Consider the following 56,533-nt stretch of genomic DNA (forward strand, 5'->3'; position numbering starts at 1 on the left):
GCCCTCACGCACCCCGTCCGCCCGGCAGGATTCGAGGTACGCAGCGTGTCGCTTCAGATTCTGATACTTGCCGTGAGCGCTGCATGCTGCCTGGGCTTCGGCTTCGTACTGCAGCAGAACGCGGCCCAGAAGGCGCCACTGAGCGACTTTCTCTCGCCCCGGATCCTCCTCGACCTGATGAAGGTGCCGCGCTGGCTGGGCGGCATCGGGCTCATGGTGGTCGGCATGGCGCTGGGCGCGATGGCACTGGGCCAGGGCGAGATCTCCCTGGTGGAGCCGCTGCTGGCGACGAACCTGCTGTTCGCGCTCATGCTCTCCCGCCGCCAGACCAAGCGGCCACTGGGCCGCCAGGGCTGGTCGGGCCTCGCCCTGCTCGCGGGCGGAGTGACGGCGTTCATCGTCGCCGGACAGCCACAGGGCGGAACGGCGACCAGCGACCCGCTCCGGCACTGGCTGATCATCGGCGTCATGATCGGGCTGGCCCTGCTGCTCACGGCCTACGCCAAGCGCTCGCGGCTCAGCTCGGGTCCGGCGCTGCTGGCGACGGCCGCCGGTCTGCTGTACGGCGTGCAGGACGCGCTGACGCGGGTGACCGGTCAGCGTTTCGCCGAGGGCGGCATGGCGGAGGTCCTGACCGGCTGGCAGCCGTACGCCGTGGTGGCGCTCGGCCTCACCGGCCTGATCCTGGTCCAGAGCGCGTTCGAGACGGCATCCCTGCGCATGTCCCTGCCCGCCCTGACCGCGGCCCAGCCCCTCGCCGGCATCGCCTGCGGCGTCGGCTTCCTCGGCGACCGGCTCCGCACCGACGCGGGGGCACTGGCCTGGGAGGCAGCCGGACTCGCCGGCATCGTGGTGGGCATCATCCTGCTCGGCATGCACCCGGCGATGCCCTGCGGAACGAAGCAGCCGGAACGCACACCGGCACTGCAGACGGCGGGCTGACGGGGCCGGTCGGGCGGAAGCGCCGGACGGGGACGCGACAGGCACGGGCCGGTAAGACGGAGACGCCGGACGGGGACGCGACAGGCACGGGCCGGTAAGACGGAGACGCCGGACGGGGAGTAAGACGGAGACGCCGGACGGGGACGCGACAGGCACGGGCCGGTAAGACGGAAGCGCCGGACGGGGACGCGACAGGCACGGGCCGGTAAGGCGAAGGCGCCGGACGGGGACGCGACAGGCACGGGCCGGTAAGACGGAAGCGCCGGACGGGGACGAGCCGGTGTGGACGGGAAGCAGCCGCAGGGGGACCAGCCGACGCGGGCCGGAAACAGCCGCACGCGAACCAACCTACGCAGGCCGGAAACAGCCGGCCCGGACAAATACCGACCGGCTTGGAAGGGCGCGGCTGATTCGAGCAGTCACCCCTCCAGAGACGTACCGGCCGCCCCCCGGCCTGAAGCAGCCGGCCTGGACCGGCAGCAGATCACGCGCATCACGGCCGACCAGGGGCGGATACGGGCCGCGCATGGACGGGCCGACGCGGAGAGGCGCGCGCCGAGGCGGGAAAGCAGCGTCGGCTCGGACAATACGGCCCCTCGGCGCACCCGCTGCGGGCATGCGGGGAGCGGACGGCGCGCGAGCAGTGGTGTGGATCAGCGTCGGCGGGGGCAGCGACTTGTCCGGGCAGTCGCACGTCGGCGCGGGCGCGGACCCGGGGTTGACCGGACGGAAAGCAGACCCGCGCGGGCAGAGATCTCCGCGCCGCGACACACGGACCGGCCGACGCGGACACGCTCAGGCCGGCACGGCAGGCACCGACGGCTCGGACAGATGCCTCTCCCTACCCCCAGCAAGCACACCATCGAGGCAGGCGGTAGCGACAGTCGGCGGGTGCGCGCAGGGGTGGCTGGGCGGGGGGGGCGGACCGGTCCGGCGCGGGCGGAGCGCTGCGGGGTGCGTCGGGCCCGTTTGGGTGGGCCCCTGCTTGGATGGGCCCATGAGCGCTGCTGACGAGATTCTCGACATCGTCGACGAACACGACCAGGTCATCGGGCAGTCCCCCCGCGGCGAGGCCTACGCCAAGGGGCTGCGTCATCGTGCGGTCTTCATCGAGGCCCGGGATGCCCAGGGCCGCCTCTTCGTGCACCGCCGTACGCCCACCAAGCTGGTGTTCCCCTCGCGGTACGACATGTTCGTCGGCGGCGTGGTCGGCGCGGGTGAGTCCTACGAAGAAGCCGCGCTGCGTGAGGCCGAGGAGGAGCTCGGCGTGAGCGGCCTGCCCCGACCGTCGTTCCTGTTCAAGTTCCTTTACGACGACGGCGCCGGGCAGACCTGGTGGTCGGCGGTGTACGAGGTGCGCTGCGAGCTGCCCGTGAGCCCGCAGGTGGAGGAGGTCGCCTGGCACGACTTCCTGCCCGAGACCGAGGTGGAGCGGCGGCTGACGGAGTGGGCGTGGGTGCCGGACGGGCTGGCGGCCTACGAGCGGCTCAGGGCCTACCGGGCGAACGGCGGGGCGGCCGGCTGATCCACCCGTTGAGCGACCGGCAGTGCCGGCGGCACTGGCAACGCCCCCCGGCAGCCGCCCGGATATGGTCGTGCATGTGATCGAGTTCGTACGGAACGTCCGGCTGTGGTTCGCGCCGCAGCAGATCCGGCAGGAGGGCAGCACCCCCGACTACCGGTTCTCGCTGGCGAACGAGCGCACCTTCCTGGCCTGGCTGCGTACCGCGCTCGCGCTGATCGGCGGCGGCTTCGCGGTGGACCAGTTCCTGCCGGACCTGCGGTGGGGCTGGCGCGTGGGGCTGGCGCTGGCGTTGCTCGCGGCCGGTGTGCTGTGTTCGCTGCGCGCGGTCAATCACTGGGTGCGCTGCGAGCGGGCGATGCGCAGGGGCGAGGACCTGCCGGTGTCGCGGTTCCCGGCGGTGCTGAGCATCGTGGTCGCGGTCGTGGCCGTCGCCATGGTCGTTGTCGTGCTCGTGGGGTGGGAAGGGTGAGCCCGGGGGCAGTCACGGAACCGGTGCGGGATCCGGGGCTGCAGCCCGAGCGGACGCGCCTGGCGTGGCGCCGTACGACACTGTCCGGCACCGTGGCCGCCGTACTCGCCGTGAAGACCGCGCTGCACGGCCAGGTCTCGGTGGTCGGCATCGTCGTATGCGCCCTGTGTTTCGGGCTGTGGCTGGGCTTCCTGGCCCTCGCACACCGCCGCATCCGCGTCCTCGCCGCCTCGGCCGAACCCGGAGCACTCGCCCCCCGGCATGCCACGGCCACGGTCCTGCTCACCGTGGCCCTGGCCGTGTGCGGTGCCGCCCTCGTCCTCTGAGGCCGGCCGGCCCTGGACTGCCTCATTGCCCCTACCGCCTGGTCACTCCTCTCCCTGCCACAGCCCCTCCGGCGCCACCACCACCTCCGCCTCCCAGTCCACCGTCACCACGATCTTGCCCCGCGTACGGCCCTCCTGGCTGAGCCGGTGTGCGTCCGCCGTCTGCTCCAGCGGGAACGTCTCCGAGACATGCACGGACACCACCCCTTCCTCCGCCAGCTCGGACAGCCGCAGCAGGTCCTCCGCGTCAGGGCGGACGAAGTAGTAGCGGCCGCCGTAGTCGAAGACGTCCGGGTCGGCGATCGACACCAGGCGGCCCTCCGGGGCGAGGAGGTTGGCCGAGGCCCTCAGTGCCTCGCCGCCGACCGTGTCGAAGGCCGCGTCCACGCCTTCGGGCGCCAGCCCCCGCACCCGTTCGGTCAGGCCGTCGCCGTACTCGACCGGTTCGCCGCCGAGGCCGCGTACGAAGTCGTGGTTGTGCCCGCTCGCCGTACCGATGACCCGGGCGCCCAGATGGCGGGCGAGCTGGACGGCGATGGAGCCCACCCCGCCGGCCGCGGCATGCACGAGGACGGTCTCGCCGCGCCTGACCTGGAGCACCTTGATCAGCACCTGATACGCCGTCAGCCCCACCAGGGGCAGACCGGCGGCCTCCTCCCAGGTGAGGTTGCGGGGCTTGCGCGCGAGGGTGCGGAGCGGGGCCGCGACGTACTCGGCGAAGGTGCCGCGGGAGAGGAGGTCCTCGCGTACGTAGCCGATGACCTCGTCACCGACGCCGAACTCCGTGACGGACACACCCGGTTGGACCACGACACCCGACACGTCCCATCCCGGGACCACCGGGAAGGCCGGCTCGAGCATCCGGTCCATATGGCCCTCGCGGCACTTCCAGTCGACCGGGTTGACCGCCGCCGCCCGCACCTTGACCAGCACCGAGTCGGGGCCGACCTTCGGGTCGCGCACCTCTCCGTATGCGAGCACCTCGGGGCCGCCGTAGCTTGTGTAGCTGATGCCCTTCATGGGTCCGACCCTCTGCGGTCACAGGACGCCACGCAAGCCGAATAACCCGATATGCGCCGTTCGCGTGGCAGCCTGTGCGTCGTCACCACCTGCACCTCCGAAGGCGAGCACCATGACCACCCTTCACATGGAACACCCCTCCCACACGCACACCCACGGCGCCGACTGCGGGCACACCGCCGTCCCGCACGGCGACCACACCGACTACGCGCACGACGGTCACCTCCACCGCGAGCACAGTGGCCACTGGGACGAGTGCGAGGCGGACGGGCACGTGGCACACGAGGGCCACCCCCATCAGCACGGCGCCGAATGCGGGCACGAGAGCGTCCTGCACGGCGACCACGTCGACTACCTCCACGACAGCCACCGGCACGCCGCCCACGCCGGCCACTGGGACGACCACTGAGCGCGGCCGTACTGGCCGAGAAGGCACCACGACAGCTCCCCGGCGGACCGCGCGGGGAGCTGTCGGCCTATCGTGGCCCCGATCACGTTCGGCTTCCGCACTGGACTACATACCGACTGGTCGGCATCATGAGTCAGGTCCCGTTCACCTGCCTGTAGGAGCGACGTATGAGCCCCGACCATCCGCCCGGTCTCAATCTCGACCGGCTGCACGGCCTGCTCGAGCGCGAGCGGCCCGGTCTGGCGCAGGGTCCACTGACCGGCCGACTGATCGAGGGCGGACGGTCGAACCTCACCTACATGATGTCCGACGGCACGTCGAAGTGGGTCGTACGGCGCCCCCCGCTCGGCCATGTCCTCGCCACCGCGCACGACATGAAGCGCGAGCACCGGGTCATCAGCGCGCTGTACCCGACGAACGTACCGGTGCCGCGACCAGTGCTGCTGTGCGAGGACGAGGAGGTGCTCGGGGCGCCGTTCTACGTCATGGAGTTCGTCGAGGGCACCCCGTACCGCACCGCCGACCAGCTGGCCCCGCTCGGCCCTGAGCGCACCCGGGGCGCGGTGCTGTCCCTGGTGGACACACTCGTCGAGCTGCACGCGGTGGATCCGGCAGAGGTGGGGCTCGCGGACTTCGGCCGGCCCGAGGGTTTCCTGGACCGGCAACTGCGCCGCTGGGGCAAGCAGTTGGACGCCTCCCGCAACCGCGACCTGGCCGGCATCGACGAGCTGCACGCGAACCTCGGACGGCGGCTGCCCGCCTCCCCCGCCCCGGCGGTCGTGCACGGCGACTACCGGCTCGACAACGTGCTCATCGGCGAGGACGACCGGATCAAGGCGATCCTGGACTGGGAGATGTCCACGCTCGGCGATCCGCTGACCGACCTGGGTCTGCTGGTGATGTACAGCATCCCGCTGAGCATGGCGAACTCCCCGGTCTCCACGACCGCCGAGGCTCCCGGCCATCCCGCGCCCGGCGAGCTGATCGAGCGGTACGCCGCGCGCTCGGGGCGCGACGTCTCCGCGGTGTCCTGGTACACGGCGTTCGCCTGGTTCAAGCTCGCCGTGATCCTGGAGGGCATCCACTACCGCTACACGCTGGGTCAGACGGTGGGCCGCGGCTTCGACCGCATCGGCGACCTGGTCCCCGTCTTCATCGAGCACGGTCTGACCACCCTTCAGGAAGGCTGACGGCACATGGACTTCGCGTTCGACGCACGCACCGAGGAGCTGCGCGGCAAGCTGCTGGCCTTCATGGACGAGTACGTCTATCCGGCCGAGGCCGTGGCGGAGGAGCAGCGCGCACAGCTGGCCTCGCCGTGGGACACGCCGGCAGTGGTCGAGGAGCTCAAGGCCGAGGCGCGCCGGCAGGGGCTGTGGAACCTCTTCCTCCCCGACGCCGAGTACGGCGCCGGGCTGACCAACCTCCAGTACGCCCCGCTCGCCGAGATCACCGGGCGCTCCCCGCAGCTGGCGCCCACCGCGCTGAACTGCGCGGCGCCGGACACCGGGAACATGGAGGTGCTGACCCAGTTCGGCGACGAGCAGCACAAGAAGCAGTGGCTGGAGCCTCTGCTGGCCGGCGAGATCCGCTCGGCGTTCGCGATGACCGAGCCGGAGGTGGCCTCCTCGGACGCCACCAACATCACCACGCACATCGAGCGGGACGGCGACGAGTACGTCATCACGGGCCGCAAGTGGTACATCTCCGGGGCGATGAACCCGGACTGCAAGATCTTCATCGTGATGGGCAAGACGGACCCGGACGGGGCCGACATCCGCCGCCAGCAGTCCATGGTCCTGGTGCCCCGCGACACCCCGGGCGTCACCGTCAAGCGGGCGATGCAGGTCTTCGGCTACGAGGACCACTACCACGGCGGCCACGCCGAGGTGATCTTCGACCACGCGCGCGTGCCGGTGTCGAACCTGATCGGCGAGGAGGGCGGCGGCTTCGCCATCGCCCAGGCGCGGCTCGGTCCCGGCCGCATTCACCACTGCATGCGGCTGATCGGCATGGCCGAGCGGGCGATCGAGCTGATGTGCAAGCGGGCCGTGTCCCGTACGGCCTTCGGCAAGGCGCTGGCCCAGCAGGGCGTGGTGCACAACTGGATCGCCGACGCGCGCGTGACGGTCGAGCAGCTGCGGCTGCTGGTGCTGAAGACGGCCTGGCTGATGGACACCGTCGGCAACCGGGGCGCCCACACGGAGATCCAGTCCATCAAGATCGCTACCCCGCGTGCGGTCGTCGACATCATCGACCGCGCGATCCAGCTGCACGGTGCGGGTGGCGTCAGCCAGGACTTCCCGCTGGCCGAGCTGTACGCCGCGGCGCGGACGCTGATGATCGCCGACGGTCCGGACGAGGTGCACCAGCGGTCGCTGGCGCGGCGGGAGTTGAAGAAGTACATGTGACGCGGCGCGGCGGGAGTTCTTCGCCCCCGCCGCCCCTACCCGTCCCATCCCCAGAGGGCTCCGCCCCCTGGACCCCCGCTCCTCAAACGCCGGAGGGGCTGAGTTTTTCAGCCCGTCCGGCGTTTGAGGACGAGGCCCGTTCAGGCCCGAAGCGGGGGTCTGGGGGCGGCAGCCCCCAGAGATGGGACGGGTAGGGGCGGCGGGGGCGAGGACTATCGCGGCATCACGGTCGCAGCGCGCGCAGCAGCAGGTCGGCCAGGTGGTCGGCGACCTCCTGGGGGCTCATCGGGCCGTCGGGGCGGTACCAGGTCGACAGATGGTGGACGGACCCGAAGTGGTAGTCGACCACGAGGTCGGCCGGGGTCGCCTTCGAGAAGACGCCCGACTCCTGCCCCTCCTCGACGAGCGCGCGGAAGCGTTCGTGGTAGCGCCGGCGCTCGGCGCGCACCTGCTTGTTCTTCTCCGGGCTCAGATGGTGCATCGAGCGGAAGAAGATCATCGCGTCGTCGAGGTTCTCGATCGTCGTGACGACGACATCGGCCGCCGCGCCTCTGAGCCGCTTCTCGATGGGCTCGTCGGCGTTCGCGAACGCGTCCAGCCGCTCCTGCTGAACGCGCAGGACGCGCGCGTACACCTCGTGCAGGAGGTCGTCCTTGGAGCCGAAGTAGTGGTACAGCGCCCCCTTGGTGACGCCGGCCGCCTCGACGATCTCCTGCACCGAGGTGCGGTCGTAGCCCTGCTCGGCGAAGAGCCGGGTGGCGGCGGCGAGCAGCCGCTGCGGGACGGGCGTACCGTCACCGTCCGTCGTCCTGGCCACTGTGCCGCCACCTGCCTTCCGAGATGTCTGCCTGCTGTCTAGCCGTCGTTCGCGCGTGAACGAAGTTCCCGCCGGAGGATCTTCCCACTTGCCGTCTTGGGCAAGTCGGGCAGGATCTCCACCTGACGCGGATATTTGTAGGCGGCCAGTCTCTCCCTGCAGTACGCGGCGAGTGCGTCGGGGTCGGTTTCCGCACCCGGACGGAGGCTGATGTACGCCTTGACGGTCTCCCCGCGGTACCCGTCGGCCACCCCGACGACGGCCGCCTCGCGCACCGCCGGGTGGGTGTAGAGCACGTCCTCGACCTCGCGCGGCCAGACCTTGAAGCCGGACGCGTTGATCATGTCCTTCTTGCGGTCGACGACGTACAGCCAGCCCTGCTCATCCATGAAGCCGATGTCACCCGTGCGCAGCTCGCCGTCGGGGAAGGTCTCGGCGGTGGCGTCGGGGCGCCGCCAGTAGCCGGGCACGACCTGCGGCCCGCGCACCACGATCTCGCCCTGCTCGCCGAACGGCACCTCCTCGCCCGCGTCGTCGACGATCCGCACGACCGTCTCGGGCCCCGGCAGCCCCACGGCGAGCGTCCCGGAGACCGGGTCGACGGGGGCCTCCAGGCCGGGCGGGACGGAGGCGCAGGGGGCGGTGCACTCGGTGAGGCCGTAGCCGTTGCGGATGTACGGCCCCAGGCCGGCCCGGAACTTCTCCACCAGGGCGGGCGGCAGCGGGGCGCCGCCGGAGGAGATCATCCGGAAGGAGGCGAAGTGGTCCCGGGTGACCGTCGGGTGCGCGGCCAGCGCCATGAACGCGGTCGACGGGCCGACCGTGTAGTGCGGCCCGTGCTCAGCGAACGCGTCGAGTACGACACCCGCCTCGAAGCGGTACGCCAGCACGAGTGTGCCGGCGCTGTCGAGACAGGCGCCGAGCTGACAGACCATCCCGGTGATGTGGAAGAGGGGCGCCATCGCGAAGTAGACGGGCGCCTCGGGCAGCTCAAGGCCGGTCCGCTGCCGCTCGGCGTTGTACATGATGTTGTCGTGCGTGTTGGTGGCGCCCTTGGGGGTGCCGCTGGTGCCCGAGGTGTAGCTGATCAGCGCGATGTCGGACGGGCCGAGGTCACGGCCCTGCGGCGGCTTGTGCCCGGCGCGTGCGACAGCCGCCAGGTCCTCGGCGTCGTCGGCCTGCGGGAGCCGCTCGAAGGTGAGCACGCGCGCGTCGTTGCGCGTCTGGAAATCCAACTCACAGCCGGTGAGTGCGATCCGCACCGGCGACTCGGCCGCCGCCTCGCGCAGATACGACTCCCAGGCCCGGTCGGAACAGATCAGCGCGGCCACCTCACCGTCCCGCAGGACGTGGCCGACTTCCCCCGACTTGTACATCGGGTTGACGGGCACGACGATCGCCCCCGCCTTCCAGGCGCCGAGCAGCGCGAGCACGAAGTGCGGCGAGTTCTGCAGGAGGATCGCCACCCGGTCGCCGCGCTCCAGACCACGGGCGGCGAGGTGCCCGGCGACGGAGTCGCTGAGCTCGTCGACCTCGCGGTAGCTCAGGCGGCCGTCGAAGTAGGCGAGGAAGGTGCGCTCCGGGGTCTCGGCGACCACCCGGCGCAGGGCGTGCACGAGGGTGTCGGCCGGGTCTATCGGGCCGCGCTGGGCGTCGCTGAGCAGGGCCAGCCAGGGCTTGGCCGAGTAACAGGAGGAGGCATCGGTCACCGGCTCGCCTCCCACTTCTGCTGGATGTGGTTCATGTTGGTCAGCCAGCGGTCCGGTTCGGTGGCCCGCGCCTGGTAGAACCCGGCGACCTCGGGGTGCGGAAGGATCAGGAAGCGATCCTCCTCCATGCCCTTGAACAGGGCGTCCGCGACGTCGTCCGGTTCGATCGCCGTCGGGTGGAGCACCAGGTCGCCCGCGCTGCCGGTGGCGGCGAGCATGTCGGTGCGCACGCCCTGCGGGCAGATGGCGTGGACCTTCAGCCCACGGTGGCGGTACGTCAGCGACAGATACTCGGCGAAGGCGTAGGCACCGTGCTTGGTGACGGCGTAGGGCGCCGCGCCGATCATGGTGAGCAGCCCGGCGGCGGAGACGGTGGAGACGAAACGCCCGCTGCCCCGCTCCAGCCAGTCCGGGAGCAGCTCGCCCGCGGCACGCACGTGTGCCATGACGTTGACGTCCCAGGACACCGTCCAGGCCTTCTCGTCGAGAGGCTGCGCCGGGCGCTCGTCTCCGAAGGCGACACCGGCGTTGGCGCAGTAGACGTCGACGGTGCCATCGAGCGCCTCGCGGGCCTCGGACACGATCGAGGAGGCATCGCCCGGCACCGCGACACCGCCGATCTCGTCGGCGACCGCCTGGGCTTTCCCGGCATCCAGATCGTTGACGACGACGCGGGCTCCCTCGGCGGCGAAGCGCCGGGCAAGGGCCGCGCCGATGCCACCTCCAGCCCCGGTAACGACGACTCCGGCATCCTGAACGGCTTCCACCATCGGTCTCCTTCGACTGCGGCTCTCCTGCGACGGCCAGACTAACCGGTCGGTATGTATCAAGGAAGGGGTGTGATGACGCCCTCAGGGGCGCGGGGTGTGTCGACATGCGCCTCCGCCGCGATGGGGGTCCCCCCGCTCGAACGAAGCCGAGAGTGGGGGAGCGACAAGCCACGGCATACCGGCACCTTCCACACAACCTGCCGGAGCAATACCGTGCACAACATGCGCCTATCCAGACGAGCCCTACTCGCAGCGACAACGGCAGCAGCATCCCTACCTTCAGCACAGGCCACGGCGGCGGAGCATCGCAGGCCCCTGCGGACCGGCTTCGAGCGGCTCGCAGCCGACGGTTATTCGGTCCTCGAAGGCCGGCACGTCGGAATCGTCACCAACCCCACCGGCGTGACCCGAGATGTCCGCCACATCGTAGACGTCATGCACGCCGACAAGAGGGTGAACCTGGGAGCCGTCTTCGGCCCCGAACACGGCTTCCGCGGCACTGCCCAGGCAGGCGGCTCCGAAGGCCGCTACGACGACCCGGCGACCGGCCTCCCGGTCTACGACACGTACCTCAAGAGCGGCCGCCCCCTCGCCGACATCTTCACCGCGTCCGGCGTCGACACGATCGTCTTCGACATCCAGGACGTGGGCGCCCGCTTCTACACCTACATCTGGACCCTGTACGACTGCATGGAGGCGGCCCAGCTCGCCGGCAAGCGCTTCGTCGTACTCGACCGCCCGAACCCCGTGACCGGACGCGCGGCCCAAGGCCCGGTCCTCCACAAGGAGTTCGCCACCTTCGTCGGCCGCCAACCCATCTCCCAGGCGCACGGCATGACGGTCGCGGAGCTGGCGCGGCTGTTCAACGGGGAGTTCCTCACCACCCCCGTACCTCTGGAGATCGTACGGATGACGGGCTGGCGGCGGTCCGAGTTCTTCGACGCCTGGGGCCTGCCCTGGGTCCCGCCGAGCCCGAACATGCCGACTCCGGACACCGCGCTGGTGTACTCGGGGACCTGCCTCTTCGAGGGCACGAACCTGTCGGAGGGACGCGGCACCACCCGCCCCTTCGAACTGCTCGGCGCGGAAGGCATCGACGGACGCTGGGCGGCCGCCGTGAACGAACTCGGCCTGCCCGGCGTGCACTTCAGGGAGGCGTACTTCGCGCCCACGTTCTCGAAGTTCCAGGGCAAGACCATCGGCGGCGTACAGATCCATGTGCACGACCGGGCCGCGTACGACCCCATCCGCACCGGGATCGCCCTGCTCGTGACCGCCAAGAAGGTCTGGAGCGGCTTCGGTTGGCGTCCCGACAACTGGATCGACAAGCTCACCGGTTCCACCCAGGTGCGCACGATGATCGACGCGGGCGCGAGTGCCGACGAGGTGGTGGCGGGCTGGCAGCAGGAGCTGGCGGCGTTCCGGCGGATGCGCAGGGAGTACCTGCTGTACAAATGAGCGCCCCGATTGTGCGCCCCGGATGAGTGACGACGTATGGCCATTTCCGCCTGGTAGCAGGACGATGCGCCCGTATCGCACCACCACGGGGGACGAGGGGGCCTGTCATGGCGAATCCGGCAGTGAGCGTGACTCCTTACTGGGAGCTGACCTTCGACGCGGACGGGGACCCGGACGCCAGGACGCGGGACCGGCTGCCGGCCGGGGTGGCGCAGCACCACGTGCGTGATCTGATCGTCTTCGCGCACGGCTGGAACAGCGACCGCTCGGGGGCGACCCGGCTGTACGACCGCTTCTTCGCGCCGATCCCGCAGCTCGCTCCGGCGGCGAAGATCGGGTACGTGGGGGTGGTCTGGCCGTCGATGCGGTTCTCGGACGAGCCAATCCCCGACTTCCCAGCCTTTCCGCGGGCCGCGGCGGCCGAGATGCCGCGTCGGCCGGTGCTGGACAAGGACACGCGGCACGCGCTGCTGGAGACGTTCCCGGGGCGGGCGACCGTGATCGACCAGATCGCGCGGATGCTGGACCAGCAGCCGCGCGAGGAGGGCGAGTTGGAGGAGTTCGGGCGGCTGGTGCGGATGCTGGTGGACATCGTGCCGCCGGGGCCGCAGGTGCTGTTCGCGGCCGACATGCTGGCGGAGGGGGTGCCGCAGAACTCGCCGGACATGCTCTCGGAGTCCACGGCCGCCGTGTGCGAGGAGTTCGCACAGGCGCTGACATATCTGGAGGCGCCGGACGGAGCGCCGGAGGGTGCGGCCTCGTTCTCGTTGCCGAACCCTTGGGAGGGCGCGCACGAGTTGCTTCGGCAGGCGACGTACTACGCCATGAAGCGACGCGCGGGAACCGTCGGTGAGCGCGGGCTCGGCCCGGTGATCGGGCAGCTGGCCGCGCGGGAGCCCGAGGTGCGGGTGCATCTCGTCGGGCACAGCTTCGGTGCGCGGCTGGTGTCGTTCGCGTTGCGGGGACTGCCGAAGGGCGTGCGGACGGTGAAGTCCGTGACGCTGCTCCAAGGGGCCTTCTCGCACTACGCGTTCGCGTCGCGGCTCCCGCACGACGCCCGGGCGGGTGGGGTGCTGGAGGGCCAGCACAACCGTATCGACGGACCGCTGGTGTGCTGCTACTCGCGGCACGACCAGGCCCTGTCCACGATGTATCCGCTGGCCTCCCGTATGGCGGGGGACGCACGAGGGGTCGCGGCCCTGGACATCGGCCGGATGCTGGGCGCCAAGTGGGGTGCGATGGGGCACGACGGGGTGCAGGCGGTGCCCGGGACGCGGTCGCTGAAGCTGGCCGACGCGCTCAAGGCGACGCTTCCGACTGCCGGGTGCGTGAACATCGACGCGGCGGCGGTCGTACGGCGTGGCGGGCCCCCGGCGGGAGCGCACAGCGACATCCTGCACCGGGAGCTGGCACAGGTGGTGCTGGCGGCGGGCCGCATCGAGTGACCCGCCGCCACTGACCCGTCACCGATGTGACGTGAACTCCACGACCTGCTGATACGTGGGCCGGTTCTGCCAGCTGATCTTGCCGTGCTTGATGCCGCCCAGCGTCCGCTGGACGATCGAGTCGGCGCACCACTGGTCGCCCGCCGAGCACTGGTCGTCGCCGGGGTAGACCTGGGCCGCGGTCTTGCCGGCCGCCTCCTTCAGGGTGCTGATCAGGATGTCCCGGCAGGCGCTGAGGCTGCCCCCGCCGCAGTACTTCCGGTCGAGCGGGCCCTGCACCGACTCCCCGAGCACGGCCCGGATGTCCTTGTCGACGTAGCTCCACCAGCCGTACTGGAAGGAGCTTCCGGCGTGCGAGCCGGTCGGGCCGTGCCCGGCGGACGGGGACTCGTCGATGGGCAGGCTGTTCGTCATCGCGGCGTACAGCTCGCTGCCGAGGCCCGGTTCGAACTCGGCCTTCACCAGCAGCGGCCACCACGCGTCCAGGATGCGGATCGCGTCGGCGTCGGCGTACGTCTTCGAACCGGCCGACGTCTCGGTGCGCTTGCCGCCCGCGGAGATCCACGCCTGGAGCTTGCTCACCGCCGCCGCGGCCGTGGAGTCGGTCACCGTGGAGCTGTTGACGACCTTGAGCAGATCCGGGAGTACGTCCTCGGCCCGCAGGTCGGCCAGCCCCGCATCCGCCATGGCCTTCACCAGCGAAGCCCGGGTCACGCCGCCCGCGTCGACGAGCTTCTTCACCCGGTTCTCGAGCAGGTTGCCGCGGTGGACGGAGCCGTCACCCCAGGGTGCGGTCGTGTAGTCCTTGGCCTGCTTGTTGTTCCAGGAGATGTAGTAGTCCTGGTCCATGGAGTTGGGGTGGGCGGAGGGCGGGGTGTACTGCGCGGTGTTCGTCGTCGGGTTCCAGCCCCGCCACTCGTACGCCGACTGCGCCCACACCGGGAACTCCGCGTCGACGCCGGTCGCCCGGACCGGGTTGTCGCCGCTGTTGTAGTAGGCGGTGTGCTCGGAGTCGGCGTAGAACCAGTTGAAGGTGTAGTTGATGTGCTGCACCGCCTTCTGGAAGTCCTCCGGGCCCTTGACGTAGTCCGGGTCGTTCAGCATCTGGAAGCCGATGATCGAGTCGGCCTCGTGCAGATAGGACGAGCGCAGGGTGGTGTAGGCGACCTTCTTGCCGCCGACGGTCGCGCGGTGCGTGACGGGACCGTACTTCGTGCGCCAGACCCGCATCGTGTACGACCCCTCGGCGGTCCCGTCGGCGGTCGTCGGCTTCCAGGCGTTCTTCTGCTCGACCTTGTCCATGGCCGTGCAGGTGCCGCGGTAGAGGTAGTGGTGGTCGTCCTGGCACAGCTCGACGGCGTAGGTGTCGATGATGTCCTGGCCGGAGGTGGTGGCGCTCCACGAGTAGTCCTGGCCGCGGCCCAGCTCCACGTACATGCTCAGGCCGGCGAAGGAGGCGCCGCGGGCGCTGATGCCCGGGCCCTGGATCTCCTGGAGCAGGAGGAGCTGGGGTGCAAAGTAGCCGGTCTGCGGGCCGAAGACGGCGACCGGGTGGCCGCTGGCGGTGTGCTCGCCGCTCACCACCAGGGCGTTGGACATGCCCCGCTTGGCCGAGGTCATGGCGGTCGCGGCGGCCGTGGTGGAGGCGCCGTTCGCGGCGGAGCCGGACGCGCTGCCCGTACGGTCGTACACGAGCTGTTCCTCGGTCACCGAGCCGGCGTCGGGCAGGGCCTCGCCCTGCGGGTCGGCGGGCTTGGTGGCGTACGGGAAGCTCTTGTCGTGGACGGTGACGACCGCCTCGGGGTCGTTGCGCTCGCGGAACGACTCCCAGAGCTTGGTGCCCTCGGCCACGCCGTACTTCTCCTGCGCGGCGAGCAGGGAGATCGCGTTGTTGACCTCGCCGCCGCCGCCGGAGCCGAACAGGGCGCCGATGACGGAGCCCAGCGCGACCAGGTCGGTCTGCTTGAAGTGCTCGATCGTGCCGGCGTTGGTGACAGAGTCCTTGTGGCCGGTCAGGACGTACTCGCCGGGGAAGTAGCGGCCGCTGTCGGAGGCGTCGATGTAGGCGTTGATGCCGTCGAGGTAGGCGTTGGCGTCGGCGAGGGCCTGCTGCCCGCGTTCGCCGTTATTGGCGACGGCGTTGTCGATCTGGGCCTGAAGATCGGCTTCCGTGTACGGGGCGTTGCGCCAGAACTGCTGCTCCAGGCCCTGGTTGGAGGGCGCCCCGCCCGCGAACGAGGTCAGCTGGCCGCGTCCGACGTGCCGGAAAACGTCCATCAGCCACAGCCGGTCCTGGGCGGCCGCATAGCCGGCGCCGAACTCCGTGCCGTATCTGGTGGTGCCGGTGATGTGCGGCACACCCGTCTTCTTGTCACGGACGATCGTCACGTCGCTGCGCCCGGCGGGATTCACGGTGGAGGCGACTTGATCGGACGGGACGCCGAACGACGCGTCGTTGAAGAAGGTGTTGATCGTCGCGTTGGTGAGGCCGGAGTAGCCCTTGGCCAGGTTGGCGTAGGGGCCCAGCTGGTCCGAGGCGTGTTCGGGCATGCTGCCGAAGGCCTGGTTGAGCAGGATCTGGGCGAGGGTGGCGTTGCCGTTCTGGCCCGGCGGAAGGATGTCGGAACACTGGTTCCCGCAGTGGTCGGCGGCGGCCGCAGCCTCGGCCGCCGCGGCTTCGGGCGCGGTCGCGGCTTGGGAAAGTGGCGACAGAAGACCGGCAATCAGGGCGCATATGGATGCCGTCTTCAGGAACCCGGGGAATCTGCCGGGAGTTCTCAGACTGTCTGGGGCGTTGCGTGGGGTACGCCGTGGCATGGCAGCTCCTACCGACGAGGGTGGGCCGGATGTTACCGGCGGTATCCCCGGGATTGAAGATGAACATGCGTCACTTTTTGGAGTCACCAGGGCTCGCTATGGAGGTCATCGGAAATCAGATGGAGCCGAATCGCTTGTCGATACGTCTATTCGTCAACGTCGCGCGAAGTCCGTGCGGCGACGCCGAAGTGACCGAAGTACAGGTGCAGATGTGACGGAGGTGCAGGGCGATGGCCGGTTTTCGGAGTCTGGCGAGACAGGTGCGAGATCCGCGGTGCGATCTGGCGCTGCGGCGCTACTCGCTGCGTAAGTGCCTTGAGCGGTTCGCTCCTTACGGGCACAGGGCGACCTGGGACCACTTGTGCTCCCGGGCAGGGTTCGGTCCGGAGGACCGGTCTCCCGATCCGGCGCGGCTCGTGGCCGCGTTGGACGAGCTGGAGGAGGCCCGTTCGGTCTGGCTGGCCTATGAGGTCGAGTTCGCCGAGCGACGCAGGAAGGAAAAGCACGACGGACTGCGCAGGCCGGGCAGCGTGGACGACTGGCACCGGCTGACCTGGGGCGGTTTCGGAGTCGCCTGGTGCGACAACCCCCGGGTCCACCCGCACGAACCACTGGCCGAGGTGCTGCGCCGACTGATCTCCGCGCTGGAGCGCGAACCGGGCTCGGAGTGCCCGGCGTGCGGCGGGGAGCGGCTGATCTGGAGTTACGACCTGGCCCATGAACCGTCGTCGGGCCCGGTCTGCACGGACTGCGGAATCGTGGTGCCGCGTCCGGTCCTCACGCCCGAGGCGCTGGCGGCGTCGCGGCGCGAACGGCGGCTGCTGGTGTCCGCCTAGTACGACGGGGGTGCGCCGGGGATGCCGCACCCCCTTTTGCCACCGTGGGTTCACCGCCTTGGCTTCCCACTCCCGTTGTCAGTGGTGGCTGGCACCATCGAGACATGATCCAGGTGTGTCTGAACGGGCCCCGGGGGGCGGGCGACGGTGCGGTGGTGCCTCTCTCGCCGGAGGCCATGGCCGAGTCCGCCGCGGCTGCCGTCGCGGCCGGGGCCACGGACATCCATGTCCACCCCAAGACTTCCTGCGGGCAGGACAGTCTGTCTCCGCGTGTACTCGCGCCGGTGCTCGAGGCGATACGGGCCCGGGTGTCGGTGCCGGTCGGCGTGACCACGGGCGCGTGGGCGGAACCGGATGCGGCGGCCCGGGTGGAGCGGATACGGAGCTGGTCGGCGCTCCCGGTTCTCCCCGACCACGCCTCGGTCAACTGGCATGAGCCGGGCGCCGAGGAGGTGGCGGCGGCGCTGATGGAGCGAGGCGTGGGCGTCGAGGCCGGCATCTGGCCCGGCACGGACGGGGCGGCACGGTTCGCCGCCTCGCCGCTGGGGCCGAGGGTGCTGCGGGTGCTGGCGGAGGTGACGGACAGGTCGGCGGCGACGGCCGAGGAGAGCGCGCGGGCGCTCCTGGCCGAGCTGGGCTCGGCGTTCGGCCGTCCGGTGCTGCTGCACGGGGAGGACGCAGGGGCGTGGCCCGTGCTCCGGCTGGCGGGGCGGCTGAGGCTGGCGACGCGCATCGGCCTGGAGGACACGTTGGTCCTGCCGGACGGGGAACGGGCGGCTTCCAACGCTCAGTTGGTGGCGGAGGGGCTGGTCCAGTACGGGTGGGCCCAACGGTCGTCGTAGGGCAGGGCGAGGAGTTCGGTGCGTGTGGCGAGGTCGGGCTCGCCCTGGGCGCGGAGGCGGGCGGGGGCGTGTGCGACCAGCCAGGACTGGAGTTCCGCGATCAAGGGGGCCTCATCGTCGCGGTCCCACCAGTCGAATGGTGAGGCGTCGAAGTCCAACTGGTACAGCCACGTCGCCGCGCAAGTCGCGAGATGTGCGTCCGCCACAGCATGACTGTGCCAACGGTCGAGCAGCGGAGTCATGGTGCCGAGGATCATGGCGCAGGTCTCGAACACATCGGCAACGGGGTACGGCGGCTCGGGCGTTGTGAGGACGTCCTGCCACCAGGCGTACACGAACGTCTCGACGGCAGCGGCCTGCTCCGCGGGCCAGGCCCGCCAGTCGACCCGGCTCAGTCCGTGGTGCCCCCAGCCGATGCGGTCCAGCGTGCCCTCGGCCATCGCATGCGCGGCCTGGGGCAGCAGGCGCCGCATCACGGCGGCGTGGTTTTCGAAGTGATCGGGGACCTTGAAGACGAACCTGCGGACCAGGTCGGCGGGCACGCGCGTGTACGGCGTGCGCAGATACGCCGTCTCCTCCGGCTGGAAGCACCGCTCGCAGCCGATCTCCGTAGGGCTGGCGAACCCGTTGAAGACCGTGTCGATGTCCGCGAGGGCGGCGTCAAGGGCAGGTGAGGGCATGGGAATGCGTCCCGTCAGGACTCCATGCGCGGCGGAGTACCGCAGCCGCCGGCCGAAGATCGCGACGATACCAACCGCTAATCCGCTCGCTCCAGCCCTTTCCCGTCCGGACAGTTGGGGGCGATGAAACACACCTGAGGAAGACCGAGGAGTCCCCGATGTCGACGCTGCGCGTCACCGCCGAAGTGCTGACCGTCCACGAGCATCCCAACGCCGACGCGCTGGAGCTGGCCCAGGTGGGCCTGTACCGGGCCGTCGTCGCCAAGGGCACGTACCGCACCGGTGAGGCCGCCGTGTACATCCCCGAGCAGTCCGTGCTGCCGGCCGAACTGATCGAGGAACTGGGGCTGACCGGACGGCTGGCGGGGAGCAGGGCCGACCGAGTCAAGGCGGTGCGGTTGCGCGGCGAGCTGTCGCAGGGGATCGTGTGCCGGCCGAAGTCGCTGGCCGACGTCGATCTGGCCCGGGCGGCTGCGGAGGGGACCGACTTCGCCGGGGTGCTCGGGGTCACCAAGTGGGTACCGCCGATCCCGCCCACGATGTCCGGTGAGGTGGAGTCGGCGCCGGATCTGCTGCCCTGGGTCGACATCGAGAACATCCAGCGGTATCCGGACATCTTCGTGCCCGGTGAGCCCGTGGTGCTGACCGAGAAGCTGCACGGCTCGGCGTGCCTGCTGACGTATGTCGCCGACGAGGAGCGGGTGTACGTGTCCTCCAAGGGGTTCGGGGGGAAGTCGCTGGCGCTGAAGGAGGACCCGCGGAATCTGTACTGGCGGGCTGTGCGGGGGCACGGCGTCGCGGAGGTCGCGGCTCGGGTGGCCGAGCGGCTGGGGGCTCGGCGGGTCGGGATCTTCGGGGAGGTTTTCGGGGCTGGGGTGCAGGACCTGACGTACGGGGCGGACGGCCGGCGGGACACGCTGGGGTACGCCGCGTTCGACGTGTCCGCGGAGATCGACGGTCGTGTGGAGTGGCTGGACGCGGCGGAGGTGCTGCGGGGGGAACTGCCTTTGGTGCCACGGCTGTTCGAGGGGCCGTACGACATCGAGCGGGTGCTGGAGGTCGCCAGTGGGCGGGAGACGGTGTCCGGGCGGGAGCTGCATCTGCGGGAGGGCGTGGTGATACGGCCGGTCGGTGAGCGGTACAGCACGGTGACCGGAGGGCGGGCGATCGCGAAGGCGGTGAGTCCGGCGTATCTGACACGGAAGGGTGGCACCGAGTACGAGTGAGCGGAGCTCACCCAGGGGCGCGGGGCTGTATCGATGTGCGGCTCCGCCGCGTGGGCGCGATCAACCACACACAACCCGCACCCGCCGTACGAGCCAAAGCCCCGAGTTCATAGGCGCCCCTGACGGTCTCCCCCTCGCTCCACCAGCAGCCGCGACCCGGTCAGCCGCTCACCGAAGACGTCGTCCGGGTTGGACAGGACGCACGTGTCGAGGGAGAGGCAGCCGCAGCCGATGCAGTCGGTCAAGTGGTCGCGGAGGCGGTTCAGTTGCTTGATGCGTTCGTCCAGTTCCGAGCGCCAGGCCTCGGACAGGCGGGCCCAGTCCTCGTGGGTGGGGGTGCGCTCCTCGGGGAGTTCGGCGAGGGCCTCGCGGATCGTGGCCAGGGGGATGCCGACGCGTTGCGCGGCCCGGACGAAGGCGACCCGGCGGAGGGTGTCACGGCTGTAGCGGCGCTGGTTGCCGGAGGTACGGCGGCTGCTGATCAGACCCTTGGACTCGTAGAAGTGCAGGGCGGAGACGGCGGCGCCGCTGCGCGCCGACAGTTGGCCGACGGTCAGCTCGTGGATCTTCTCGGGGATCTGGGGCACTCCTCAGAGCCTACCGACCGCGTCGCACGCCCGTGCCGTTGACATAGACCTCGCGCCCGACCATGCTAAGCAGTCGCTTAGACATTGTGGGACTGCGACGCGAGAGGCCGGGAACATGGCAGAGCCGAGGATCTTCACGTCCGTCGACGACCTGAAGGCGGCGGTGGGCGAGCAGCTGGGGTACACCGACTGGCTGGAGATCGACCAGAAGCGGATCGACCTGTTCGCCGAGGCCACCGGCGACCATCAGTGGATCCACGTCGACCCGGAGAAGGCGGCCGCCGGACCCTTCGGGACCACCATCGCCCACGGGTACCTGACCCTGTCGCTGCTGCCCCTCTTCGGACCCCAGCTGATCAAGGTCGAGGGCATGAAGATGGGCGTCAACTACGGCACCAACAAGGTCCGTTTCCCCTCCCCCGTGCCGGTCGGCTCGCGGTTGCGCGCGACCGCGAGGATCAGCAACGTCGAGGACGTGCCCGGCGGCGCCCAGCTGACCGTCGCCTACACCGTGGAGCGCGACGGCGGGGACAAGCCGGTCTGCGTGGCCGAGTCGGTGGCCCGCTTCTACGTCTGACCCGCTTCTTCGCCTGAGGGAGCCGCTGGCTACTTGACCCCCACCATCCGCAGCACGAGGTCGGCGTAGAGCGCGCCGACCTCGTCGGGTGCCCAGGGGCCGTCGACGCTGAACCAGCGGGCCACGTCGATGCAGAGCGAGAGGACGGCGAGGGTCGTGCCCTTCACGTCCAGGACGTCGAAGTCGCCGGCCGCCACGCCGTCCTCGATGATCCCGCGCACCTCGGCGTCACACTGCCGGCGCAGCGCGAGGATCTCGGCGCGGGCGTCCGGGCCGAGCGAGTCCAGCTCGTACTGCACGACCCGGGCAGTGGTGCGCCCGCCGGCGTGCCAACGGACGAAGGAGCTCACCGCGTCGGCGAGCCGCTCGGCCGCCGTGCCCTCGCGGCGGGAAGCCGTACGCAGGATCTCGAGCGCCTTCTCGTGGCCGATCCTGCTGATGCGGTGGAGCAGCTCTTCCTTGGTCTTGTAGTGGATGTAGAGCGCGGCCGGGCTCATGCCGGCGCGGCCCGCGATGTCACGGGTCGTCGTGGCGTGGTAGCCGCGCTCGGCGAAGGCCTCCACGGCGGCGATCAGCAGCCGCCGGGCCGCGTCGGGCGTGACCTCACCCCACGCCGACGTGTCGCCGCCGGCCGTCTCCTCCGCCGTACTCATCGCTCACTCGCCCCTCTCGCTGACAGGGGAACCACCATACCGCTGAAGGTGAGCGGGCGCTTAGCGTGGCCGTTCGGAGCTTTTCGAAGGGTCGGAGCTTTCGAAGGGGCGGATCTTTGGGTCAGATCTTTTCGAAGGGGTCGTGTTCCGCGAGGAGCTTCTCCAGTCGCGCCTGGTCCACCCGGCTCACGATCTGCCCGGCCTCCTGACGGTCCCGGATCACCTTCGCGAGGGTGAACGCCGAGGTCACCAGGTACAGAACCGCGATCGCGAGGAAGCCGCGCACCCAGGCGTCGGCGTTCAGCTGGTAGATACCGACGCCCGTGGCGGCCATGGCGACCGCGAAGGAGGCCACGGCCTGCCCGTAGAACGCCGCCGTGCTCTGCTGCTTGACCGGTGTGTCACTCATGGACAACAGGGTCGGCGGTTGTGGCGCCGGACACATCCGCCGAGATACTCAGCCACGTACTCAGAACGCCGAAACCCCGGTCAGCGCCCGCCCGATGACCAGCTTCTGGATCTGGCTGGTGCCCTCGTAGAGGGTCATCACGCGGGCATCGCGCAGCAGCTTGCCCGCCGGGTACTCGTCGATGTAGCCGTAGCCGCCGAAGACCTGGAGGGCATTGTTGGCGGCGCGGACGGCGGCCTCCGAGGCGAAGAGTTTGGCCTTGGAGGACTCGACGGCGAAGGGCTGCCCGCGGTCGATCAGGTCGGCGACCCGCCAGGTCAGCAGCCGTGCCGCGTCCACATCGACGGCGATGTCGCTGATCAGCTCCTGGACCAGCTGGTGACGGGCGATGGGCTTGCCGAACTGCTCGCGTTCACCGGCGTACCGGACGGCCGCGTCCAGCGCGGCCTGGGCTAGGCCCACGCAGCCCGCCGCGACCGACATCCGGCCCTTCGCCAGGGCCGACATGGCGACCGAGAAGCCCTTGCCCTCCTCCCCCAGCATGACCTCGGCAGGCACCCGTACGTCCTCAAGGACCAGCTCTGCGGTGGCCTGGCCGCGCAGGCCGAGCTTGCCGTGGATGGTGCGGCGGGTCAGGCCGGGGGTGTCGGTGGGGACGAGGAAGGCCGAGACGCCCTTGTGCCCCGGCGCGTCGGTGGAGCGGGCGAAGAGCAGGACGACGTCGGCCCAAGTGCCGTTCGTGATGAACATCTTGGTGCCGTTGATCACGTAGTCGTCGCCGTCGCGCACCGCCCGCGTGGCGAGGTTGCCCGCGTCGGAGCCGGTGCCCGGCTCGGTGAGCCCGAAGCAGCCGACGTACTCACCGGAGGTGAGCCCCGGCAGCCAGCGGCGCTTGTGCTCCTCGTCGCCCCAGGCGGCGATGGTCTTGGCGACCAGGCCGAGCGAGACGGAGACGATGCCGCGCACGGACGAGTCCCCGCGCCCCAGCTCCTCCGTGACCAGGCAGTACGCGAGATGGTCGCCGCCCGAGCCGCCGTATTCCTCGTCGATGGTCAGGCCCAGGAAGCCGACCTCGCCGAGCTTCTTGACGACTGCGCGGTCCACTTCCTCGGCACGGTCCCACGCGACGACGTTCGGGGCGATCTCGCGCTTCACGAAGTCCCGGGCGAGCTGCCGGACGGCGGTCTGCTCCTCGCTGAGCTCCAGGTTCATGCCGAGTCACCCCACAGACAGTGGCCCTCCCCACGGACGGTGGCCGTGAAGGGGCCGTACATTGAAAGCCGTACATTTAAATTAGCACTGCTAGTTTCTATTCGGCAGCCCTACTATGTGCGCCATGGCCCGACCGCGCAAGCCCCTCCTCAGCTACGACCGGATCGTCGAGACGGCGCGCGAACTCGTCGACGCGGAGGGCCTCGCGGCCGTCTCCACGCGTCGGCTCGCCGCCGAGCTGGGCGTGAGCGGGCCGTCCCTCTACAACCACTTCCGCACGAAGGACGAGATCCTGGAGGCGGTCGCCGACTCGGTGAGCGCCCAGGTCGATCTGTCGATGTTCGAGGACGGCCGGGACTGGCGGACCGCGCTGCACGACTGGGCCGTCTCCTACCGGGCCGCCCTGCGGGACCACCCGAACATCGTCCCGGTCCTCGCCCAGGGCCCCGGCCGGCGCCCCGCCGGGCTGCGCCTCGCCGACGCCGTCTACGGCGCGATGGTCGCCGCGGGCTGGCCGCCGGCGCAGGCCACGTCCATCGGCGCGCTGATGCGGTACTTCATCATGGGCTCGGCGCTCGGCTCGTTCGCCGGGGGCTTCGTGGACGACGCGAGCGCGTACGACCCCGCCGACTACCCCCACCTCGGCCAGGCCCATCTCCTCGCCGAGCAGCAGGAGAAGATCGACGAACGGGCCTTCGAGACGGGCCTCACGGCGCTGCTGGACGGGTTGGCGCAGCAGTACGAGCAGGTCGGGCGGGCCGGCTAGCCACGGTTCGGCGGGTGCCGAAGTGTCCGTGCAGCATGCTGGGACGCATGACCACCAGGGATCCGCAGGCACCTCAGCTGGCCCGGCTCGCCGGGCTCATCGCCGACGAGACCCGGGCCGCCTGTCTGCTGGCACTGCTCGACGGGCGGGCGTGGACCGCCGGTGAGCTGGCGCGGCACGCCGGGGTCGCCGCGTCGACGCTCAGCGAGCATCTGAGCAAGCTCGTCGCGGGCGGGCTGCTGGCCGAGGAGCGGCAGGGGCGGCACCGGTATGTACGGCTGGCCGACGCGCGGGTCGCCCAGCTGGTGGAGGACCTGGCCGCGCAGGTGGCTCCGGGTGCGGTCCAACGGCCCCGGAATCTACGGGAGTCCAGCGTGGGGTCCGCCATGGCGCGGGGGCGCACCTGCTACGACCATCTGGCAGGGCGGCTCGGCATCGCGGTCACGGATGCGCTGACCGTGCGCGGGCTGCTGCGGCAGGACACCGGGTTCGCCCTCACCGACGCCGGCCTCGGCTGGTTCGACTCCGCCGGCATCCACCTCGACCGCACCGGCCGCCGACCGCTGGCGCGCGCCTGCCTGGACTGGACCGAACGTCGGTCACACCTCGCAGGCATCGCGGGCGCGGCACTGTGCCGGCACGCCTTCGACGAGGGCTGGTGCGTACGCATCGGCTCGGAGCGGGCGGTGAAGGTGACTCCGTCGGGTGAGCGGGCACTGCAGGAGCTGCTCGGTATTGCGGCGGGGGCACTGCGGTGAGCCCGACGGCCCGATGGGGTGGGGGCCTTGTTGTACGCCGACTGCGGGTGTGTGGGGGCTGGTCGCGCCCACGCGGCGGAGCCGCAGATCGATACAGCCCCGCGCCCCTTGAGGGGCGCGAGGCCAGCACCCCGTCCGAAATACGCGAGCCTCCCGAACCTTCCTCTCCTAGCCTCTGGAGCATGATGAACGTCTCCGCCGCCCGCCCCTCACGCCGTACGGAACTGCTCGCCACCGGCGCCGCCACCGTCACCGTCGTTCTCTGGGCCTCCGCCTTCGTCTCCATCCGCAGCGCGGGCTCCGAGTACTCGCCGGGCGCGCTCGCGCTGGGGCGGCTGCTCGTCGGTGCTGTGGTGCTGGGCGGGATCTGCCTCGTCCGTCGGGAGGGGCTGCCTCCGCGGTCGGCCTGGCGGGGGATCGCGATATCGGGTCTGCTGTGGTTCGGCTTCTACAGCGTCGCCCTGAACTGGGGCGAGCAGCAGGTGGACGCCGGTACGGCGGCTCTCGTCGTGAACATCGGACCCATCCTCATCGCACTGCTGGGCGCACGGCTGCTCGGTGACCCGATGCCGCCTCGGTTGCTGGCGGGGATGGCGGTGTCGTTCGCCGGTGCGGTGGCCGTGGGTCTGTCGATGTCGGGCGGGGGCGGTTCCTCGGTGCTCGGCGTGGTGCTGTGTCTGCTCGCCGCGGTCGGGTACGCAGGCGGTGTCGTGGCGCAGAAGCCGGCACTGGGTCATGCGAGCCCGCTCCAGGTGACGACGTTCGGGTGTCTGGTCGGCGCGGTCGCCTGCCTGCCTTTCAGCGGGCAGCTCATCCACGACGCGGCCGATGCCTCCGTCTCCGCGACCCTCAACCTGGTCTATCTGGGCGTCTTTTCGCTGGCCCTCGCCTTCACGACCTGGGCGTACGCCCTGGCCCGTACGACCGCCAGCCGCATGGGCGCGACCACATACGCGGTGCCCGCGCTGGTCGTGCTGATGTCCTGGCTGGCGCTGGGCGAGGTGCCGGGGCTGCTCACGCTGGCGGGCGGGGCGCTGTGCCTGGCCGGGGTCGCCGTGTCGCGGTCCCGGACGCGGTCTGCTCGGGTCGTGGCGGCCGCGCCACAACCCGAGCAGACCCGCGAATCAGCGTGAATCCGCGTGAATCAGCGGGAATCGGCCGGAATCAGCGAGAACGCGCCCTGTCCGCAAGGACCTTGATGGACAGCAGGGCGATCACTGAAAGGCCGATGATGTAGCCGGAGACCGCCATCGAGGTGCCCGTGGCCTCCAGCAGCAGCACCATCACGAACGGGGCGAGGCCACCGCCGAGCACGGCCGCGATCTGGTAGCCGAGGGAGGCGCCCGTGTAGCGCATCTCGGGCGTGAACAGCTCGGCGAACAGGGCCGCCTGGGGGCCGTACATGATGCTGAGGAAACAGCTGGCGACGAACGTGCCGACCGCCAGCCACAGCAGCGACCCGGTGTCGATCAGCAGGAACAGCGGTACGGCCCACAGGCCGATGCCGGCCGCGCCGAGCGCGTAGATGCGGATACGGCCGATCTTGTCCGAGAGCGCGGCGGCGGCCGGGATCAGCACCAGCTGCGTGAGGCTGATGCAGAGCGAGACGGTGAGGACGGCGCTCCTCTTCATGCCGAGTTCGCGGGTCGTGTAGTCGAGCACCCCGGTGATGATGATGTAGAAGGTCGCGGTGTTCACGGCGAAGGAGCCGCCGGCGAGGAGCACCGTGCCGAGGTGGCCGCGCAGGATCGTGCGCAGCGGGGAGGTCTGCTCGGCCTTCTCCTGCTCGGCCAGCTTCTTCTCCGCCTCCCGGAATTCGGGGGTCTCCTCGACGCGGGTGTGGATGTACCAGGCGAGCACGAGGACGAACAGGCCGACGAGGAACGGCGCGCGCCAGCCCCAGGCCGCGAACTGGGAGTCGGTCGTGAACGCTCCGGCCAGCAGGAACACCGTGTTGGCGGTCACCACGCCGATGGGGACGCCGAGCTGGACGAAGCTGCCGTAGACACCGCGCTTGCCTTCGGGGGCGTACTCGGTGGCCATCAGCATCGCGCCGCCCCACTGGGCGCCGACGGCGATGCCCTGCAGCACGCGGAAGAGAACCAGCAGAATCGGCGCGGCGACGCCGATCGTGTCGTACGTCGGGAGCAGGCCGATGCCGGTGGTGGCGAGGCCCATCAGGGTGAGCGCGAGGACCAGCATCGGCTTGCGGCCGCGCTTGTCGCCGAGCTGGCCCGCGACGATGCCGCCGAGGGGGCGGGCCAGGAAGCCGACGGCGAAGGTGGCGAAGGAGGCGAGCACTCCAGCGGTGGAGCTGCCTGCGGGGAAGTACAGATCGCCGAGGACCAGTGCGGCGGCGATGCCGAAGACGAAGTAGTCGTACCACTCGACGGCCGAGGCGAGGGCTGCGGCGGTGGCTACGCGGCGGCGGTTGCCGACTGCGGGAGCGGTAGGGGTGAGCGGCTGGGCGGAAGGTGCCGTGTCCATGCGTGCACACTCCGATGGGTGCGGGGGACGGAACGGGGGGTAGCTCGGGTTCCGGGGAACGTACTGACCGGACGGTATGGACGTCAACGGGTCGCACAGCAGGAGTTTTGCCTGTACACGGCACGGAAGAGCGGGCGTGGGCATGCCGAAGGCCCCGGTCTCGCATGGCGACCGGGGCGTGCGGCGGCAGGCGCTAGAAGATCACCAGCGCCCGGCCTCCCTTGCCCGCCAGCATGTTCTCGAACGCCGCCGGGATGCCCTCCAGGCCGATCCGTTCCGTCACCAGCGCGCCCAGGTCCAGGCGGCCCGCGCGGACGTGCTCGGCCAGGACCGGCAGGTCACGGGCCGGGTCGGAGTTGCCGTAGACACAGCCGGAGAGGGTGCGGCCCCAGTGGAAGATCTCCAGGGCGTTGAAGGTGACCTGCTGGTCCTTGCCGCCGATGCCGACGACCGTGGTGCGGCCGCCGCGGCGGGTGGAGTCCCAGGCCGTGCGGATCGTCGTCGCGCGGCCCACGCACTCGACGGCGACGTCGACTCCCTGCTTGCCGGTGAGGGCGCGGATCTCGCGGGCCGTGTTCTCGGAGGCGACGACGTAGTCCGTGGCGCCCGCCGCCCGGGCCAGCTCCTCCTTCTCCGGGGAGACATCGACCGCGACGATCTTCGCGGCGCCCGCGATCCGGGCGGCCTGCAGGGCGGCGAGGCCCACTCCCCCGACGCCGAACACCGCGACCGTCTCCCCCGGCTGCACCCGCGCCGAGTGGTGCACGGCGCCGTAGCCGGTGAGGACGGCGCAGCCCAGCAGGGCGGCGTCGGTGAGCGGGACGCCGTCCGGGAGCGGCAGCAGGCAGCCGGCCGCCACGACCGTCTCCTCGGCGAACGCGGCGACGTTCAGGCCGGGGTGGAGGTCGGTGCCCTCGGCGGTACGGGCGTAGACGTCGGCGGCGCCGTTCAGCGCGTTGGCGCACAGCCAGACCTCACCGAGCGAGCAGGCGTGGCAACTGCCGCAGGACGGCGCCCAGTTGAGGACGACGCCGTCGCCCGGCGCGACGTGGGTGACGCCCTCCCCCACGGCCACGACCGTGCCGGCGCCCTCGTGGCCGAGGACCGCGGGGACCGGGACGCGCATGGTGCCGTTGGACAGGGACAGGTCGGAGTGGCAGACGCCGGCGGCGGCGAGGCGGACGCGGACCTGACCGGGGCCGGGGTCGGGCAGGTCGATCTCGGTGACTTCGAGCGGGGCACCGATGGCGGGCAGGACGGCGGCACGGACGGCCATGAGGAGCGACTCCCTTGAGAAGCTTGGAACGCCTGGAACTGGAACGCCTGGAACTGGAACGCCTAGAACTGCAGGGACTTGGTCTGGAGGTACTCGGCCAGGCCGTGCGTGCCGAGTTCGCGGCCGACACCCGACTGCTTGTAACCGCCGAAGGGTGCGAGCGGGTTGAAGCGGCCGCCGTTGATGTCGACCTGCCCGGTGTCCATACGGCGCGCGAAGGCCACCGCCTCCGCCTCCTCACCCGCCCAGACGGCGCCCGCGAGGCCGTAGACCGTGCCGTTGGCGATCCGCAGGGCGTCCTCCTCGTCCTCGTACTTCAGGATCGACAGGACCGGGCCGAAGATCTCCTCCTGCGCGATGGTCATCTCGGGCGTCACGTCGGCGAAGACGGTCGGGCTGACGAAGTAGCCCTGCTCGCGCGGCGCTTCGGTACCGCCCGCGACCAGCCGCGCCCCTTCGGCGACGCCCTTCTCGACGTAGCCGAGCACCCGCTCCTGCTGCTTGGCGCTCACCACCGGCCCGATGCGCTCGCCGTACTTCGCGGCGGCGGCCGCGGCCAGCTCCACGGCCTCGTCGTACTGGTCCCGGTGCACCAGCATCCGCGTCCACGCGCTGCATGTCTGCCCGGAGTTGGACATGACGTTGGCGACGCCGACGTTGACGGCCTTGGCCAGGTCGGCGCTCGGCAGGATGACGTTGGCGGACTTGCCGCCCAGCTCCAGGGCGACCTTCTTGATCGCCGCTCCGGCCACCGCGGCGATCTGCCGGCCGACGGCCGTGGAGCCGGTGAAGGAGACCAGGTCGACGCCCGGGTGCTCGGCGAGCGCCTGGCCCGCGACCGGGCCGCGACCGGTGACCAGGTTGAAGACGCCCGCAGGGACGCCGGCCTCGTGCACCGCCTCGGCGAAGAGCTGGGCGACCAGCGGGGTGTCCTCGGCGGGCTTCAGCACCACCGTGCAGCCCGCCGCCAGCGCGGGGGCGGCCTTGGCGACGATCTGGTGGAGCGGGTAGTTCCAGGGCGTGATGGCGCCGACCACGCCGATGGGCTCGTGGTGGACGGTCGAGTTGCCGACCTTCTCCTCGAAGGCGTACGTCGCCGCCAGCTCGGCGTACGAGCCCGCGACCGCGATCGGCACGCCCGCGTGCACCCCCTGCGAGAACTTCAGCGGCGAGCCGAGCTCCGCGGTGACCGTCTCGGCGATCTCGTCCTTGCGGGCCTCCAGTACGTCCCGGAGGGCGGCCAGCCGCGCGGCCCGTTCGGCGGGCGGGGTCGCGGCCCAGCCCGGGAGGGCGGCGCGGGCGGCCCGTACGGCGGTGTCGACGTCCTCGGCGGTGCCGGCCGGGACCCGGCCGATGACCTGCTCGTCGGCCGGGTTGACCACCTCGATCACGTCCCGGCCCGCAGCGGGGTGCCAGGCGCCGTCGATGTACATGCCGTCGTGTGCCTTCATTGCGCTTCCTCCAGGGCGGGCCACAGTCATCCGGCTCATAAACTAGCGGCGTTAGTTTTTGTGCGCCAGCCGTATCGACGTGTGCTCCGGCGCACGGCCCATGACATCAGAAGTCGACGCGCGCCTCGTCGTCCACCCTCGCCACCGCCTCCTGGCCGAAGGCCTTCTCGTAGGCGCGGCGGATCTCCTCGATCTTGCGGTCGCTGCTCTGCGCCTGCGTGCGCGGATAGAGCAGGATCAGCTCGTACGACCGCTCCTTCTCGATCGTGCCGTTCACGTCCCGCCACTGCCCGCGCCCGCTCTGCACCGTCAGCCCGTCCGGAAAGTCCGGCGTGACCTCCTTGTCGACGAACGCCATGAACTGCTTGCCGGTGACGGCCGGACCGCCGTCGGGGCGCGCGGTGCCGAAGAACAGCTGCGTCTCGACGTACGGCTCCCCCCGGGACGGCGCGGAGGACGCGGCGGCCGGCGACGGGGTGGCGCTGTCGTCGAGGTTGGCGTACGCGGTCGGCGCGCCGACGGCCAGCAGCAGACCGGACACCGTCAAGGCGGCCCGGGTTCGGGTGAGTTGCACAGTCATGTGCCCATACGTACCTGTTCCGGGCGAACTTCACTCCTCCAGATCGGGCAACCGCGCCGGCGCCGGGCAGATGCGTTCCCCGTGCTGGTCGAAGACGAACAGGTGGGCGAGGTCGACGAGGAGAGGGACCTGCATGCCGTGGCGGAAGTCGATGTCGGGCGTGGTGCGGACGATGAGGTCACCGGGGAGGCGGCCCTCGGGCGGCGCCGGATCGGGGGCGGCGTCGGCCGACTGGTCGAGGACCACGACCGGCCCGGCGCGCAGGGCGCCCGCGCGTTCCCGCAGCCGGTCCAGGACCGTGCCGTCCCGGCCGCCCGCACGGCGACGGCGCCTCGTGGGCCGGGCCGCGACACGCGGCGCTTCGAGGTCGGGTACGACCGCGGGGCGCGAGCCGGTGTTGAAGTGGACGAGGACCTCGTGCCCCTGGAACTCCACGTGCTCGACCAGGCCGGTGATGTGCACCTCGCCGGGGCCGGCCGCGGAGGGTTTGGCGATGCGGACCGCCTCGGAGCGCAGGCCCACGATGACCTCGCGGCCCTGCTGGACGCGGAGCAACTGGTGGTCCAGGGACAGGGGTTCGGGCAGGCGGAGGTACTGCTTGCCGAGGCTGATGGTCATGGCGCCGTCGAGCGGGGCGCGTACGACACCGCGCAGGAGGTTGATGCGCGGGATGCCGATGAAGGCGGCGACGAAGACGTTGCGGGGCAGGGCGTACACCGAGCGCGGGGTGCCGACCTGCTGCAGGACGCCACCGCGCAGGACGGCGACCCGGTCGCCGAGCGACATCGCCTCGGCCTGGTCGTGGGTGACGTACACCGTGGTGACGCCCAGCTTCCGGGTGAGCCCGGAGATCTCGGCGCGCAGGTGGCCTCGGAGCTTGGCGTCGAGGTTGGACAGCGGCTCGTCCATCAGGAACGCGGTGGGGTGGCGGGCGATGGCCCGGCCCATGGCCACGCGCTGGCGTTCACCGCCGGAGAGCTGGGCGGGGAAGCGGTCGAGGAGGTCCTCGATGCCCAGCATGCGGGCGGTGGCGTCCACGCGGGGGCGCGGGTCCGCGCCGGGTGCCTCGATGCGCAGCGGGAAGCCGATGTTGTCGCGGCTGGTCATGCTCGGATAGAGGGCGAAGTTCTGGAAGACCATCGCCATGTGCCGCGCGGCGGGCAGCAGGTCGTTGGCGTACTCGCCGTCCAGCAGCAACTCGCCCTCGTCGATCTCCTCCAGACCGGCGATCATCCTGAGCACGGTGGACTTGCCGCAGCCGGAGGGCCCGAGCAGGACGAGGAACTCACCGGGCTCGATGTCCAGCGAGAGCCGGTCCACGACGCGGACGCCTCGCGTATAGGACTTGCTCACGTCGTGCAGAGAGATGGCGCGTGTCATGGCTGCTGCCCCCGAGGGCTGATTCAGGCGCCAGGGTGTGTCCGGCGGATCATGCCGGCGACGCGGTGCCTGGCACGCGCATCTGCCGCGTTGTCGTCGGTCTGCACTGTTTCTTGCAGCCGGCCTGATCCGCCGGACAGGCCCTGGTGCTCCGCGGTCGGTACGCCTCGTGCGGGTCGTACGGGGCGTGTGGGTCACGGAAGCTAACGGAATGTAGGCGGCCGGGGAAGAGACTGGACAGGACCGGACGCCTGGGTCCAGCAAGTGAGAAGGCGGACGCCCGGATTCAGCGCGGGCCGAGCACCTGGAAGAGCCGGCCAGGCGCCTGGGGGAACTGGTCGAGCGTTTGGGCGGCCTGGGGCACAGCCGGCCGCAGGGCTTCGGGGATCACCACCCGGGATGACTCGGGGGTCGCCGTCGCGGGCGACTCGGGAATCCCCGCCCGGGACGGCTCAGGAACCCCCATCCGGGACGGCTCAGGAACCCCCGTCCGAGACGGCTCGGGAATCGCCGTCCGGGACGCGTCCGGGGTCGCCGTCCGGGGCGGCTCGCGGGTCGCGGTCAGGTGGGCGAAGACCACCACGTTGCTCGTGTAACCCACTCGCCTGCTGAACAGGCCACCGCAGGTGATCACGCGGAGTTCCGGGCGCCGGGTCGGGCCGTAGACCTCCTTGTCGGGGAAGCCCGCCTTGTCGTAGACCTTCACCCGGTCCACGGTGTACACGGCGGTACGGCCGTCCGCGCGCCGCGCCTCGATCTTCTTGCCGGGCTTCACCGAGGCGAGCCCGGCGAACACGGCGGCACCGGTCGTGGTGTCGCGGTGGCCGACGGCGATGGCGGTGCCGGGCTCGCCGGGTGTGGGGCCGCCCTTGTACCAGCCGATGATGTTCGGTTTGTCGATGGGGGGCGTCTCCAACTCCTCGTTCGCGTCGAGCCCGAGGCCCATGATCGGGGCGTCGATGCCCAGGGCCGGGATACGGACGGACGTGGGCCTCGAGCGCGGCAAGGGGCGGGGCGGGGGTGTCGGCCCGGCGGAGGAGTCGGCGTGGGCGGGGTCCGCGGCCAGGGTGCCGGGGCCGTGGGTACCGTCCGGCGCGGTCGGCGTGCCATGTCCGTCACACCGCACCACCACCAGTACCAGGACGACCGCAAGCACGGCCGTCCTGGCAAGGCGGTAGGCGCGGGTCCGGTACCAGCGCCTGCGTCTGCGCCTACGCGGCACCATCGGGCCGCCGGCGGGTCCTGCGGACATATGCGGTGCCACCGACGGCGACCAGGCCCACGGCTGCCGCGGCGGTCACCGGTGCGTACGCGGCCGCGGTGTCGACGAGGCCACCACCGCCCGCGTGCACACCGCCCTTCGGGCCGTGGTCGCCGCGCCCCCATCCCTCGTCGTGGTGCTGGTGGTCCTCGATGCGCCCCTCCGGACCCTTCCTTCCTTCCCGCCTGTCGCCGCACTTGACACGGAAGAGCTTTCGCTTGGTGTTGGTGACGTCCACGGTCCAGGTGATCATGTACTGCCCGTCCGCCAGCCCCAGCAAGTCGGTGTGACCGGCGCCCCCTGCGAGCTGGATGGTGCCGGTGACGGTAGCGGCACTGGGCAGCGGAGGCTGCGGCGTGATCGTGTACTCGATCGAGGGGAGAGTGTCGAAGTTGACGGCGTCGAGGTAGAACCTGCAGACCACCGCCTCGTCATCCGGCGTGCCGTAGGGCATGCCCTCGCCATGGATCCGGATGTCGCCGTTCGCCTGGGCCGACGCGGTCGGCGCCGCCACCCACGACGCGCCCGCCGCGGCAAGGGCGGTGAGGACGACAGTGGCGCCCGCACGGGCGCGGAAGCTTCGTGAGGGTGTCAGGGTGGGCATACACGCTCCTCAGATTCAGACGATTTTCATACAAATCGTTCTTTCGCCTGACTCTGCTTCACGTGCACGGCGACTCGCCGCACGAGGCCCGGCGCGTCGTCAGATCCCACTCGTCCGGCGGAATCGCGAGCGCTTCGGCCGCTCCCGCACGCCCGCCCCGGGCCCCTCGGGCCGCCCCGGCGTACGCAGCGCTGTCCCTGCCGACAGCAGCAACAGCGCCCCCAGCATCACGAACGGCGCCGCCACCCCCGCGATGCCGGCGACCAGGCCGGCCGACGCCGGGGCGGCCACCTGGCCGAGGCGGTTGCCGGTCAGGCGCAGGGCGAGGGCGGTGGAGCGGGCGCCGTCGGGGGCCGCCTGGACGACCGTCGTCATGGACAGCGGCTGGCCGACACCGAGGCAGAAACCCAGCACCGCCAGCATCAGGGCCAGCGCCCACACCGGCACCGGCAGTGCGATCCCGGCGCAGAGCAGGGCCGCCAGCAGACAGGTCACGGTCAGCAGCAGGGTGCGGCCGAGCAGCCGCAGCAGGGGCGTCAGGACCAGCCGGCACGCGATGGTGGCCGCCGCGCGCAAGCTGAGCAGCACGCCGATCACGGAGGGCGCGATGCCCCGGTGCTCGCCGACCACCGGGAGGTAGGCGGTGAGGATGTCGGTCGCGGACAGCACGGCGAGGCTGATGAAGATGCCGGCGGGCACGCCCCGGGCACGCAGGATGCGCTGCACGGGCACCCGTTCGCCCTGTTCCTTGCGGGACTTGGACGTCGTACGGCTCTCTATGCGCCACAGCGAGGTGAGCGCGACCGCGCCGCCCGCGCCCGCCACCAGCAGCGCGAAGGCGCTCGTGCCCGCCATGTCCCGGCCGCCGATCAGCGCGCCCGCGGCGATCGGGCCGACCAGCTGGCCGAGGGAGGCGCCGATGGTGAAGTGGCCGAAGTTGCGGTCCTGTTCGTGCGGGGCGGACTGGCGGGCGACGAGCGACTGGGCGCCGATGACGAAGCAGAGGTGGCCGAGGCCCATCACACCGCTCCAGACCGCCATCGCCCAGAGGGAGTTGGCGATGCCGCTCAGCGCGCAGCCGCCCGATATCAGCACGACGCCGACGGGCAGCAGCGGCGCACAGCGGCCGTGGTCGGTGCGGCGGCCCAGCGGGACGGCGGCGAACAGCGGGAGCAGGGCGTACACACCCGCGATCACACCGATCGCCCGCTCGTCCGCGCCCAGCGCAAGGGCCCGGTAGGACACGGCGGGCCGGGCCATCGACACCGCCCCCTGCGCGAAGCTGAAGGCGATGACCAGGCGGAGCAGCCAGCCGCGGTTCCCACCGGGCCTCATGGAAGTGACCTCCCTCAAGGGTCAGATGATGCCGAACAGAATGCCTGCCCCGAGGACCACCAGGGATGTCAGCGCGGCCCACTTGACCACGAACCTGGTGTGGTCGCCGAACTCGACCTTCGCCATGCCGACCAGGACGTAGACGGCCGGCACGAGCGGGCTCGACATGTGCAGCGGCTGGCCGATGAGCGAGGCGCGGGCGATCTCCAGGCTGGAGACTCCGTGGGCCTGTCCGGCCTCCGCGAGCACCGGGAGGATGCCGAAGTAGAAGCCGTCGTTGGACATGAAGTACGTGAACGGGATGCTCAGCAGACCGGTCGCGAGCGCCATGTGCGGGCCCATGCCGTCGGGGATGTTGCCCACGACCCACTTGGCCATGTGGTCGACCATGCCGGTGCCCTGCAGGACGCCGGTGAAGACGGCGGCGGCGAAGACCATGCCGGAGACGTTGAGGACGTTCTCGGCGTGGGCGCCGAGGCGGGCCTTCTGGTCGGGCATGTGCGGGAAGTTGACGGTGAGTGCGAGGGCAGCGCCGAGCAGGAACAGCACCGGGATCGGCAGCCACTCCATGATCATGGCGGTGAGCAGCGTGACCGTGAGCAGCGCGTTGAACCAGTACAGCTTGGGGCGCAGCGTGGTCCGGTTCGGGTCGAGGACCTGCATCTCGGGCTCGTCGTCGTCGGCGTCGGCAGCGGCGCCGGCGCCGCCGGTGGGCAGGGAGCCCTTGCCCGTGCCGTTGCCCTTGCCGGCGCCGGCGCCGGCGCCGGCGCCGACCAGGACGGTCTCGGACTCCTTCTCCTCGGCCTTCTCCTCCACCAGGACCTCGTCCAGCGTCAGCACGCCGAGCCGCTTGCGCTCGCGGCGGCCGAGGACGTAAGAGAGCGCGAAGACGAACAGCAGGCCGACGGCGAGGGCCGGGATCATCGGCACGAAGATGTCGCTGGCGTCCAGCTTCAGCGCGGTGGCGGCGCGGGCGGTCGGGCCGCCCCAGGGCAGCGTGTTCATCACGCCGTTGGCCATGGCGGCGACACCGGTCATCACGACCAGGCTCATCTTCAGGCGCTTGTACAGGGGGTACATCGCCGAGACGGTGATCATGAAGGTGGTCGAGCCGTCGCCGTCGAGCGACACGATGGCCGCGAGGAGGGCGGTGCCGACGACGATGCGCAGCGGGTCGGCCTTGCAGAACTTCAGGATGCCTCGAACGATCGGGTCGAAGAGGCCGACGTCGATCATCACACCGAAGTAGACGATCGCGAACATCAGCATTGCCGCGGTGGGGGCGAGGCTGGTGACTCCGTCGATGACGTAGTCGCCGAGCTTCGCTCCCTTTCCGACGAACACACAGAAGAGTGCGGGGATCAGCACGAGCGCCGCGATCGGCGACATCTTCTTCATCATGATCAGGACCAGGAAGGTCGCGATCATGGCGAAGCCAAGAATGGTCAGCATGAGTGGATACCTAACGTTCGCCCTTGAACATCCCACGAGGGCCGGGGGTGCGACGACGTTAGGTCTCTTCAAGTGGCGTTAACAAGACGTTGACGTGCGAGCAATAAGCGCAAAACTGCTGGTCAGGGCTTTGCGCTGCTCACAGCATCGTCGTGGTGGCCGGTTTCGCTCAAGTTCCGCCGCGCGATGTCCGCGCCGGTCATGCTCGCCGACCTGCTTTTCTGCTGGGGGTCCGGGGGCCCGCGGCGGAGCCGCTGATGTCACAGTCCCCGGGAAAAAGCAGCACCGGTACGCCGTTGAGGACCGCATTGCCCGACAGGGGGTCGAGCATGCTGCCGTCGAGGAGCTGGTTGACGTTGACGCCGGGGGTGATGGAGGCGTGGCTCAGCCGGGTGCCGGGCCGGTTGTGTCCCCAGCCGTGCGGCAGGCTGACGACGCCCGGACGCACGCTGTCGGTGACCTCCGCGGGGGCGGTGACCTCTCCCCCGGCGCCCTTGACCCGCACGGGCGCCCCGTCCCGCACCCCGAGCCGCTCGGCGTCCTCGGGGTGGATGTGCAGGGTGCAGCGGTTGGTGCCGCCGGTGAGGGCGGGCACGTTGTGCATCCAGCTGTTGTTGGAGCGCAGATGCCGGCGGCCGACGAGGACGAGTCCGTCGGGGCGCTCGCGCAGGGCCTCGCGCAGGCGGGGCAGGTCGTCGGCGAGGGGCTGGGGCAGCAGCTCGACCTTGCCGCTGACGGTCTTCAGCGGCTGCGGCAGCCGGGACTTCAGCGGGCCGAGGTCGATGCCGTGCGGATGCGCGAGCAGCTTGTCCAGGTTCAGCCCGTCGAGTCGTACGCCGAAGCCGTCGCCGTAGGGGCCGAGGCGCAGCATCATGTCGAGGCGCCGCTCGGGGCCGTTGACGCCGGTGAGCTGTGCGGCGAGTTCGTGGGGGTCACGCCCGTGGACGGTCGAGTGCGCTTCCTTGACGGCCTTGCCGAGGGTCTGGCCGATGACCAGGTCGTCGACCGCGGACGGATCGGCGCCGTGCATGCCGGTGGCAGCGAGGATCAGCCGGGCGAGGATCTCGGTCTCGGCCATGCGACCGGGCTCCAGCGGCACGGCGGGGCGGGTGTAGCGGACCTGGTTGCGGACGGCGAGGGTGTTGAAGGCGAAGTCGTGGTGCGGGCTCTGCGAGGGCGGGGGCGGCGGCAGCACGACGTGGGCGTGGCGCGAGGTCTCGTTGAGGTACGGGTCGACGCTGACCATGAAGTCGAGCGAGCCGAGGCCCTTGTCGAGGCGGTCGCCGTCGGGGGCCGACAGGACGGGGTTGGCGGCGACGGCGATGAGCGCCCGGATCGGCTCGCCCTCCGCGGTGGCGGTGTCGATCTCCTCGGCGAGCACGGACAGCGGCAGCTCGCCCTTCGCCTCGGGGTGCTGCCCGACCCGGGAGCGCCAGCGCCCGAGCGCGAAGCCGTGGCCGGGCCCGGCGGGGCGCGGCGTCCTGTCGGTGGCCGCCTGCGGGAAGAGGGCGCCGCCGGGGCGGTCGAGGTTGCCGGTGAGGATGTTCAGCACGTCGACCAGCCAGCTGGCCAACGTGCCGTGCGGGACGGTGCAGCTGCCGATACGGCCGTATACGGCGGCGGTGGGGGCGGCGGCGAGTTCGCGGGCGAGGGTGCGGATCGTGCCGGCGTCCACGTCGCAGGCGTCGGCGACCGCTTCGGGGGTGAAGTCCCGTACGGCGTCCCGGAGTTCGTCGAGCCCCTGGAGGTGCGGGGTCAGCTCCCGCGGATCGGCGAGGCCTTCCTCGAAGAGCGTGTACGCCATCGCGGCGAGCAGCAGCGCGTCCGTGCCGGGCCGGATCGCGATGTGCCGGTCGGCGAGTTTCGCGGTGCGGGTGCGGCGCGGGTCGATGACGGTGAGGGTGCCGCCGCGGGCCTTGAGCGCCTTCAGCTTGCCGGGGAAGTCGGGGGCGGTGCACAGGCTGCCGTTGGACTCCAGGGGGTTGGCGCCGATGAGGAGCAGGTGGTCGGTGTGGTCCAGGTCCGGGACGGGGATCGCGTTGGCGTCGCCGTAGAGCAGGCCGCTGGAGACGTGCTTGGGCATCTGGTCGACCGTGGACGCGGTGAAGAGGCTGCGGGTGCGCAGGCCGGCGAGCAGGACCGTCGGGTAGAGGGCGCCGGCCATGGTGTGCACGTTGGGGTTGCCGAGCACGACGCCCACCGAGTTCGGGCCGTACCGCTCGACGACCGGGCGGATACCGGCGGCGACCGCGTCGAAGGCCTCCTCCCAGGTGGCCTCGCGCAGCTCGCCGTCCTTGCGCACGAGCGGGGTGCGCAGCCGGTCGGGGTCGCCGTCGACGGCACCGAAGGAGGCGCCCTTGGGGCAGATGAACCCCCTGCTGAACACGTCGTCGCGGTCACCGCGGGCGCCGGTGACCTTCGTCCCCTCGATGGTGAGCGTCAGGCCGCAGGTGGCCTCGCACAGGGGGCAGATGCGCAGTGCGGTGCGGGACACGGGTCCTCCCGAGGTGGCGGCAGCGGTGACGCGCGGACTCCGCCGAGCATACCGACCGGTACGCACGGAGGGGAGTCCTCGCCGGTGACGAGGTCGGAAATTCGCGAGCCACCCGCCGACCGGGTCAGTCCAGCACCCGCGCCAGATACGCCCGCAACAACTCCCGCGCCTCCTCGATGATCCGCTCGTCACCCTCCGGCGCCACCCGGAAGGCGAGGTGGACCAGGGTGTCGGCGGTCTCGACGGCGATGAGGAAGACGCGGCGCAGATCTTCGTCCGGCTCGCGGTCCAGGTAGCCGGAGAGCAGGTCGGTGAGGCGGTCGGCGACGCGATGGTTGGGTTCACCGCGGGTTCCGACCGGGATCTGGTTGCCGAAGTCGACGAGGGAGAAGCCGGGCGCGGTGCGCTTCATGGCGAGGTACTCGTCGAGCACGGCATCCATCGCCACCCGCCAGCCTCCGTCCCCGGCCTCCTTCAGGCGCTCGGCGACACGGGCGGTGTAGCGCTCGAGGTTGCGCTGGGCGAGGGCGTCGGCCATCTGGCGTTTGTTGCCGAAGAAGCGGTAGACCGAGCCGATGGGAACGCCCGCGCGCTGGGCGACGGCCCGCGTGCTCAGGTCGTCGTAGCCGACCTCGTCGAGGAGGTCGGCGCAGGCGTCGAGGATCCTGGTGAGCCGTTCGGCGCTGCGCCGCTGCACGGGCGCCCGGCGAAGCGATTCTGGGTGGGGCACGGTCTTCATGATGCCTTTCCGCCTCGGTCCGGTGAACCTCGCCCCCCTGTACGGAGCCCGGCGCCCGGCGCACTCGGTGCCGCGGTGGACGCGGTCGACGTCGGCGTCACGGTCGCCGGGGCCTTTGATGACGTGATGTCGGCCGTGCGCTCGACGGGGTCGCCGTCCACCGCCCACACCGTGCCGTCGTCGGCGTACAGGCGGACGGTGACCTTGTGCGTGCCGCGCGGGACGAGGTCGGCCGGGAGGCGGTACTCGGGGGTGCGCAGCCCGGTGACGGGACGGCCGTCCACGAAGAGGTACGCGAACCCGCGGCCGGCCACCGCCTGCGCCTTCGTACCGGCGGGCGAGAAGCGGAAGCCGCGGACGGTCAGCCGTACGTCCCAGCTGCCGTCGCCGCCGTCCGGGTCCGGCTGCACCTCGATGCCGACCTCGGGCGCGCTGCCCTCGTCCACCTCGCGGTAGTGCCGTCCGTCGTCGTCGGTGTCGTCGAGGATCTTGCCCACCGGTGAGGGCGACGCCCCGCTCTCCCCCTGTTTCCGGGCATCACTGGAGCCGCAGCCCACGGATCCGGTCAGCAGCAGGACACAGACCGCGAGCGCGGCGAGCAGGTTCCGCGTCCACGACATGCCGGGAGACTAGAACACCGGTCCGACAGCCGGATCCCCCTGAAGTCTGGTTGGCGTCCGGTTCTCGTCGTACCTCCCAAGGAGGATCAGCGGATCTCTTGCGCTCACGAAACCGCAATCCTACGGTGGTGCATAGGAATCAGATCTCAAGGGAGCGATCATGAGCGGGGACGCGCGGAAGACCGCGGAAGGGCTGACCTACCTCTCCGGTTTCGGCAACGAGCACAGCTCGGAGGCGGTGCCCGGCGCCCTTCCCGAGGGCCGCAACTCACCCCAGCGCGCACCGCTGGGCCTGTACGCCGAGCAGCTGAGCGGTTCGGCGTTCACCGAGCCGAGGGACCACAACCGCCGCTCGTGGCTGTACCGCATCCGCCCGTCGGCCGCCCACCCGGCGTTCACGCGCACGGACAACGGCGCGATCCGTACGGCCCCCTTCACTCAGTCCGTGCCGGACCCGAACCGTCTGCGCTGGAACCCCCTGCCCGAGCCCGCGCCCGCGACCGACTTCCTCGCCGGCCTGTGGACCCTGGGCGGCAACGGCGACGCGACCCAGCGCGCCGGGATGGCCGTGCACCTGTATCACGCCAACTCCTCCATGGACCGCGTCTTCAGCGACGCGGACGGCGAGCTGCTGATCGTGCCGGAGCGCGGCGGGCTACTGCTGCACACGGAGTTCGGGCTGCTGCATGTGGAGCCGGGACATGTGGCGCTGGTTCCACGTGGGGTGCGCTTCCGTGTGGAGCTGTTGGATGCCTCTGCGCGCGGTTATGTGTGCGAGAACTATGGGGCCCCCTTCCAGCTCCCCGACCTCGGCCCGATCGGCGCCAACGGCCTCGCGAACGCCCGGGACTTCATGGCGCCGGTCGCCGCGTACGAGGACGTCGAGGGCCCGGTGGAGGTGGTGAACAAGTTCTGCGGCAACCTCTGGACGGCCACCTACGACCACTCACCGCTCGACGTGGTCGCCTGGCACGGCAACCATGTGCCGTACGTCTATGACCTGCGCCGTTTCAATGTGATCGGCACCATCTCCTACGACCATCCCGACCCGTCGATCTTCACGGTGCTGACATCCCCGTCCGACACCCCGGGCCTGGCCGGCGTCGACTTCGTGGTCTTCGCGCCGCGCTGGCTGGTGGGCGAGGACACCTTCCGGCCGCCGTACTTCCACCGGAACGTGATGAGCGAGTACATGGGCCTCATCGAGGGCGCCTACGACGCGAAGACCGCGGGTCCCGGGGGCTTTGTGCCGGGCGGTGGCTCGCTGCACAACATGATGTCGGCGCACGGCCCGGACCGGGAGACGTTCGACAAGGCGAGTGCCGCCGACCTGAAGCCGCACAAGGTCGACGACGGCCTTGCGTTCATGTTCGAGACGCGGTGGCCGGTGACGCTCACCCCGCACGCGGGCCGCCCCGAGCACCTGCAACAGCGCTACGACGACGTCTGGCAGGGCCTGGAGCGGCACTTCCGCCCCTAGGGCCTGTTCTGAGTTCCCCGCCTGCGCCCCGACGCCCGGCAGAACAGGCCCTTGCACTGAAGATCCCCGACCGGTACGGATGGCCCGTGACCTCCTTCGCCCCGGACTCGATCGTCCTGAACCGCAAGCTGCCGCTCTGGTACCAGGTGTCGCAGTCGCTGCGCGCCTCGATACTGGGCCGCCGGCCGCAGGACCCGCTGCGCCTGCCCACCGAGGAGCAGCTGGCCGGGCACTACGGCGTGAGTGTGCTGACCATGCGGCAGGCGCTGAAGGAGCTGGAGGACGAGGGCCTGATCACGCGCCACCGCAGACGCGGCACGTTCATCGAGCCGGATGTCCGCCGGGGCACCCCCGTGCGGCTGCTCGGCTCGGTGGACGCGATCGTGGCCCAGCAGTCCGGCATGGCGACCGAGCTGCTGGACCACGGCAAGGCGCCGGTCCCGGCCGAACTCGCCGAGTGCTTCCCGGACGTCGACGAGGTGGCGACGTACCACCGCCTGCGCAGCGACGAGAAGACGGGCGAGCCGACCAACCACGCCCGCAACTACGTCCGCCCCGAACTCGCCGCGCGCATCGACCTGGAGGACCTGGCCCGCTGGCCGATGACGAAGGTGCTGCGGGACGTCGTCGGGGCGGACATCAGCCGCATCACGGACACGGTCGAGGCCCGTCTGGCCGACCCGGAGACGGCACGGTTGCTCCAAGTCCCGCTGCTCAGCCCGATCCTGCACTACACGGGCGTGACGTACGACACGGGCGGCCGGGTGCTGGACGCGGCGGTCATCCAGTACCGGGGCGACCGCTTCTCCTTCACGGTGACGTTGGAAGCCACCTGACCCGGCTGTCGTTGCCAGGCTTTACGATGCCCAGCGTGACGCACGACGACGCTCCGCTGCTGGCGGACCTCATGCCGTGGTCCGTCGCACCGCCGCGGCTCGGCCGGGGGTGGCCGACGGGCCCCGACGCGGCGTCCCTGAAGGCCCGCTGGGACGCGTTCGTGAAGGCCGAGGGCCCGGACCGGGAGACGCTGCTGGAGCCGACGCGCTCCCGCACCCTGCATTCCGCGGTCGGACAGCTGCCCGGCCGGTCCACCGGCACGGAGAAACTGATCCGGGCCTCGGGCCCCTGCCCGGAGCCGGTACGCGCCCTGCACGCGCCGTTCGACGAACAGTGGCTGATCCCGGACCACCGCCTGATCGACGCGGCCCGCCCCGAGCTGTGGCGGGTGGCGGACGAGCACCAGGTCTTCGTCCTGGAGATGCCGGAGTCGCCCCTGCTGGCGACCTCCCTGCTTCCGCTGGTCCGCCCGGCCCGCATCCGCCCGCTGTACCGCCGCCCGGGCGGCACGGAACCCAACCTGGCGCCGGGCCTCCTGGAACACCTCCGGGACTGGCTCGACGGACCGGTGGAGCCGCTGGACGTCCTCGCCTGGACGCTGACGGCCGTACGCCCGGACCTCACCGTCCCCCTCACCGGCGACCCCGGACTCTGGTCCCGCGGCGTGGAGTCGGGCCACCGCGCCCTGTGGCTGATGCGCCGCAACGGCGACCGCCCGAAGCTCCCCGGCGGCCGCCGCCCGTACGTCCGCGCGCCACTCCCCTCCCGTCCGCTCACCCTCGAGTACGACCGCGACGAGGAAGCCCTGCTGCTGGACGAGGGCCGCATCTCACCGGTCCCCCCTCAGGCCTGGGACTTCGAGGTGGCCGGCGTGAGGGTCCTTCAGCAGTGGTTCACCGCTCGTGTCACGGAGCCCGAGCCGGGCACCCTGGCGGCGATCCGCCCGGTGACCTGGCCGCAGGCGTGGACGTCGGAACTGCTGGAGCTGATCACAGTCCTGGCCTTGCTGGCGGAACTCCAGCCGATCCACGAAGACTTGACGTCCACCATCACGGCAACCGACCTCCGCAAGGCCAAAGTCCTGCCGGTCCCGAAGTCGGCCCGCAGGCCGGCGTCGGTGCTGGACGGGCACGAGGAGGGGCCGGAGGGGCAACTCGCGCTGATCTAACGCAGGTCGGGGTCGAAGGCGTCCAGCACCCGTTCGAGCGCCCGTGTGAACACCGCCTCCAGATCGATCGGCCCGCTGCCCTCCATGAAGGCCGCGGCGAGGCGCGGATACGCGCCGGTGGCGACCTGGCTGCCCAGGTAGGCGATGCGGACCGCGTTCTCCTCCTCCTCGGACCAGGGCATGGAACGGGTGCGCTCGGCGGTGGCGATCTCGTTCGCGGTGTACGTCGTCACAACGCCGTTGAGCAGCGCGACCAGCTCCATTTTCACGCTGTACGGAACGTCGAGCGGTTCGAGACAGGCCAGGCAGTGCTCCAGGTAGCGCAGGGTGTTGGGACTGAAGCCGTACACCCCTGACATCAGCCGCGGCACCCAGGTGTGCCGGTGCATGATCGCGCGGGTCTCCTCCGCGTTGCGGATCATGTCGGCGCGCCAGTCGCCCGAGGGCTCGCGGATCTCGTGCTCGGCGCCCACCGCGTCGATCATCAGCTCGTGCAGGTCCTCCTTACGGGGGACGTAGTTGTACAGCGACATCGTCCCGCAGCCCAGCTCGCCCGCGACATGCCGCATGGACACGGCATCCAGCCCGCCGGTGTCGGCGATCCGCACGGCCGCGGCCGCGATGTCCGCACGCGTGAACGCGGGCCTGGGGCCCCGCCCGGTCCGCTCGGGACGTGCCCAGATCACTTGGGGTTCGGCCGCCTTGCCCGCCATCGATCATCACCTCGGCCACCATCCTAGTTACGTACAGCGTACGTAGTGCGCTATGGTCGACCCATGACTTCTACGTACGCTGTACTTAGTGAGGGCCTGGAAAAGCGCTTCGGCGATGTCCACGCCCTGCGGGGACTGGATCTCGCCGTGGCGCAGGGCACCGCCTGCGGGCTCCTCGGGCCCAACGGTGCGGGCAAGACCACGGCCGTACGCCTGCTGACCACGCTCCTGCGCCCGGACGCCGGCTCGGCGCGGGTCGCCGGGCACGATCTGCTCCGCGAGCCGGCTGCCGTCCGGCGGCGGATCGGCGTCACCGGCCAGTACGCCTCGGTCGACGGCGACCTCACCGGCCGCCAGAACCTGCGGCTGTTCGCCCGGCTGCACCGGGTGCGCGGTCCGGCCGAGCGGGCCGACGAGCTCCTGGAGCGCTTCGGGCTGGCCGAGGCGGCGGACCGGCCGGCGTCCACGTACTCGGGCGGGATGCGGCGGCGTCTGGACCTCGCGGCGAGTCTCGTCCGCCGTCCCGACGTGCTGTTCCTGGACGAGCCCACCACCGGCCTCGACCCGGGCAGCCGCAACCGGATCTGGGATGCCGTACGGGAGCTGACCGCAGACGGCACCACCGTGCTGCTGACCACGCAGTACCTGGAAGAGGCCGACCAACTGGCCGACGACATCGCCCTGGTGAACCAGGGGCGGGTCGCACACACGGGTTCGCCGGCCCAGTTCAAGGCGGTCATCGGCGCGCAAGTCGAGGTCGTCGTCACCGAGGCCGACGTGATGGTGAAGGCGGCGGCCGTACTCGATCAACTCACGGGCGCCGAGCCGTCGTTCGACCACGAGCGACGGGCCGTCGGCGCGGTCACCCGGGACGTCACGCTCACTCTCCCCCGCCTGGTGCGCGAACTGGACGCCGCGGGCGTGCCGTTGCTCGACGCGAGTCTCAAACCACCGACGCTCGACGATGTGTTCCTGCGACTGACCGAGGAGCGTGCGGCATGAGCACGTTGGCGTACGACGGCGGCGCGATGCTGGGCAGGCAGTTGCGGCGGGTCCGGAACAACCCGGGGCTGCTGATCCTGACCCAGACGATGCCGATCACCATGCTGCTGTTCTTCGGCTACGTTTTCGGCAGCGCTCTCGCGATGCCCGGCGCGCAGTACCGCTCGTTCCTGGTGCCCGGTCTGCTGGTGGCGACGGCGGCGAACGGGATTATGACCGGCATGTTCCAGGCCGCCCAGGACACGCACCGGGGTGTGACGGACCGCTTCCGCACGCTGCCGATGAGCAGGGCGGCCGTGCCGCTCGGACAGGCCGGCGCGGACCTGGTGGTGACGGCCGCCGGGACGGTGCCGTTCCTGCTGGTCGGGCTCGCGGTGGGCTGGCGGATCGAAGGGTCCGCGCTCGAAGCGGCGGGCGCCTTGGGTCTGTTGCTGGTGTTCCGGTTCGCGACGACGTGGGTCGGGATCTTCCTCGGCTTGCTCACGCGTAACGAGGAGGCCGCCGGTCAGCTGGGCGGGGCGACCTTCATGCTGCCGCTGCTGTCCAACGCGTACATTCCGACGGACGGTCTGCCGGGCTGGCTGCGCACCGTCGCCGAGTGGAATCCGATCAGCGCGGTCACCACGGCCCTGCGGGACCTCTTCGGCAACGCGCCCGTACCGGATGGTGCCGCGTGGCCGGTCGCCCATCCCGTCGCCGGGGCGCTCGCCTGGTGTGCCGTACTGATCGTGGTGTTCGCGCCGCTCGCCGTGCGCCGGTACGCACACGGCGAGCGGTGACGATGAAGCCGGAAGACTGAGAAAGCCGGAAAACTCAGTGGGGGGTGGGGGTTACGCCCGCGCTCGGGTAACAAGCCGGGGCGCCGCTGCGTGCCGTGGGGATGACGGACGGCGACAACGCAGTACGGCGTCGGGACGGCGTGGCATGTCGAGCGCGGGCCCTCGAAGGCGTTCTCCAGGAACGCCGGTGCGACTCAGCGCCCGCCGAAAAGCGAACGGCGGAGCCGACGCAGCGGGGCGAAGAGCGAGACACGGCGAACCCGCGCACCGCGGTCGCTGCGCTCGTGCGTCTTGTCACGAGTGGTCAGTTCACGCATCAGCGAGGTCGCTTCGGCCGCCTCCGTCTGCGGCACGGCGGGACCCGCCAGCACCGAGAGATGGCGGTCGAGGCGCGAACTGGTCGCGCTGCTCCCGCAGGTGATCGCAGGGACCCTGGCCCTGCTGCGCACTGTTATCTGATCCATGTCACTCCCCACCCGTACGAGTCCACCCGGCCCGGGCAGGTTAACCCTATCGCCCCGGTGGGGCACGCGTGTATCGCGGTCACAGGATTCACCTTCCCCGTAAGGGGGTTGACGACCCATCTCTGATTACTCTCCGAATCCAACCGATTTCAGGGCGAGTTGGACAACCGGCTGGCTGGTGGGTTGCGGTGAGCCTCCGTCAGGCTCGACGGTCACAGCCAGTGACGTCGCGGACTTGTCGAGACCGGACGCGACCAAGGGCGTGTCGGCGTCGAAGAGCCCCAGGGAGCGCGGTTGCACATCGGGGCGCATGAGCCAGAGCTGGTGCACCCGGCCGCTCGGCAGCTCGCCGTAGCCGCTCAGAGTGACGACGGCACGCCCCTCCGATGCGGAGGCAACCACTCCGATCGTCCGCCCCTGCGCGTCCTCGCCGGCGGCTGCCCGGGCATCGGGTGCCGCCAGAACGTTAGCGATCTCACTTGCCTGGGCCTGCTGGGCATCCAGCTGATCCTGCGTCTTGTCGGCCTGTACGGCGAAGAGGGAGGCGACGACGAGGGCCGCCGCGGCCGTGGCGGTGGCGAACGGCACGAGCAAGGGGCGTGTCCTGGGCGCACGGGTGCGCGGCGGCGGCTGGGCGCCCCACACATGCGGCGGCAGCTGGGGCGCACGCGCGCGTGCCGACTCCCACCCGGCGGACTCCTGCGGGGTCGTGCGTACGGCGGCCAGGACCCGGTCGCGCATCGCGGCCGGCGGCGGGGCGGCCGTCAACCAGGCGAGGCGGACGGCGTCCTCGGACAGGGCCCGCACCTCGGCGGCGCAGCTGTCACAGGTCTTGAGGTGCTTCTCGAAGCGGAGCCGCTCGGCCGGCTCCAGGGCGTCGAGGGCGTAAGGGGCGGCGAGGGAGTGCAGGTCTGCGCGCCGCAGCAGTCGGTCGGCGAAGCTCACGCAACACCTCCCAGGCACTTGCGCAGCTGGGTGAGTCCGTCGCGCATCCGGGTCTTGACCGTGCCCAGCGGCAGGGAGAGCCGCTCGGCCACCTCACGGTACGTGTAGCCGTCGTAGTAGGCGAGGGTGACGGACTGGCGCTGCAGGGCGGTGAGCCGGTCGAGGCAGCGGCGCACCCACTCACGCTCGAGGCCCGCCTCGACCTCCTCGGTGACGTGGTCGAAGGCCGGGTGGTTCGCGCGCAGCGCCTCGCGCCGCTCGCGTTCGCCGGCCGCGCGGGCGCTGCGCACCCGGTCGACGGCGCGGCGGTGGGCGAGGGTGAGGACCCAGGACAGGGCGCTGCCCCGGCCGGGGTCGAACTTCGCTGCGGACCGCCACAGTTCGAGCAGCACTTCCTGGGCCACCTCCTCGGACTGGGCGGGGTCGCGCACCACACGCCGTACGAGCCCGTACACCGGCCCGGAGACCAGCCCGTACAGCTCCTCGAACGCCTTCTGGTCACCGCCCGCCACGAGCACCAGCAGTTCGTCCGCCTCCAACTCGTCTCCCCCTCCGGCCAGACCGCAGCGCGGCCGTCTCGTCCCACGAGGCATTCGCAACGAACCCACCTCCGGATGGGGTTACGGATCAGCGCGCCGAAAACGCGGGTGGCCCGCCGATGAAACAACTTTTCAGTTCCTCCGTAAGAACGCTTGGGATTCGACCAATCCACCCTGGCGACGGCTCCGAATCGGGTTCGTCAGGCAAGTTGGCACTGAGGACGGACGGCATGACACCTAATTCCAGGAGCGGTGCGGGACGCAGGGGCCTCGCGACCCTCGTATGTGGTGCGCTGGCCGCCGGGGGGCTCGCAGCCGCCGGCGTCGCCGCGCTGGCACCGGGGGCGGCCTCCGCCTCCAGCCACCGGGAGGCCCCGCTGATCTCGGGGACGCCGCAGTACGACAACACGGACGTGTACGCGTTCGTCAGCCCGGACAAGCCGGACACGACGACGATCATCGGGAACTGGATCCCGTTCGAGGAGCCGGCCGGCGGTCCGAACTTCTTCACGTTCGCCGAGGACGCGCAGTACGACATCCACATCGACAACAACGGTGACGCTCAGGGCGACTTGCTCTACCGCTTCACCTTCGACACGCACATCAAGAACAAGAAGACGTTCCTGTACAACACGGGTCCGGTCGAGAGCCTCGACGACAAGGACCTCAACATCACGCAGACGTACGACATCGAGCTGATCAAGCTGAAGAAGCAGAAGCTGGTGTCGAAGACGAAGATCGCCAACGACATCCCGGTGGCGCCGTCGAACGTCGGCAAGGCGTCCATGCCGGACTACACCAAGCTGCGCGACCAGGCCGTCCACGAACTCCACGGCGGCACCACGTCGTTCGCCGGTCAGGCCGACGACCCGTTCTTCCTCGATCTGCGGGTCTTCGACCTCCTCTACGGCGGGAACCTCTCCGAGGTCGGCAACGACACGCTCAAGGGCTACAACGTCAACTCCATCGCCCTGCAGGTCCCGACCCACATGATCGCCGAGTCGGCGGACCAGCCGATCGTGGGCATCTGGTCGACGACGCAGCGCCAGAACGCCAAGGGCTACTACGAGCAGGTCTCGCGCCTGGGCAACCCGCTGGTGAACGAGGTGGTGAACCCCCTCAAGGACAAGGACAAGTTCAACGCGTCCTCGCCCTGGGACGACGCCCAGTTCCTGAAGAACGTCACCAACCCCGAGCTGCCGAAGCTCATCGAGGCGATCTACAAGATCCCGGCCCCCGACGAGCCGCGCAACGACCTGGTGGACGTCTTCCTGAAGGGCGTGAAGGACCTCAACCAGCCACCGCACGTGACACCGTCGGAGATGCTGCGCCTGAACACCTCGATCAAGCCGGCCGCCGAACCCAAGCGGCTCGGCGTCCTCGACGGCGACACCGCGGGCTTCCCGAACGGCCGTCGCCTCACCGATGACGTGATCGACGCCTCGCTGCAGGTCGTCGAGGGTGAACTGCTCGGCGCCAAGAACGACTTGGGCGACGCGGTCGACAAGAACGACAAGGACTTCGAGAAGGCCTTCCCGTACGTCGCCCTGCCGACCGAGGGTTCCCGCGGCCCGCTCGCCAAGGGCACGGACGGCGAGACCGACGTCCGCAGCCAGCTCGGCGACGCGCTCCAGCCGGCCGGCGCCTCCGGCAGCACCGACAACATGACCCTGATCGCCGGGTCGGCAGGCGCGGGCGCCATCGGGGTCCTGCTGATCGGCGGGGGTCTGGCGTGGTGGCGCCGGATGCGGGAGCGGGCGTACTAAGCCCTTCCCCCACGGGCGGGATCACCGCCCCTGTCAGCTGGCGCGGCCCGCGAAGTACTCATCCCCCACGGCGCGGGCCGCGCCGCCGCACGCCGATCGAGGAGAGGGCATGGCCCCGCGTACGAACGACAGCGCACCGGAGAACGAGGAGACCAGCGACCGCGTTGCCGCCGTGCGACGAGTGAGGGCCGCACTGTCCCAGCCCGTCCGGCATGTGAGGACGAGGCCCGTTCAGGGCCGAAGCGGGGGTCTGGGGGCGGCAACCCCCAGGGACGGGACGGGTAGGGGCGGCGAGGGCGAGGAAACCACGGATGAGCGCGTCGCCGCCGTACGCCGCGCCGCCGCATCCGCCCGCCGCCGCCACGCCCTCCACCTCGCCGGCTGCGCCGCCCTGTTGGCCGTAGCCCTCACCGCCGGCTCCATCGCCTTCGGCGCCCTGCGCGACAACACCGGCCAGAACGTCGAAGCCGCATCCGCCGCCGTCTCCCCGGCCCTGCTCGCAAGCGGCGACCTCGACGCCGGCATCTCCTCCCTCCAGGCTCACCTCCGCGCCCAGCCAAGGGACTTCAGCAGCTGGTCGACCCTCGGCCTCGCCTACGTCGAACAGGCCCGCACCAAGGGCAACCCCTCCCGCTACCCCCAGGCCGACCAGGCCTTCAAGCGCTCCCTCTCCATCGAACCCGACAACGACCAGGCCCTCGCCGGCCGCGCCGCCCTCGCCGCGGCCCGGCACGACTTCGAGAACGCCCTGAACCACGCCGACCAGGCCCTGAAGGTGAACCCGTACAGCGAACGCGCCCTGTGCACCCGCGTCGACGCCCTCGTCGAACTCGGCCGCTACGCCGACGCCGCCAAGGCCGCCGACACCGCCGACGACCGCCGCCCGGGCATCCCGGTGTTCACGCGGTACGCGTACGTACGCGAGCTGCACGGCGACGTCCGCACGGCCGAGCGCGTGCTGAACCAGGCGCTCTCCTCCGCTGTCACGCCCGGCGACATCGCCTACGTCGCCACCCAGCTCGGCCAACTCGCCTGGAACCAGGGCGACTACGAGACGGCCCTCACCCACTACGCCCGCGCCCTGGCCGCCGACGAGAACTACGTCCCCGCCCTCGAAGGCCGCGCCCGCGCACAGGCCGCGAGCGGGGACAGGGCCGGTGCACTCGAGGGCCTGAAGGACGTCGTCTCCCGGTACCCCCTCCCCGGCCCGCTCGTCGAACTCGGCGAGCTGTACGAAGCGGCCGGCGACCAGGTCAAGGCCGACGACCAGTACGCCCTCGTCGACGCCTGGACGGCCCTCGCCCGCGCCAACGGCGTCAACGCCGACCTCGACACCGCCCTCGCGGCCGCCGACCACGGCGACAAGGCCTCCGCCCTGCGCGCCGCCCGCGCCGAGTGGGAGCGCCGCCGGACCGTGCACACAGCGGACGCCCTCGCCTGGGCGCTGCACGTCAACGGCAAGGACGAGGAAGCCCTCCCCTACGCCCGCAGGGCCACGGCCACCGGCTACCGCAACGCCGCGTTCCTGTACCACCGCGGGATCACCGAGCGCGCCACGGGCCACGCGAAGGACGCCCGCGAGCACCTCCAGGCAGCGCTGAAGCTGAACCCCGGCTTCTCACCACTGGGCGCCCGCGAAGCCCGTACGGCACTCAAGGACCCGGAGGCGGCCAAGTGACCCCTCGTCGTCTGTTCGCCTCCTGTGCCGCCGTCCTCACGGCGGCCTGCGCGCTCGCGCTGTTCCCCTCCCCTCCCGCGAGCGCGCACCCCCTCGGCAACTTCACCGTCAACCGCTACGACGGCCTCGTCGCCGCCCCCGGCGAACTGCGCGTCCACCACGTCGAGGACCTCGCCGAGATCCCGGCGACGCAGGCCAAGCCGGACATCGAGAAGTCGGGCGGCATGACGGAGTGGGCCCGGCAGCGCTGCGTGAAGGCCGCGCAGGGCAGTGAGGTCACCCTGGACGGCCGTACGGTCGCTCTGACGCTGAACAGCAGCCACGCGCGCGTGCGGCCCGGTCAGGCGGGGCTCGACACCCTCCGCGTGGAGTGCCGGCTGACGGCGCCGGTCCCCGAGGACGCCTCGGTCGCCCTCGGCTTCCGCAGCGCGGGCGCGCAGTCCGGCCCCGGCTGGCGGGAGATCACTGCGCGCGGCGACCGTATGACACTCGCCGCCTCGGACGTGCCGAAGGAGTCCGTCTCCCGCGAACTGACCGAGTACCCCGAGGAGTTGCTCTCCTCTCCGGCCGACACCAGGACAGCGTCCGTGCGCGTGCGCCCCGGCGGACCGGCCCTGGCCGAGGCGGAGCGGAACGCCCCCGCCTCCTCCGTCCTGCCGCGTGGCGCCGACCGCTGGACGCGTGCCCTGGACGGCCTGGTCTCCCGCCAGGACCTCACCGTCGGCTTCGCCGCCCTCGCCCTGGTCATCGCGGTCTTCCTCGGCGCGATGCACGCGCTCGCCCCGGGACACGGCAAGACCCTGATGGCCGCGGTGGCGGCGGCCCGCGGCGGCCGGGCCCGCATGAAGGACGTCCTGCCCCTGGCCGCCTCGGTGACGGTCACGCACACCCTGGGCGTGGTCGCCCTGGGCCTCCTGGTCACGGCCGGCTCAGCGGCGGCACCCTCGGTGATCACCTGGCTGGGCATCGCAAGCGGCGCCCTGGTGATCGCGGCGGGCGCGACCCTCGTACGCCGGGCCTGGTACATCCGCAGGCAGGGACACCCCCACGGGCACGGGCACTCTCACGGGCACGATCATCCGCACGGGCCCGGACACTCGCACGATCACGACGACCACCCCCACGACCACACCCACACCCACGAGACCGACCACGCCCACGACCGTCAACCAGTCCTGGTCGCCGCGCACACCCCCACCGCGACGGAGGCCCCCGCACCCGCGCCGGACCGCGTCCGAGCGCACGCCCACGCAGACCACCACGACCACCACCACGCCCCCGGTCACACTCACACCCGCGGCCTGCTCACCCACACCCACAACGGCTTCACCCACACCCACTCCACCGCCCCCACCCTCCGCGGCACGATCCTCCTCGGCTTCGCCGGCGGGCTCGTGCCCAGTCCCTCCGCGGTCGTCGTGCTCGTCGGCGCGGCGGCTCTCGGGAAGGCGTGGTTCGGGCTGCTGCTCGTCGTCGCGTACGGCGTCGGACTCGCGCTCACCCTCACCGCGGCCGGGTTCGCCGTCGTGAGGCTGGGTACCGGTGTGACGCGGGTGCTGGACAAGCAGCCCCGCTGGACGGCCCACCCCCTGACGGTCTTCGTCCGCAGGACCGCACCACTGGGATCCGCGGTACTCGTCGTACTGATCGGGGCCGGATTGGTTCTCCAGGGGGCGGCATCCGCACTCGGCTGAGCTACTTTTGTGAAGAATGCGCACGGCTGCGAATGGGGGACGCCCGTGTCCGAAGAATCTGGCAGTGAACGTCTGATCGCGGGCCGCTACCGCCTCCTGTCCCCGCTCGGCGAGGGCGGCATGGGCACTGTGTGGCGGGCCCGCGACGAGCTGCTGCACCGCGAGGTCGCCGTCAAGGAGGTGCGCGCGCCGCACGGGCTGCCGGGCCCTGAGGTCGAGCGGATGTACGCCCGGCTGGAGCGCGAGGCGTGGGCGGCGGCGCGGGTCGCCAACCGCAATGTCGTGACGGTGTACGACGTGGCGACGCAGGACGGCAGACCCTGGATCGTGATGGAGCTGGTCCGCGGTATCTCGCTGGCCGAGCTCCTGGACGCCGAGGGCCCGCTGAGCCCGCAGCGCGCCGCGCACATCGGCGCGGAGGTGCTGGCCGCGTTGCGGGCCGCGCACGAGGCCGGGGTGCTGCACCGGGACGTGAAGCCGGCCAACGTGCTGATGTCGAACGACGGCCGGGTCGTCCTGACCGACTTCGGGATCGCCATGGTCGAGGGCAGCTCCGCGCTGACGATGACCGGCGAGGTCATCGGGTCCCCCGAGTTCCTCGCCCCGGAGCGGGCGCTGGGCCGCACGCCCGGCCCGGAGTCCGACCTGTGGTCGCTCGGGGTCCTCCTCTACGCGGCCGTGGAGGGCAATTCCCCCTTCCGCCAGGACACCCCGCTCAGCACCCTGCGCGCGATCGTCGACGAGGAGCTGCCGCCTCCCCGCCGGGCCGGTCCGCTCACCCCCGTCATCGAGGGGCTGCTCCGCAAGGACCCGGCCGAGCGGCTGCCGGCCGGGCAGGCCGAGCAGGACCTGCGGATCGTCGGCGCGGGAGGGACGCCGCGCGCGGGCACCGTTCGGGCGACTCCCTACACGCCGACGATCGCGGCCCACCCGGCGCCGACCGCCCCGACGTCCCCCGTTCCGCCGCCCGGGCCGACCAGACCGACCAGGCCGACATCTGCGGCCGGTTCCGCCCGGGACACCGCCCCCGTCCGCCCCGAACGCAACCGCCGGGCCGCCGTGGCCCTGATCGCGGGTGTCATCGCGGTCGCACTGGCCGTGGCGGGGCTGACGTACGCCCTCCTCAACCGCGGAGGAGGCGGCGGGAACGAGGGGGGCGCAAACCCCACGGGCCCGACGGGGAACACGACTTCCCAGACCGAGGACGAGAACACCACCGGCGGGGACCGGACCCCGACGCCGAGCCCGAGCAGCAGCCGTACGACCGCTCCGCCGCCGCAGTCGGTGCGGGTGACGCTGGCGGGGGCCGACACGGTGTACTCGGGTTCCTGTCCGCCGCCGAGCGGCCAGGCACCGTCCTTCACGGCGACGTTCACGGTGGGCCGGCTGCCGGCCGAGGTCAGTTATCGCTGGGTGTCCGAGGACGGCGAGGTCATGGATCAGGGCTGGAAGACCCTGTCGTTCCCGGAGGGCGGCGGACGGACCAAGCAGGACAGGGCGTTCGTGACGACGTACGACGAGAGCGGGACGTTCGAGAACGAGATCAGCGTCGAGGTCCGCGACCCGGTGGAGACGAAGTCCAACTCGGTGCCGTTCTCGGTGACCTGTGTGACGGAGACCCCGACGGGCGGGGTCTCGCCATCGCCTTCCGTGTCACCGAGCTCGTAGGGGATCAGGCCACGCTGCTGAGCACCGGAAGATAACCACCCGACTGGCCCGCGGCCGTCGGGTGGTACGACTCCGGGATGTTGAGCCAGTTGACGGCGTGCATCCATGAGCTGCCGGAGCAGATCTCGTGCCCGGTGAAGGTGGGCCGCACGTCACCGAAGGTGAACCCGTGGTCCAGGGCGCGCTTCTCGGTGGCGGCATCGATGTAGTCGGCCGCGTCGTTGAGCGCCTTCCGCTTGGTCTCGGACAGGCCGAGGCACCCGGACGCGCCCAGCTTGTAGAAGCGGGGGTAGCCGAGCACGACCACATGGGCGGACGGGGCCCTGGTCCGGATGGCCGTGTAGACGGTGTCGAGCCTGCCGGGCAGCGTCGAGTCGACGAACGCCTTCGCGGTGTTGATCCGTGAGACGCAGGCGCTGTCGGACTGGAGCACACAGGTCGTCATGATGTCGGCGAAGCCTGCGTCGTTGCCGCCGATCGTGATGGACACGAGCGCGGTGGTGGAGCTGAGCGGGCCGAGCTGACTGGCCGTGACATCACTCGTACGAGCGCCCGAGCAGGCGGTGAAGTCGAACGACGAGGGTGAGTTCGCGGCGGCCCACAGGGACGGGTACGCCCTCGCGCTGCGCTTGCAGTCGCCGCTGGCGCTGTCGTAGCTGCCCGCGCCGAGGCCGGAGGAGTAGGAGTCGCCGAGGGCCACATAGCCGCCGGTTGCGGCGGTGTCGTCGGCCTGCGCGGCGGCGGCCCCGGTGAGGGCGGTGCCGACGGCGAGAAGGAACGAGGCGACGTATACGGAAAGTCGGGAACGTCTCATGGAACCTCCCTATAGCAGGATCACTGCCATAACCGTCGTACCAACTACGCGTGTTGACGGGAAGTGTCCATGCCAAGACTTTTCCGGTCATCACGGGCCTCAACCTATGGGTTCACTATGCGTCTGATTTCGTGTTCATGACAGATTTGTTGACAGACCGTCAACTCCCTTGTTCTTCATGCCTGGAGCACAGATCCTTTACCTCGGCCTGGAACGGGAACGCGACGTTCCGGGCCGTGCGTGCGAGGACGCGCGCACCCCCCACATGTGCGCGCACCACCCCTGCGCGCCGCCAGGAGGAGGACTCCCTCGTAATGGCACAACTGCGTAGCAAGAAGTTCCGGTTCGCCGCGATAACCAGCCTGGCGACCGCCGCCCTCGTCGGCGGACTCACGTCCCTGCCCGCCCAGGCCGCCCCGGCCGAGGGCAAGGTCCTGGCCGCCGGTTCCCCCACGGCGATCAAGGACAGCTACATCGTCACGCTCAAGAAGAGTGCCGACCTCAAGGCCGCCTCGAGCGCGGGCAAGAGCCTGATCAAGGAGTACGGCGGCTCGGTGAACAAGACGTTCGGCACCGCGCTGAACGGCTATGCCGCCACCCTCTCCGCGACCGAGGCCAAGAGACTCGCCGCCGACCCGGCGGT

At 70.9% G+C, this 56,533-nt stretch carries 52 protein-coding genes and 1 pseudogene (1 of these 53 running past the window's edge); 26 read left to right on the forward strand and 27 right to left on the reverse strand.

The window, feature by feature from the left end:
* The first annotated feature begins 45 nt into the window (after positions 1–45).
* From ADL12_RS12060 to ADL12_RS12075, 4 genes are all read left to right on the forward strand, one after another.
* Positions 46–942, forward strand: coding sequence for a DMT family transporter (locus tag ADL12_RS12060; RefSeq protein ID WP_062701417.1), 897 nt, complete (start codon positions 46–48; stop codon positions 940–942).
* Between the two features lie 997 nt (positions 943–1,939).
* The gene (locus ADL12_RS12065) at positions 1,940–2,467 is read left to right on the forward strand and encodes an NUDIX domain-containing protein (RefSeq protein ID WP_062701419.1); all 528 of its coding nucleotides are present in this window, start codon (positions 1,940–1,942) and stop codon (positions 2,465–2,467) included.
* A 76-nt stretch (positions 2,468–2,543) separates the two neighbouring features.
* Entirely contained in the window at positions 2,544–2,936 is a 393-nt protein-coding gene (locus ADL12_RS12070; protein WP_062701594.1) for a YidH family protein, read from the forward strand.
* A complete protein-coding gene (locus ADL12_RS12075; protein ID WP_062701421.1) occupies positions 2,933–3,262 on the forward strand; it encodes a DUF202 domain-containing protein in 330 nt (109 codons plus the stop codon). The genes ADL12_RS12070 and ADL12_RS12075 overlap by 4 nt, the downstream gene beginning before the upstream one ends.
* A gap of 42 nt (positions 3,263–3,304) precedes the next feature.
* Here ADL12_RS12075 and ADL12_RS12080 read toward each other — a convergent pair whose 3' ends face one another.
* Positions 3,305–4,282, reverse strand: a complete 978-nt coding sequence (locus ADL12_RS12080; RefSeq protein ID WP_062701423.1) for an NADP-dependent oxidoreductase — start codon at positions 4,280–4,282, stop codon at positions 3,305–3,307.
* A gap of 112 nt (positions 4,283–4,394) precedes the next feature.
* Here ADL12_RS12080 and ADL12_RS12085 point away from each other — a divergent pair, with 112 nt between their 5' ends.
* The 3 genes from ADL12_RS12085 (at position 4,395) to ADL12_RS12095 (ending at position 7,102) form a co-directional block, all read left to right on the forward strand.
* Positions 4,395–4,691 (forward strand): hypothetical protein, encoded by a 297-nt coding sequence (locus ADL12_RS12085; protein ID WP_062701425.1) that lies wholly within the window; start codon positions 4,395–4,397, stop codon positions 4,689–4,691.
* 167 nt (positions 4,692–4,858) lie between these two features.
* Positions 4,859–5,881, forward strand: a complete 1,023-nt coding sequence (locus ADL12_RS12090) for a phosphotransferase family protein (RefSeq protein ID WP_062701427.1) — start codon at positions 4,859–4,861, stop codon at positions 5,879–5,881.
* 6 nt (positions 5,882–5,887) lie between these two features.
* On the forward strand, positions 5,888–7,102 hold the full coding sequence (locus ADL12_RS12095) for an acyl-CoA dehydrogenase (RefSeq protein WP_062701429.1): 1,215 nt from the start codon (positions 5,888–5,890) through the stop codon (positions 7,100–7,102).
* A 223-nt stretch (positions 7,103–7,325) separates the two neighbouring features.
* Here the strand turns inward: ADL12_RS12095 and ADL12_RS12100 are convergent, their stop codons facing one another.
* From ADL12_RS12100 to ADL12_RS12110, 3 genes are read right to left on the reverse strand one after another with little or no spacing between them, the layout of a single operon-like run.
* On the reverse strand, positions 7,326–7,919 hold the full coding sequence (locus tag ADL12_RS12100) for a TetR/AcrR family transcriptional regulator (RefSeq protein ID WP_062701431.1): 594 nt from the start codon (positions 7,917–7,919) through the stop codon (positions 7,326–7,328).
* Between the two features lie 38 nt (positions 7,920–7,957).
* A complete protein-coding gene (locus tag ADL12_RS12105; protein WP_062701597.1) occupies positions 7,958–9,628 on the reverse strand; it encodes a class I adenylate-forming enzyme family protein in 1,671 nt (556 codons plus the stop codon).
* Complete coding sequence (locus ADL12_RS12110; protein WP_062701432.1) at positions 9,625–10,398, reverse strand: SDR family oxidoreductase; 774 nt, start codon at positions 10,396–10,398, stop codon at positions 9,625–9,627. The genes ADL12_RS12105 and ADL12_RS12110 overlap by 4 nt, the downstream gene beginning before the upstream one ends.
* 222 nt (positions 10,399–10,620) lie before the next feature.
* On the opposite strand from ADL12_RS12110, the gene ADL12_RS12115 reads away from it, so the two are divergent.
* Positions 10,621–11,856 carry an exo-beta-N-acetylmuramidase NamZ family protein gene (locus tag ADL12_RS12115; protein WP_062701599.1) on the forward strand — a complete coding sequence of 412 codons (1,236 nt, stop codon included), beginning with the start codon at positions 10,621–10,623 and terminating at the stop codon, positions 11,854–11,856.
* Between the two features lie 107 nt (positions 11,857–11,963).
* Positions 11,964–13,301 (forward strand): hypothetical protein, encoded by a 1,338-nt coding sequence (locus ADL12_RS12120; RefSeq protein WP_062701434.1) that lies wholly within the window; start codon positions 11,964–11,966, stop codon positions 13,299–13,301.
* 18 nt (positions 13,302–13,319) lie between these two features.
* On the opposite strand, the gene ADL12_RS12125 is transcribed toward ADL12_RS12120, so the two are convergent.
* Complete coding sequence (locus ADL12_RS12125; RefSeq protein ID WP_079051986.1) at positions 13,320–16,118, reverse strand: penicillin acylase family protein; 2,799 nt, start codon at positions 16,116–16,118, stop codon at positions 13,320–13,322.
* Positions 16,119–16,348: 230 nt separating this feature from the next.
* Here ADL12_RS12125 and ADL12_RS12130 point away from each other — a divergent pair, with 230 nt between their 5' ends.
* Positions 16,349–16,954 (forward strand): hypothetical protein, encoded by a 606-nt coding sequence (locus tag ADL12_RS12130; RefSeq protein WP_062701436.1) that lies wholly within the window; start codon positions 16,349–16,351, stop codon positions 16,952–16,954.
* Positions 16,955–17,058: 104 nt separating this feature from the next.
* Positions 17,059–17,796 (forward strand): 3-keto-5-aminohexanoate cleavage protein, encoded by a 738-nt coding sequence (locus tag ADL12_RS12135; protein ID WP_062701438.1) that lies wholly within the window; start codon positions 17,059–17,061, stop codon positions 17,794–17,796.
* Here the strand turns inward: ADL12_RS12135 and ADL12_RS12140 are convergent.
* Complete coding sequence (locus ADL12_RS12140) at positions 17,742–18,476, reverse strand: hypothetical protein (RefSeq protein ID WP_062701440.1); 735 nt, start codon at positions 18,474–18,476, stop codon at positions 17,742–17,744. The two genes, ADL12_RS12135 and ADL12_RS12140, sit on opposite strands and share 55 nt — an antisense overlap.
* Positions 18,477–18,634: 158 nt before the next feature.
* On the opposite strand from ADL12_RS12140, the gene ADL12_RS12145 reads away from it, so the two are divergent.
* A complete protein-coding gene (locus ADL12_RS12145) occupies positions 18,635–19,702 on the forward strand; it encodes an RNA ligase (ATP) (RefSeq protein WP_062701442.1) in 1,068 nt (355 codons plus the stop codon).
* A 107-nt stretch (positions 19,703–19,809) separates the two neighbouring features.
* Here the strand turns inward: ADL12_RS12145 and soxR are convergent, their stop codons facing one another.
* Positions 19,810–20,289 carry a redox-sensitive transcriptional activator SoxR gene (gene soxR / locus ADL12_RS12150; protein ID WP_062701444.1) on the reverse strand — a complete coding sequence of 160 codons (480 nt, stop codon included), beginning with the start codon at positions 20,287–20,289 and terminating at the stop codon, positions 19,810–19,812.
* A gap of 115 nt (positions 20,290–20,404) precedes the next feature.
* Between soxR and ADL12_RS12155 the strand changes: the two genes are divergently transcribed.
* The gene (locus tag ADL12_RS12155; RefSeq protein WP_062701446.1) at positions 20,405–20,866 is read left to right on the forward strand and encodes a MaoC family dehydratase; all 462 of its coding nucleotides are present in this window, start codon (positions 20,405–20,407) and stop codon (positions 20,864–20,866) included.
* A gap of 29 nt (positions 20,867–20,895) precedes the next feature.
* On the opposite strand, the gene ADL12_RS12160 is transcribed toward ADL12_RS12155, so the two are convergent.
* The 3 genes from ADL12_RS12160 to ADL12_RS12170 form a co-directional block, all read right to left on the reverse strand.
* Entirely contained in the window at positions 20,896–21,519 is a 624-nt protein-coding gene (locus ADL12_RS12160) for a TetR/AcrR family transcriptional regulator (RefSeq protein ID WP_062701448.1), read from the reverse strand.
* Positions 21,520–21,640: 121 nt separating this feature from the next.
* Positions 21,641–21,928, reverse strand: coding sequence for a YiaA/YiaB family inner membrane protein (locus tag ADL12_RS12165; RefSeq protein ID WP_062701451.1), 288 nt, complete (start codon positions 21,926–21,928; stop codon positions 21,641–21,643).
* 60 nt (positions 21,929–21,988) lie between these two features.
* Positions 21,989–23,140, reverse strand: a complete 1,152-nt coding sequence (locus ADL12_RS12170; RefSeq protein ID WP_062701453.1) for an acyl-CoA dehydrogenase family protein — start codon at positions 23,138–23,140, stop codon at positions 21,989–21,991.
* Positions 23,141–23,264: 124 nt separating this feature from the next.
* Between ADL12_RS12170 and ADL12_RS12175 the strand changes: the two genes are divergently transcribed.
* The 3 genes from ADL12_RS12175 to ADL12_RS12185 all read left to right on the forward strand — a co-directional run bounded on the left by ADL12_RS12175 (position 23,265) and on the right by ADL12_RS12185 (position 25,797).
* Positions 23,265–23,906, forward strand: a complete 642-nt coding sequence (locus tag ADL12_RS12175) for a TetR/AcrR family transcriptional regulator (protein WP_062701455.1) — start codon at positions 23,265–23,267, stop codon at positions 23,904–23,906.
* A gap of 47 nt (positions 23,907–23,953) precedes the next feature.
* Complete coding sequence (locus ADL12_RS12180; protein WP_062701603.1) at positions 23,954–24,664, forward strand: ArsR/SmtB family transcription factor; 711 nt, start codon at positions 23,954–23,956, stop codon at positions 24,662–24,664.
* Between the two features lie 182 nt (positions 24,665–24,846).
* Complete coding sequence (locus ADL12_RS12185; protein ID WP_062701458.1) at positions 24,847–25,797, forward strand: DMT family transporter; 951 nt, start codon at positions 24,847–24,849, stop codon at positions 25,795–25,797.
* Between the two features lie 31 nt (positions 25,798–25,828).
* Here ADL12_RS12185 and ADL12_RS12190 read toward each other — a convergent pair whose 3' ends face one another.
* From ADL12_RS12190 to ADL12_RS12245, 12 genes and pseudogenes are all read right to left on the reverse strand, one after another.
* Positions 25,829–27,151, reverse strand: coding sequence for an MFS transporter (locus ADL12_RS12190; RefSeq protein WP_062701459.1), 1,323 nt, complete (start codon positions 27,149–27,151; stop codon positions 25,829–25,831).
* A gap of 193 nt (positions 27,152–27,344) precedes the next feature.
* Complete coding sequence (locus tag ADL12_RS12195; protein WP_062701461.1) at positions 27,345–28,427, reverse strand: Zn-dependent alcohol dehydrogenase; 1,083 nt, start codon at positions 28,425–28,427, stop codon at positions 27,345–27,347.
* A 62-nt stretch (positions 28,428–28,489) separates the two neighbouring features.
* Positions 28,490–29,878, reverse strand: coding sequence for an aldehyde dehydrogenase family protein (locus ADL12_RS12200; protein ID WP_062701464.1), 1,389 nt, complete (start codon positions 29,876–29,878; stop codon positions 28,490–28,492).
* A 106-nt stretch (positions 29,879–29,984) separates the two neighbouring features.
* A complete protein-coding gene (locus ADL12_RS12205; protein WP_062701466.1) occupies positions 29,985–30,458 on the reverse strand; it encodes a DUF3574 domain-containing protein in 474 nt (157 codons plus the stop codon).
* A gap of 30 nt (positions 30,459–30,488) precedes the next feature.
* Positions 30,489–31,838 (reverse strand): ABC transporter ATP-binding protein, encoded by a 1,350-nt coding sequence (locus ADL12_RS12210; protein WP_062701468.1) that lies wholly within the window; start codon positions 31,836–31,838, stop codon positions 30,489–30,491.
* A gap of 550 nt (positions 31,839–32,388) precedes the next feature.
* A pseudogene (locus ADL12_RS12215) lies at positions 32,389–33,063 on the reverse strand (class F sortase); the annotation flags it as partial.
* A complete protein-coding gene (locus ADL12_RS12220; protein ID WP_062701470.1) occupies positions 33,050–33,703 on the reverse strand; it encodes a hypothetical protein in 654 nt (217 codons plus the stop codon). The gene ADL12_RS12220 and the pseudogene ADL12_RS12215, both read right to left, overlap by 14 nt.
* A 99-nt stretch (positions 33,704–33,802) precedes the next feature.
* Complete coding sequence (locus ADL12_RS12225; protein WP_062701472.1) at positions 33,803–35,038, reverse strand: MFS transporter; 1,236 nt, start codon at positions 35,036–35,038, stop codon at positions 33,803–33,805.
* A gap of 21 nt (positions 35,039–35,059) precedes the next feature.
* A complete protein-coding gene (locus ADL12_RS12230; RefSeq protein ID WP_062701474.1) occupies positions 35,060–36,490 on the reverse strand; it encodes a CitMHS family transporter in 1,431 nt (476 codons plus the stop codon).
* A gap of 199 nt (positions 36,491–36,689) precedes the next feature.
* Positions 36,690–38,984, reverse strand: a complete 2,295-nt coding sequence (locus tag ADL12_RS12235) for a molybdopterin oxidoreductase family protein (RefSeq protein ID WP_079051987.1) — start codon at positions 38,982–38,984, stop codon at positions 36,690–36,692.
* Positions 38,985–39,108: 124 nt separating this feature from the next.
* Positions 39,109–39,723 (reverse strand): TetR/AcrR family transcriptional regulator, encoded by a 615-nt coding sequence (locus tag ADL12_RS12240; protein ID WP_062701476.1) that lies wholly within the window; start codon positions 39,721–39,723, stop codon positions 39,109–39,111.
* Positions 39,720–40,343, reverse strand: a complete 624-nt coding sequence (locus ADL12_RS12245) for a hypothetical protein (protein WP_062701479.1) — start codon at positions 40,341–40,343, stop codon at positions 39,720–39,722. Before ADL12_RS12245 ends, ADL12_RS12240 begins: the two co-directional genes overlap by 4 nt.
* Positions 40,344–40,503: 160 nt before the next feature.
* Between ADL12_RS12245 and hmgA the strand changes: the two genes are divergently transcribed.
* The 3 genes from hmgA to ADL12_RS12260 all read left to right on the forward strand — a co-directional run bounded on the left by hmgA (position 40,504) and on the right by ADL12_RS12260 (position 43,828).
* The gene (gene hmgA / locus ADL12_RS12250) at positions 40,504–41,823 is read left to right on the forward strand and encodes a homogentisate 1,2-dioxygenase (RefSeq protein ID WP_062701480.1); all 1,320 of its coding nucleotides are present in this window, start codon (positions 40,504–40,506) and stop codon (positions 41,821–41,823) included.
* A gap of 86 nt (positions 41,824–41,909) precedes the next feature.
* Positions 41,910–42,659 carry a GntR family transcriptional regulator gene (locus ADL12_RS12255; protein WP_062701482.1) on the forward strand — a complete coding sequence of 250 codons (750 nt, stop codon included), beginning with the start codon at positions 41,910–41,912 and terminating at the stop codon, positions 42,657–42,659.
* A 26-nt stretch (positions 42,660–42,685) separates the two neighbouring features.
* Positions 42,686–43,828 (forward strand): type ISP restriction/modification enzyme, encoded by a 1,143-nt coding sequence (locus ADL12_RS12260; protein WP_062701484.1) that lies wholly within the window; start codon positions 42,686–42,688, stop codon positions 43,826–43,828.
* On the opposite strand, the gene ADL12_RS12265 is transcribed toward ADL12_RS12260, so the two are convergent.
* The gene (locus ADL12_RS12265; RefSeq protein WP_062701485.1) at positions 43,825–44,541 is read right to left on the reverse strand and encodes a TetR/AcrR family transcriptional regulator; all 717 of its coding nucleotides are present in this window, start codon (positions 44,539–44,541) and stop codon (positions 43,825–43,827) included. The genes ADL12_RS12260 and ADL12_RS12265 overlap by 4 nt on opposite strands.
* A gap of 63 nt (positions 44,542–44,604) precedes the next feature.
* Between ADL12_RS12265 and ADL12_RS12270 the strand changes: the two genes are divergently transcribed.
* Together ADL12_RS12270 and ADL12_RS12275 are read left to right on the forward strand one after the other, a co-directional pair.
* Positions 44,605–45,543, forward strand: coding sequence for an ATP-binding cassette domain-containing protein (locus ADL12_RS12270; RefSeq protein WP_062701486.1), 939 nt, complete (start codon positions 44,605–44,607; stop codon positions 45,541–45,543).
* Positions 45,540–46,322, forward strand: coding sequence for an ABC transporter permease (locus ADL12_RS12275; RefSeq protein ID WP_062701487.1), 783 nt, complete (start codon positions 45,540–45,542; stop codon positions 46,320–46,322). The genes ADL12_RS12270 and ADL12_RS12275 overlap by 4 nt, the downstream gene beginning before the upstream one ends.
* 194 nt (positions 46,323–46,516) lie before the next feature.
* Here the strand turns inward: ADL12_RS12275 and ADL12_RS12280 are convergent, their stop codons facing one another.
* The 3 genes from ADL12_RS12280 to ADL12_RS12290 all read right to left on the reverse strand — a co-directional run bounded on the left by ADL12_RS12280 (position 46,517) and on the right by ADL12_RS12290 (position 48,270).
* Positions 46,517–46,786: a hypothetical protein gene (locus tag ADL12_RS12280; RefSeq protein ID WP_062701605.1), complete on the reverse strand. Its 270-nt coding sequence runs from the start codon at positions 46,784–46,786 to the stop codon at positions 46,517–46,519.
* Positions 46,787–46,912: 126 nt separating this feature from the next.
* Positions 46,913–47,731, reverse strand: coding sequence for an anti-sigma factor (locus ADL12_RS12285; RefSeq protein ID WP_062701488.1), 819 nt, complete (start codon positions 47,729–47,731; stop codon positions 46,913–46,915).
* A complete protein-coding gene (locus tag ADL12_RS12290; protein WP_062701489.1) occupies positions 47,728–48,270 on the reverse strand; it encodes a sigma-70 family RNA polymerase sigma factor in 543 nt (180 codons plus the stop codon). The genes ADL12_RS12285 and ADL12_RS12290 overlap by 4 nt, the downstream gene beginning before the upstream one ends.
* A 230-nt stretch (positions 48,271–48,500) precedes the next feature.
* Between ADL12_RS12290 and ADL12_RS12295 the strand changes: the two genes are divergently transcribed.
* From ADL12_RS12295 to ADL12_RS12310, 4 genes are all read left to right on the forward strand, one after another.
* Entirely contained in the window at positions 48,501–50,036 is a 1,536-nt protein-coding gene (locus tag ADL12_RS12295; protein ID WP_062701490.1) for a DUF4331 domain-containing protein, read from the forward strand.
* Positions 50,037–50,145: 109 nt separating this feature from the next.
* On the forward strand, positions 50,146–51,714 hold the full coding sequence (locus ADL12_RS12300; protein ID WP_062701498.1) for a tetratricopeptide repeat protein: 1,569 nt from the start codon (positions 50,146–50,148) through the stop codon (positions 51,712–51,714).
* Entirely contained in the window at positions 51,711–53,408 is a 1,698-nt protein-coding gene (locus ADL12_RS12305; RefSeq protein WP_062701500.1) for a HoxN/HupN/NixA family nickel/cobalt transporter, read from the forward strand. The genes ADL12_RS12300 and ADL12_RS12305 overlap by 4 nt, the downstream gene beginning before the upstream one ends.
* Positions 53,409–53,453: 45 nt before the next feature.
* A complete protein-coding gene (locus ADL12_RS12310; protein WP_062701502.1) occupies positions 53,454–55,076 on the forward strand; it encodes a serine/threonine-protein kinase in 1,623 nt (540 codons plus the stop codon).
* 4 nt (positions 55,077–55,080) lie between these two features.
* On the opposite strand, the gene ADL12_RS12315 is transcribed toward ADL12_RS12310, so the two are convergent.
* On the reverse strand, positions 55,081–55,890 hold the full coding sequence (locus ADL12_RS12315) for an SGNH/GDSL hydrolase family protein (protein WP_062701504.1): 810 nt from the start codon (positions 55,888–55,890) through the stop codon (positions 55,081–55,083).
* A 314-nt stretch (positions 55,891–56,204) separates the two neighbouring features.
* On the opposite strand from ADL12_RS12315, the gene ADL12_RS12320 reads away from it, so the two are divergent.
* Positions 56,205–56,533, forward strand: the beginning of a protein-coding gene (locus ADL12_RS12320; RefSeq protein ID WP_062701507.1) for a S8 family peptidase. It continues 877 nt past the right edge of the window; the window shows 329 of its 1,206 coding nt (coding positions 1–329); it begins with the start codon at positions 56,205–56,207; the stop codon falls past the right edge of the window.

The sequence above is a fragment of the Streptomyces regalis genome (assembly GCF_001509475.1).
Classification (GTDB): domain Bacteria; phylum Actinomycetota; class Actinomycetes; order Streptomycetales; family Streptomycetaceae; genus Streptomyces; species Streptomyces regalis.

Bases quoted from the DNA above. Each gene is read 5' to 3' on its own strand.
- ADL12_RS12205 (WP_062701466.1), bottom strand. From the start codon at position 30,458: ATGACTGTGCAACTCACCCGAACCCGGGCCGCCTTGACGGTGTCCGGT.
- ADL12_RS12240 (WP_062701476.1), bottom strand. From the start codon at position 39,723: ATGAAGACCGTGCCCCACCCAGAATCGCTTCGCCGGGCGCCCGTGCAG.
- ADL12_RS12155 (WP_062701446.1), top strand. From the start codon at position 20,405: ATGGCAGAGCCGAGGATCTTCACGTCCGTCGACGACCTGAAGGCGGCG.
- ADL12_RS12165 (WP_062701451.1), bottom strand. From the start codon at position 21,928: ATGAGTGACACACCGGTCAAGCAGCAGAGCACGGCGGCGTTCTACGGG.
- ADL12_RS12265 (WP_062701485.1), bottom strand. From the start codon at position 44,541: ATGGCGGGCAAGGCGGCCGAACCCCAAGTGATCTGGGCACGTCCCGAG.
- ADL12_RS12225 (WP_062701472.1), bottom strand. From the start codon at position 35,038: ATGAGGCCCGGTGGGAACCGCGGCTGGCTGCTCCGCCTGGTCATCGCC.
- ADL12_RS12135 (WP_062701438.1), top strand. From the start codon at position 17,059: ATGATCCAGGTGTGTCTGAACGGGCCCCGGGGGGCGGGCGACGGTGCG.
- ADL12_RS12145 (WP_062701442.1), top strand. From the start codon at position 18,635: ATGTCGACGCTGCGCGTCACCGCCGAAGTGCTGACCGTCCACGAGCAT.
- ADL12_RS12230 (WP_062701474.1), bottom strand. From the start codon at position 36,490: ATGCTGACCATTCTTGGCTTCGCCATGATCGCGACCTTCCTGGTCCTG.
- ADL12_RS12120 (WP_062701434.1), top strand. From the start codon at position 11,964: ATGGCGAATCCGGCAGTGAGCGTGACTCCTTACTGGGAGCTGACCTTC.
- ADL12_RS12295 (WP_062701490.1), top strand. From the start codon at position 48,501: ATGACACCTAATTCCAGGAGCGGTGCGGGACGCAGGGGCCTCGCGACC.
- ADL12_RS12195 (WP_062701461.1), bottom strand. From the start codon at position 28,427: ATGGCCGTCCGTGCCGCCGTCCTGCCCGCCATCGGTGCCCCGCTCGAA.
- ADL12_RS12180 (WP_062701603.1), top strand. From the start codon at position 23,954: ATGACCACCAGGGATCCGCAGGCACCTCAGCTGGCCCGGCTCGCCGGG.
- ADL12_RS12300 (WP_062701498.1), top strand. From the start codon at position 50,146: ATGGCCCCGCGTACGAACGACAGCGCACCGGAGAACGAGGAGACCAGC.
- ADL12_RS12115 (WP_062701599.1), top strand. From the start codon at position 10,621: ATGCGCCTATCCAGACGAGCCCTACTCGCAGCGACAACGGCAGCAGCA.
- ADL12_RS12090 (WP_062701427.1), top strand. From the start codon at position 4,859: ATGAGCCCCGACCATCCGCCCGGTCTCAATCTCGACCGGCTGCACGGC.
- ADL12_RS12140 (WP_062701440.1), bottom strand. From the start codon at position 18,476: ATGCCCTCACCTGCCCTTGACGCCGCCCTCGCGGACATCGACACGGTC.
- ADL12_RS12110 (WP_062701432.1), bottom strand. From the start codon at position 10,398: ATGGTGGAAGCCGTTCAGGATGCCGGAGTCGTCGTTACCGGGGCTGGA.
- ADL12_RS12315 (WP_062701504.1), bottom strand. From the start codon at position 55,890: ATGAGACGTTCCCGACTTTCCGTATACGTCGCCTCGTTCCTTCTCGCC.
- ADL12_RS12125 (WP_079051986.1), bottom strand. From the start codon at position 16,118: ATGCCACGGCGTACCCCACGCAACGCCCCAGACAGTCTGAGAACTCCC.
- ADL12_RS12080 (WP_062701423.1), bottom strand. From the start codon at position 4,282: ATGAAGGGCATCAGCTACACAAGCTACGGCGGCCCCGAGGTGCTCGCA.
- ADL12_RS12160 (WP_062701448.1), bottom strand. From the start codon at position 21,519: ATGAGTACGGCGGAGGAGACGGCCGGCGGCGACACGTCGGCGTGGGGT.
- ADL12_RS12270 (WP_062701486.1), top strand. From the start codon at position 44,605: ATGACTTCTACGTACGCTGTACTTAGTGAGGGCCTGGAAAAGCGCTTC.
- ADL12_RS12210 (WP_062701468.1), bottom strand. From the start codon at position 31,838: ATGACACGCGCCATCTCTCTGCACGACGTGAGCAAGTCCTATACGCGA.
- ADL12_RS12275 (WP_062701487.1), top strand. From the start codon at position 45,540: ATGAGCACGTTGGCGTACGACGGCGGCGCGATGCTGGGCAGGCAGTTG.
- ADL12_RS12280 (WP_062701605.1), bottom strand. From the start codon at position 46,786: ATGGATCAGATAACAGTGCGCAGCAGGGCCAGGGTCCCTGCGATCACC.
- ADL12_RS12175 (WP_062701455.1), top strand. From the start codon at position 23,265: ATGGCCCGACCGCGCAAGCCCCTCCTCAGCTACGACCGGATCGTCGAG.
- ADL12_RS12065 (WP_062701419.1), top strand. From the start codon at position 1,940: ATGAGCGCTGCTGACGAGATTCTCGACATCGTCGACGAACACGACCAG.
- ADL12_RS12095 (WP_062701429.1), top strand. From the start codon at position 5,888: ATGGACTTCGCGTTCGACGCACGCACCGAGGAGCTGCGCGGCAAGCTG.
- ADL12_RS12245 (WP_062701479.1), bottom strand. From the start codon at position 40,343: ATGTCGTGGACGCGGAACCTGCTCGCCGCGCTCGCGGTCTGTGTCCTG.
- ADL12_RS12190 (WP_062701459.1), bottom strand. From the start codon at position 27,151: ATGGACACGGCACCTTCCGCCCAGCCGCTCACCCCTACCGCTCCCGCA.
- ADL12_RS12170 (WP_062701453.1), bottom strand. From the start codon at position 23,140: ATGAACCTGGAGCTCAGCGAGGAGCAGACCGCCGTCCGGCAGCTCGCC.
- ADL12_RS12130 (WP_062701436.1), top strand. From the start codon at position 16,349: ATGGCCGGTTTTCGGAGTCTGGCGAGACAGGTGCGAGATCCGCGGTGC.
- ADL12_RS12185 (WP_062701458.1), top strand. From the start codon at position 24,847: ATGATGAACGTCTCCGCCGCCCGCCCCTCACGCCGTACGGAACTGCTC.
- hmgA (WP_062701480.1), top strand. From the start codon at position 40,504: ATGAGCGGGGACGCGCGGAAGACCGCGGAAGGGCTGACCTACCTCTCC.
- ADL12_RS12085 (WP_062701425.1), top strand. From the start codon at position 4,395: ATGACCACCCTTCACATGGAACACCCCTCCCACACGCACACCCACGGC.
- ADL12_RS12200 (WP_062701464.1), bottom strand. From the start codon at position 29,878: ATGAAGGCACACGACGGCATGTACATCGACGGCGCCTGGCACCCCGCT.
- ADL12_RS12260 (WP_062701484.1), top strand. From the start codon at position 42,686: ATGCCCAGCGTGACGCACGACGACGCTCCGCTGCTGGCGGACCTCATG.
- ADL12_RS12220 (WP_062701470.1), bottom strand. From the start codon at position 33,703: ATGCCCACCCTGACACCCTCACGAAGCTTCCGCGCCCGTGCGGGCGCC.